Origin of the sequence: Micrococcus sp. FDAARGOS_333 (genome assembly GCF_002206575.2) — a bacterium.
GTDB classification, from domain to species: Bacteria; Actinomycetota; Actinomycetes; order Actinomycetales; family Micrococcaceae; genus Micrococcus; species Micrococcus lylae.
Map to the genome: position 1 here is coordinate 675,758 of NZ_NJFJ02000001.1, position 55,692 is coordinate 731,449.

At 70.7% G+C, this 55,692-nt stretch carries 48 protein-coding genes (1 of these 48 running past the window's edge); 16 read left to right on the forward strand and 32 right to left on the reverse strand.

Annotation, left to right across the window (positions count from 1 at the left end):
- The 3 genes from CEQ11_RS12860 to thiD form a co-directional block, all read right to left on the reverse strand.
- Positions 1-202 carry the beginning of a hypothetical protein gene (locus tag CEQ11_RS12860; protein WP_088477715.1) on the reverse strand. 821 nt of this gene lie to the left of the window's left edge, so only the first 202 of its 1,023 coding nucleotides appear in the window; it begins with the start codon at positions 200-202; the stop codon falls past the left edge of the window.
- Positions 203-354: 152 nt separating this feature from the next.
- Complete coding sequence (locus CEQ11_RS03110; protein ID WP_088477716.1) at positions 355-1,623, reverse strand: amidohydrolase; 1,269 nt, start codon at positions 1,621-1,623, stop codon at positions 355-357.
- 110 nt (positions 1,624-1,733) lie between these two features.
- Positions 1,734-2,567 carry a bifunctional hydroxymethylpyrimidine kinase/phosphomethylpyrimidine kinase gene (gene thiD / locus CEQ11_RS03115; protein WP_088477717.1) on the reverse strand — a complete coding sequence of 278 codons (834 nt, stop codon included), beginning with the start codon at positions 2,565-2,567 and terminating at the stop codon, positions 1,734-1,736.
- Between the two features lie 140 nt (positions 2,568-2,707).
- Between thiD and CEQ11_RS03120 the strand changes: the two genes are divergently transcribed.
- Positions 2,708-3,034: a putative quinol monooxygenase gene (locus CEQ11_RS03120; RefSeq protein WP_067190758.1), complete on the forward strand. Its 327-nt coding sequence runs from the start codon at positions 2,708-2,710 to the stop codon at positions 3,032-3,034.
- Between the two features lie 35 nt (positions 3,035-3,069).
- Here the strand turns inward: CEQ11_RS03120 and CEQ11_RS03125 are convergent, their stop codons facing one another.
- Positions 3,070-3,771, reverse strand: coding sequence for a TetR/AcrR family transcriptional regulator (locus CEQ11_RS03125; protein ID WP_088478872.1), 702 nt, complete (start codon positions 3,769-3,771; stop codon positions 3,070-3,072).
- A gap of 185 nt (positions 3,772-3,956) precedes the next feature.
- On the opposite strand from CEQ11_RS03125, the gene CEQ11_RS03130 reads away from it, so the two are divergent.
- Positions 3,957-5,168, forward strand: coding sequence for an acyl-CoA dehydrogenase family protein (locus CEQ11_RS03130; RefSeq protein WP_088477718.1), 1,212 nt, complete (start codon positions 3,957-3,959; stop codon positions 5,166-5,168).
- A 151-nt stretch (positions 5,169-5,319) separates the two neighbouring features.
- The gene (locus tag CEQ11_RS03135) at positions 5,320-5,904 is read left to right on the forward strand and encodes a GNAT family N-acetyltransferase (protein WP_127913449.1); all 585 of its coding nucleotides are present in this window, start codon (positions 5,320-5,322) and stop codon (positions 5,902-5,904) included.
- Between the two features lie 231 nt (positions 5,905-6,135).
- On the opposite strand, the gene tgt is transcribed toward CEQ11_RS03135, so the two are convergent.
- Positions 6,136-7,440 carry a tRNA guanosine(34) transglycosylase Tgt gene (gene tgt, locus CEQ11_RS03140; RefSeq protein WP_227718707.1) on the reverse strand — a complete coding sequence of 435 codons (1,305 nt, stop codon included), beginning with the start codon at positions 7,438-7,440 and terminating at the stop codon, positions 6,136-6,138.
- A 157-nt stretch (positions 7,441-7,597) separates the two neighbouring features.
- Between tgt and CEQ11_RS03145 the strand changes: the two genes are divergently transcribed.
- Entirely contained in the window at positions 7,598-8,002 is a 405-nt protein-coding gene (locus tag CEQ11_RS03145) for a hypothetical protein (RefSeq protein ID WP_088477720.1), read from the forward strand.
- 60 nt (positions 8,003-8,062) lie between these two features.
- On the opposite strand, the gene CEQ11_RS03150 is transcribed toward CEQ11_RS03145, so the two are convergent.
- Positions 8,063-9,058 carry an ornithine cyclodeaminase family protein gene (locus CEQ11_RS03150; RefSeq protein ID WP_088477721.1) on the reverse strand — a complete coding sequence of 332 codons (996 nt, stop codon included), beginning with the start codon at positions 9,056-9,058 and terminating at the stop codon, positions 8,063-8,065.
- Positions 9,059-9,176: 118 nt separating this feature from the next.
- Between CEQ11_RS03150 and CEQ11_RS13050 the strand changes: the two genes are divergently transcribed.
- Complete coding sequence (locus CEQ11_RS13050; protein ID WP_227718708.1) at positions 9,177-9,773, forward strand: TM2 domain-containing protein; 597 nt, start codon at positions 9,177-9,179, stop codon at positions 9,771-9,773.
- 241 nt (positions 9,774-10,014) lie between these two features.
- Here CEQ11_RS13050 and CEQ11_RS03160 read toward each other — a convergent pair whose 3' ends face one another.
- A complete protein-coding gene (locus CEQ11_RS03160) occupies positions 10,015-13,062 on the reverse strand; it encodes a S8 family serine peptidase (RefSeq protein ID WP_088477722.1) in 3,048 nt (1,015 codons plus the stop codon).
- Positions 13,063-13,242: 180 nt separating this feature from the next.
- Here CEQ11_RS03160 and CEQ11_RS03165 point away from each other — a divergent pair, with 180 nt between their 5' ends.
- The gene (locus tag CEQ11_RS03165) at positions 13,243-14,217 is read left to right on the forward strand and encodes a LuxR family transcriptional regulator (RefSeq protein WP_227718709.1); all 975 of its coding nucleotides are present in this window, start codon (positions 13,243-13,245) and stop codon (positions 14,215-14,217) included.
- A 63-nt stretch (positions 14,218-14,280) separates the two neighbouring features.
- Here the strand turns inward: CEQ11_RS03165 and CEQ11_RS03170 are convergent, their stop codons facing one another.
- The 6 genes from CEQ11_RS03170 to CEQ11_RS03195 all read right to left on the reverse strand — a co-directional run bounded on the left by CEQ11_RS03170 (position 14,281) and on the right by CEQ11_RS03195 (position 20,910).
- Positions 14,281-15,048, reverse strand: coding sequence for a glutamine amidotransferase (locus CEQ11_RS03170; RefSeq protein ID WP_227718710.1), 768 nt, complete (start codon positions 15,046-15,048; stop codon positions 14,281-14,283).
- 307 nt (positions 15,049-15,355) lie between these two features.
- Positions 15,356-16,753 carry a glycerate kinase gene (locus tag CEQ11_RS03175; protein ID WP_088477724.1) on the reverse strand — a complete coding sequence of 466 codons (1,398 nt, stop codon included), beginning with the start codon at positions 16,751-16,753 and terminating at the stop codon, positions 15,356-15,358.
- A 185-nt stretch (positions 16,754-16,938) separates the two neighbouring features.
- Complete coding sequence (locus tag CEQ11_RS03180) at positions 16,939-17,955, reverse strand: endonuclease domain-containing protein (RefSeq protein WP_088477725.1); 1,017 nt, start codon at positions 17,953-17,955, stop codon at positions 16,939-16,941.
- 277 nt (positions 17,956-18,232) lie between these two features.
- A complete protein-coding gene (locus CEQ11_RS03185) occupies positions 18,233-19,120 on the reverse strand; it encodes a DUF6707 family protein (RefSeq protein ID WP_088477726.1) in 888 nt (295 codons plus the stop codon).
- Between the two features lies 1 nt (position 19,121).
- On the reverse strand, positions 19,122-19,664 hold the full coding sequence (locus tag CEQ11_RS03190; protein WP_088477727.1) for an NUDIX hydrolase family protein: 543 nt from the start codon (positions 19,662-19,664) through the stop codon (positions 19,122-19,124).
- A 133-nt stretch (positions 19,665-19,797) separates the two neighbouring features.
- On the reverse strand, positions 19,798-20,910 hold the full coding sequence (locus CEQ11_RS03195; protein ID WP_088477728.1) for an oxidoreductase: 1,113 nt from the start codon (positions 20,908-20,910) through the stop codon (positions 19,798-19,800).
- 67 nt (positions 20,911-20,977) lie between these two features.
- On the opposite strand from CEQ11_RS03195, the gene CEQ11_RS03200 reads away from it, so the two are divergent.
- Positions 20,978-21,286 carry a hypothetical protein gene (locus tag CEQ11_RS03200; protein WP_088477729.1) on the forward strand — a complete coding sequence of 103 codons (309 nt, stop codon included), beginning with the start codon at positions 20,978-20,980 and terminating at the stop codon, positions 21,284-21,286.
- Positions 21,287-21,412: 126 nt separating this feature from the next.
- On the opposite strand, the gene CEQ11_RS03205 is transcribed toward CEQ11_RS03200, so the two are convergent.
- From CEQ11_RS03205 to CEQ11_RS03245, 9 genes are all read right to left on the reverse strand, one after another.
- Positions 21,413-24,484, reverse strand: coding sequence for a hypothetical protein (locus tag CEQ11_RS03205; protein ID WP_088477730.1), 3,072 nt, complete (start codon positions 24,482-24,484; stop codon positions 21,413-21,415).
- A 2-nt stretch (positions 24,485-24,486) separates the two neighbouring features.
- On the reverse strand, positions 24,487-25,083 hold the full coding sequence (locus tag CEQ11_RS03210; protein WP_088477731.1) for a DedA family protein: 597 nt from the start codon (positions 25,081-25,083) through the stop codon (positions 24,487-24,489).
- Positions 25,080-26,189: a pseudouridine synthase gene (locus CEQ11_RS03215; protein WP_088478875.1), complete on the reverse strand. Its 1,110-nt coding sequence runs from the start codon at positions 26,187-26,189 to the stop codon at positions 25,080-25,082. Before CEQ11_RS03215 ends, CEQ11_RS03210 begins: the two co-directional genes overlap by 4 nt.
- 23 nt (positions 26,190-26,212) lie before the next feature.
- Positions 26,213-27,442: a glucose-1-phosphate adenylyltransferase family protein gene (locus tag CEQ11_RS03220; protein WP_088477732.1), complete on the reverse strand. Its 1,230-nt coding sequence runs from the start codon at positions 27,440-27,442 to the stop codon at positions 26,213-26,215.
- A 192-nt stretch (positions 27,443-27,634) separates the two neighbouring features.
- Positions 27,635-28,561: a DNA-formamidopyrimidine glycosylase family protein gene (locus tag CEQ11_RS03225; RefSeq protein WP_088477733.1), complete on the reverse strand. Its 927-nt coding sequence runs from the start codon at positions 28,559-28,561 to the stop codon at positions 27,635-27,637.
- 93 nt (positions 28,562-28,654) lie between these two features.
- Positions 28,655-29,092: a VOC family protein gene (locus CEQ11_RS03230; protein ID WP_088477734.1), complete on the reverse strand. Its 438-nt coding sequence runs from the start codon at positions 29,090-29,092 to the stop codon at positions 28,655-28,657.
- A gap of 138 nt (positions 29,093-29,230) precedes the next feature.
- Complete coding sequence (locus CEQ11_RS03235; protein WP_227718711.1) at positions 29,231-29,776, reverse strand: luciferase family protein; 546 nt, start codon at positions 29,774-29,776, stop codon at positions 29,231-29,233.
- Between the two features lie 294 nt (positions 29,777-30,070).
- Positions 30,071-35,470 carry a DEAD/DEAH box helicase gene (locus tag CEQ11_RS03240; protein WP_088477736.1) on the reverse strand — a complete coding sequence of 1,800 codons (5,400 nt, stop codon included), beginning with the start codon at positions 35,468-35,470 and terminating at the stop codon, positions 30,071-30,073.
- Entirely contained in the window at positions 35,463-35,921 is a 459-nt protein-coding gene (locus tag CEQ11_RS03245; protein WP_193762976.1) for a 23S rRNA (pseudouridine(1915)-N(3))-methyltransferase RlmH, read from the reverse strand. The genes CEQ11_RS03240 and CEQ11_RS03245 overlap by 8 nt, the downstream gene beginning before the upstream one ends.
- Before the next feature lie 92 nt (positions 35,922-36,013).
- On the opposite strand from CEQ11_RS03245, the gene CEQ11_RS03250 reads away from it, so the two are divergent.
- Together CEQ11_RS03250 and CEQ11_RS03255 are read left to right on the forward strand one after the other, a co-directional pair.
- The gene (locus CEQ11_RS03250) at positions 36,014-36,778 is read left to right on the forward strand and encodes an enoyl-CoA hydratase/isomerase family protein (protein WP_088477737.1); all 765 of its coding nucleotides are present in this window, start codon (positions 36,014-36,016) and stop codon (positions 36,776-36,778) included.
- Positions 36,779-36,834: 56 nt separating this feature from the next.
- Positions 36,835-38,010: an alpha/beta hydrolase gene (locus CEQ11_RS03255; RefSeq protein ID WP_088477738.1), complete on the forward strand. Its 1,176-nt coding sequence runs from the start codon at positions 36,835-36,837 to the stop codon at positions 38,008-38,010.
- A 202-nt stretch (positions 38,011-38,212) separates the two neighbouring features.
- On the opposite strand, the gene CEQ11_RS03260 is transcribed toward CEQ11_RS03255, so the two are convergent.
- Positions 38,213-39,394: a site-specific integrase gene (locus CEQ11_RS03260; RefSeq protein WP_227718712.1), complete on the reverse strand. Its 1,182-nt coding sequence runs from the start codon at positions 39,392-39,394 to the stop codon at positions 38,213-38,215.
- Positions 39,395-39,523: 129 nt separating this feature from the next.
- On the opposite strand from CEQ11_RS03260, the gene CEQ11_RS03265 reads away from it, so the two are divergent.
- From CEQ11_RS03265 to CEQ11_RS03275, 3 genes are all read left to right on the forward strand, one after another.
- Positions 39,524-39,796: an AlpA family transcriptional regulator gene (locus CEQ11_RS03265; protein WP_088477740.1), complete on the forward strand. Its 273-nt coding sequence runs from the start codon at positions 39,524-39,526 to the stop codon at positions 39,794-39,796.
- Positions 39,797-40,218: 422 nt separating this feature from the next.
- Entirely contained in the window at positions 40,219-40,689 is a 471-nt protein-coding gene (locus tag CEQ11_RS03270) for an NUDIX hydrolase (RefSeq protein WP_088477741.1), read from the forward strand.
- 75 nt (positions 40,690-40,764) lie between these two features.
- Positions 40,765-41,915 (forward strand): IS3-like element ISPfr10 family transposase gene (locus CEQ11_RS03275; protein ID WP_088478876.1). Its coding sequence is split into 2 segments (ribosomal slippage): positions 40,765-41,035 and positions 41,035-41,915, totalling 1,152 coding nucleotides; the frame shifts between segments, so codons are not numbered across the junction.
- A gap of 1,360 nt (positions 41,916-43,275) precedes the next feature.
- Here the strand turns inward: CEQ11_RS03275 and CEQ11_RS03280 are convergent.
- The gene (locus CEQ11_RS03280; RefSeq protein WP_088477742.1) at positions 43,276-44,007 is read right to left on the reverse strand and encodes a hypothetical protein; all 732 of its coding nucleotides are present in this window, start codon (positions 44,005-44,007) and stop codon (positions 43,276-43,278) included.
- Positions 44,008-44,102: 95 nt separating this feature from the next.
- On the opposite strand from CEQ11_RS03280, the gene CEQ11_RS03285 reads away from it, so the two are divergent.
- On the forward strand, positions 44,103-44,369 hold the full coding sequence (locus CEQ11_RS03285; protein WP_088477743.1) for a helix-turn-helix domain-containing protein: 267 nt from the start codon (positions 44,103-44,105) through the stop codon (positions 44,367-44,369).
- A 42-nt stretch (positions 44,370-44,411) separates the two neighbouring features.
- On the opposite strand, the gene CEQ11_RS03290 is transcribed toward CEQ11_RS03285, so the two are convergent.
- The 6 genes from CEQ11_RS03290 to CEQ11_RS03315 all read right to left on the reverse strand — a co-directional run bounded on the left by CEQ11_RS03290 (position 44,412) and on the right by CEQ11_RS03315 (position 50,370).
- Positions 44,412-44,963 (reverse strand): antirestriction protein ArdA, encoded by a 552-nt coding sequence (locus CEQ11_RS03290; RefSeq protein WP_088477744.1) that lies wholly within the window; start codon positions 44,961-44,963, stop codon positions 44,412-44,414.
- Between the two features lie 18 nt (positions 44,964-44,981).
- Positions 44,982-45,323: an antirestriction protein ArdA gene (locus tag CEQ11_RS03295; protein ID WP_088477745.1), complete on the reverse strand. Its 342-nt coding sequence runs from the start codon at positions 45,321-45,323 to the stop codon at positions 44,982-44,984.
- Positions 45,320-45,649 carry a hypothetical protein gene (locus CEQ11_RS03300; RefSeq protein ID WP_088477746.1) on the reverse strand — a complete coding sequence of 110 codons (330 nt, stop codon included), beginning with the start codon at positions 45,647-45,649 and terminating at the stop codon, positions 45,320-45,322. The genes CEQ11_RS03295 and CEQ11_RS03300 overlap by 4 nt, the downstream gene beginning before the upstream one ends.
- A 341-nt stretch (positions 45,650-45,990) precedes the next feature.
- Positions 45,991-46,569 carry a recombinase family protein gene (locus CEQ11_RS03305; protein WP_088477747.1) on the reverse strand — a complete coding sequence of 193 codons (579 nt, stop codon included), beginning with the start codon at positions 46,567-46,569 and terminating at the stop codon, positions 45,991-45,993.
- 4 nt (positions 46,570-46,573) lie between these two features.
- Positions 46,574-49,375: a DNA methyltransferase gene (locus CEQ11_RS03310; protein WP_088477748.1), complete on the reverse strand. Its 2,802-nt coding sequence runs from the start codon at positions 49,373-49,375 to the stop codon at positions 46,574-46,576.
- A 365-nt stretch (positions 49,376-49,740) separates the two neighbouring features.
- Positions 49,741-50,370 carry a DUF998 domain-containing protein gene (locus CEQ11_RS03315; protein WP_227718713.1) on the reverse strand — a complete coding sequence of 210 codons (630 nt, stop codon included), beginning with the start codon at positions 50,368-50,370 and terminating at the stop codon, positions 49,741-49,743.
- Positions 50,371-50,432: 62 nt separating this feature from the next.
- Here CEQ11_RS03315 and CEQ11_RS03320 point away from each other — a divergent pair, with 62 nt between their 5' ends.
- Positions 50,433-51,062, forward strand: coding sequence for a TetR/AcrR family transcriptional regulator (locus CEQ11_RS03320; protein ID WP_088477750.1), 630 nt, complete (start codon positions 50,433-50,435; stop codon positions 51,060-51,062).
- Positions 51,063-51,309: 247 nt separating this feature from the next.
- Here the strand turns inward: CEQ11_RS03320 and CEQ11_RS03325 are convergent, their stop codons facing one another.
- Both CEQ11_RS03325 and CEQ11_RS03330 read right to left on the reverse strand, forming a co-directional pair.
- Positions 51,310-51,912 (reverse strand): cadmium resistance transporter, encoded by a 603-nt coding sequence (locus CEQ11_RS03325; RefSeq protein ID WP_067191811.1) that lies wholly within the window; start codon positions 51,910-51,912, stop codon positions 51,310-51,312.
- Positions 51,909-52,268 carry a helix-turn-helix transcriptional regulator gene (locus CEQ11_RS03330; RefSeq protein ID WP_006590980.1) on the reverse strand — a complete coding sequence of 120 codons (360 nt, stop codon included), beginning with the start codon at positions 52,266-52,268 and terminating at the stop codon, positions 51,909-51,911. The genes CEQ11_RS03325 and CEQ11_RS03330 overlap by 4 nt, the downstream gene beginning before the upstream one ends.
- A gap of 1,128 nt (positions 52,269-53,396) precedes the next feature.
- Here CEQ11_RS03330 and CEQ11_RS03335 point away from each other — a divergent pair.
- Together CEQ11_RS03335 and CEQ11_RS03340 are read left to right on the forward strand one after the other, a co-directional pair.
- Positions 53,397-53,705 (forward strand): hypothetical protein, encoded by a 309-nt coding sequence (locus CEQ11_RS03335; protein WP_088477751.1) that lies wholly within the window; start codon positions 53,397-53,399, stop codon positions 53,703-53,705.
- Positions 53,702-55,663 (forward strand): phage/plasmid primase, P4 family, encoded by a 1,962-nt coding sequence (locus CEQ11_RS03340; RefSeq protein ID WP_088477752.1) that lies wholly within the window; start codon positions 53,702-53,704, stop codon positions 55,661-55,663. The genes CEQ11_RS03335 and CEQ11_RS03340 overlap by 4 nt, the downstream gene beginning before the upstream one ends.
- Positions 55,664-55,692: the final 29 nt, after the last annotated feature.

Consider the following 55,692-nt stretch of genomic DNA (forward strand, 5'->3'; position numbering starts at 1 on the left):
GGTTCACCGTCCTGCGCTCCCGTGCGTCCCCCTCCGAGGGGTCCAGCAGGCTGAGGGCCCCCAGACCCGCGGCGGCCAGCAGGCCGTAGCTGCGGCTGCCTGGTCGCAGGAAGCCGGGGCGGGTGGCCCGCTTCGGCAGATACGCGGCCGCCTCGCCGGACATCGGGGCGTGGGCGAACATTCCGAACTCGGTGGTCTTCATGCCTCCATCCTCTCTGGAAAGTCCGCTGCTGTCGCCATGAAGTCCGCGCCTGTCGCCATGCGCGGAGCTGGCTCTCTCCCGGAGTCCTCGTTCCGATCCGGAGCCGGCGAGACGCTCTCCGGATCGGAACGAGGGCTCTGAGGGGAGAGGGCTCAGCTCCGTCCGATGTAGGCCAGCAGACCGGCCAGGGCGGCGCGGTGCCCGGCCTCGAGGGTGGGCGCTATGACGGGCCCGAAGGCGGGGTGATGGTTCACCGGGTACTGCTCCGGTTCGCCCTGGAAGCCGCCGAAGTGCCAGTACACGAGGGGGACGCCGATGGCGTCGGCCAGGGCGCCCACGTCCTCCGAGCCCATGAACGGGGCGGCGGAGGTGACCTGCTCTGCGCCGAGCTCGGCGCGCAGGGCGGCGCTGACGCGCTCGGAGTGCTCGGGGTCGTTGTAGCAGCGGGGGAACGTGCTGATCGGCTCGACGGTCGGTTCCGGGGCGCCGGAGGCGGCGGCTTCGGCCTTCACGATGCGCTCCACGGCCGCCACCACCTGGTCCCGACGCTCGGGGGTGAAGGTGCGGATGTTGAGCTCGATGGTCGCCTCGGCGGGGATGATGTTCTCCTTCAGGCCGGCGTGGAACGTGCCGACCGTGACCACGGCGGACTCGCGCGGGTCCACCTCGCGGGAGACCACGGTCTGCAGCCGGGCCACCGCGTGGGAGGCCATCACGATGGGATCGATGCTGTCCTGCGGCTGAGAGCCGTGCGCCTGCTTTCCGTGGAAGGTCACCCGCAGGGAGTCGGCCAGGGCCATGGCGGTGCCGGGGATGACGTAGACGCTTCCGGCCTCCAGAGGCATGACGTGCTGGCCCAGGACGACCTCCGGCCGCGGGGCACGGTCCCAGAGGCCGTCCGCGACCATCGCCGCGGCGCCGGCTCCGGTCTCCTCGCCCGGCTGGAACACGAACACCACCGTGCCCTGCCAGGTCTCAGGCGCCTTCACCAGCTGCCGTGCGGCGGTGAGCGCTCCCATCACGTGCGTGTCGTGGCCGCAGCCGTGCATCACCGGGACGTCCCTGCCGTCCGCGAGGGTGCCGCGGGCGGTGGACGCGTAGTCCAGCCCCGTGTCCTCGAGGATCGGCAGGCCGTCGAAGTCCGCGCGGAACGCCACCGTGGCCGCCTCCGGGGACTCCGGGTGCCGCAGGATGCCGACCACGCCGGTGCCGCCGCAGCGGAAGTGCTCGACGCCGATCTCGTCCAGCTGCCGTTCGATCCAGGCGGCGGTCTCATGCTCCTGCATCGACAGCTCGGGGTGGCGGTGCAGGTGGACGTAGTCCGCGTGCATGCGCTCGCGCTCGGCGTCGGTCAGCCGCAGGGCCTGTGGCAGGCGGGTGGGGGTCGGCAGGGGAGCAGCGGTGTCGGTCGGGGAGGTCATGGGGTCCTCTCGTCGGCGATGGCGGCATGACGAAGCCCTCGTTCCGATCCGGAGCGCGTGCGGGGGTCTCCGGATCGGAACGAGGGCAACATGGGCGGGGGAGGCAGAGGTCAGCCCTGGCGCAGGCCGCCCTGCCACAGGGCGGCGAACGGGGTGTTGCCGTCCACGGCCTGGCGGATGCCGGCGGTCACGAAGGCCTTGGCGCGCCGCGCAGCCTCCAGCGGGGTGGCGCCCTTGGCCAGCTCCGCGGTCACGGCGGCGGCCAGGGAGCAGCCGGCGCCGGAGACGCCCTCGGTGCCGATCTTCGGCTCGGAGAGGACCTCCACGGTCTCGCCGTCCACGAACACGTCCACCGCATCCGGACCCTCGAGGTGCATGCCGCCCTTGGCGAGCACGGCGGCGCCGGAGACTTCATGGATCTTCTTGGCGGCGGCGATCAGGTCGTCCACGGTCTTCACGGTCATGCCGGAGAGCTGCTCGGTCTCAAAGTGGTTCGGGGTGGTGAAGGTCGCCAGCGGCAGCAGCTCGGCCTTCAGCGCCTGGTCGGTGTCCAGGGCGTGGCCGGCCTCCTGGCCCTTGCAGATCAGCACCGGGTCCAGCAGCACGTGGTCCCACTCCTGGGACTTCAGGGCCTCGGCGGTGGTGCGGATGACCTCCGGGGAGCCCTGCATGCCGAGCTTCACGGTCTTCAGGGTGCCCTCGTAGTCCTTCTGGACAGCCTCGAGCTGGTCCGCGATGACCTCGGTGGGCACCGGGAAGAAGCGGTGGTTCCAGTCGTCCTTCGGGTCGAAGGAGACGATGCAGGTCAGGGACACGATGCCGAAGACGCCCAGCTCCTGGAACGTCTTCAGGTCGGCCTGGGCGCCGGCACCGCCGGTGGCCTCGGAGCCGGCGATGGTGAGTGCGATGGCGGGGCGCTCTGTGCGCGCGATCACGTCAGACATGAGGTCGATGCTACTCCCGTGGGGGCTGTGCCTTCACCCGCGCCCGTCACAGATGTCAGGTGCCCGGGTCCGCAGGGATTCCGCCGTGGGCAGAGCCGCCGTGCTGGCGCGCTCCCGGCCTGATCGACCAGAGTGGACGCATGATCCTGATCAACCTGAAGTTCACCGTCAAGCCCGAGCTCGCCGACCAGTGGATGGACGCCGTCGCGAAGTACACCGCAGACGTCCGCAGCGAGGAGGGCAACATGTTCTTCGAGTGGTACCAGCCGGTGGAGGGCGAGAAGAACGAGTACTTCCTGCTCGAGGGCTTCACCGACGAGGGCGCGAAGGCCCATGTGGAGTCCCCGCATTTCCAGGAGGGCATCGACGCCATGAAGCCGCTGCTCGCCAAGACCCCGCAGATCATCTCCGAGCAGATCTCGGCCGACGGCTTCGGCCCGATGGGTGAGATCCAGATCGACGAGTGAGCCTTCCGGCCCGCTGAACTCCGGCTGAGCCCGTCTCAGCTCTCCAGGGCGGCCCGCACCGATGCCAGCACGGCGTCCGTGTCGGGCCGCCCTTCGTCCACCGTCACGACGACGGTCCTCACCCGGGCGGTGTCGGCCGCCGGGCTCGGGGGCCGGGTCAATGCCCGGACCAGGCCGGTCAGGTCTTCGGCGAGCCGCTCCTCGGCGTCGGTGGCGTCCGGCAGAACGCCGGTCTCGGCGCCCTCCCGCAGCCAGCCGCGCAGCGCCGCGTTGTGGACGGCCACGGCGGCGCCGGCCAGGCCGAACGCCGTGGCGTCCCCGTCGGGCAGTGTCTCCGGCCGGCCGCGCAGCCAGCGGGCGAAGAGCCGCTCGTAGCCGTGCGAGCTCAGCAGCTCCCGGTTCCGCAGCGCCTTGGACTGCCGCAGCAGCCGGTACCGGGCCTGCGCCTGTGCCGGGTCCGCGGCATGGTGTCGGAACACCCGCCGCACGGCCTTCACGAGCGCGTCCGCGGTGGCTTCGGGGCCGGGGTCCGCGCCGTCCAGGAACTCCTCGAGCTCCTCGAGCAGCACCGCATGGTCGTGGAAGACCACGTCCTCCTTGGAGCCGAAGGTGCGGAAGAACGTGGCTCGGCTGACGCCGACCGCAGCGGCGAGGGCGTCCACGGTGGTGGCGTCCCAGCCCTGCTCGTCCAGCAGGCGGATGAGGGCGGGCGTGTGCGCGGCGAGCCTCTTGTTCATGTCGACGATCATACGCAGTCTGATACGGCGTATCACTTGACCTGAAACTCAGTCTCATACGATGCTGGATCCAGCATCCCGCGCCGGACAGGCGGAGGCGAGCGGCCGTCGTCGTGAGGCTCCGCGCACCGTGAGGCCCCCGCCGCACGGACCCGGCGCTCCACCTCCCACCGAGAGGACCTGCCATGACCGAGCAGCTGCCCACCGCCGAGCCCGAGTACGACATCACCGGTCCCCTGGACACGGACGCCTACGCGATCTTCGAGGACATCGACGAGCAGGACCTCGTCCTCTTCAAGGCCGCCCGCGCCTACCTCACCCCCGAGGTCCAGAAGACCCTCCAGGACGCCTGGGACAAGGGCGAGTACCCCACCGGGCTGATCCCGGGACTGGCCGAGGCGGACCTGCTGCGTGACGGCGTCGAGGTTCAGGGCAAGCCCACCTACTCCCGCCTCGCCTCCGGCCTGGCCACCATGGAGCTGGCGCGCATCGACGGCTCGCTGTCCACCATCGTGGGCGTGCAGGGCGGACTGGCCATGCGCTCGATCCAGATGTGCGGTTCCGACGAGCAGAAGGCCAAGTACCTGCCGAAGATGGCCGCCGGCGAGCTCTACGGCGCGTTCGCACTCACCGAGCCCACCCACGGCTCCGACTCCGTCTCCCTCGAGACCACCGCCACCCCCGTGGACGGAGGCTGGAGGATCAACGGCCACAAGAAGTGGATCGGCAACGGCGCCGCGGGCGGCATCACCGTCACCTGGGCCCGCTCCACCGAGGACGGCCAGGTCAAGGGCTTCATCGTCCACCAGGACACCGAGGGCTACACGGCCGAGGTCATCCGCGGCAAGATGTCCCTGCGCGCCATCCACCAGGCCCACATCACCTACGACGACGTGTTCGTTCCGGCCGAGGACGTCATGCCGGAGGCCACCTCCTTCAAGAACACCGCCGCCGTCCTCTTCGCCACCCGCGTGGGCGTGGCCTGGGCCGCCGTCGGCCACGCGGTCGGCTGCTATGAGGCCGCCGTGCAGTACGCGCAGCAGCGTGTGCAGTTCGGCCGCCCGCTGGCCCACTCCCAGGTGGTGCAGGAGCGCCTGGCCCGTATGCTCTCCGAGCTGACCCAGGTGCAGCTGCTCGTGCTGCGGGCCTCCCGGCTCGAGGACTCCGGCCGCCTCACCGGCCCGCAGGCCTCGCTGGCCAAGTACTCGGCCACCCGCGCCGCCCGGTCCATCGCCGCGAACGCTCGCGACCTGCTCGGCGGCAACGGCATCCTCGTGCAGAACGAGGTGGGCAAGCACTTCGCGGACATCGAGGCCATCCACACCTACGAGGGCACGGAGACCGTGCAGGCGCTCATCGTCGGCCGCGACATCACCGGCAAGGGGGCGTTCGCCTGAGCCTGAGGGACGGCGCCGGGCCGGTGCGAAGCCGGGGCTGGCCGCCAGCCCTGCCGACGCCTTCCCGACGACGGCACCGTCCTGGACGTGCTCTGTCCACACCGTGGACACAGCCTGTTGCGCAGGTCACCGTGTGGCCTAGGTTGGGGCCATGGAGAACACGCCCCGCGACCACACCCACCGGTGGCCGTCCCGCGTCGCCGACCACTCGTCCGCCGAGGACCGCAACGCGATCCGCCGCATCAACGAGCTGGCGTTCGAGACCTCTGCCGAGGCGGACCTCGTGGAGGAGCTCCAGAACGACGAAGAGGCCTGGCTGCCGCAGTTCTCGATGGTCACCATGACCGCCGCGATCCCCGGCACCGACCTGCACTCGGATCCCGTGGCATACGGCCTGCTGTGCCGCGCCCACATCGGGGACGCCGAGACCCTCGCGCTCGCCCCGCACGGTGTGCTGCCGGAGCACCAGAACCAGGGTGCCGGCACCGCGGTGGTGAAGGCGCTGCTCGCGGCTGCGAAGGAGGCCGGCGAGCCTCATGTGGTGGTCTACGGCTACCCCGAGTACTACCCGCGCTTCGGCTTCGAGGATGCCGCCGAGTACGGCGTCACCGCCGCCTTCGCGGACCGCCCGGGGGCCCTCCAGATCCTCGTCCTCGACCAGTCCGTCGAGGTCCCCTCGGGTGAGTTCGCCTACCCCGAGGCGTTCGGCGCGGAGACCCGCGCCCCGCTGAGCTGACGACGGCGGGCGCCCGCGGGGTGGGGTGACACCACGCGGGCGCCGCCGGCGTCGACCCCCGTGCGCGGCCGTCCTCACCGGAGAGGGTGGCCGCGCACAACCATGTCCGGGGCGGAACGGGCTGGGCAGGGACGCAGCTGATCCCCTGTGTGCCACGAGTCGGAAAGCCGGCCTCGACAGGCGGAGTTCCGACGCTGCGGACACAGAGAGCGAGCCTTCCCGGCCCCCGCCTCACTTCTTGCCGGCGTAGTACCGGCCGAGGGTCTCGGCCTTGAGCTCGGCGAAGGTGCCGTCTCCGATCGACGCGCGGATGCGGTCCACCAGGGACACGGTGAAGCGCTCGTTGTGGATGGACACCAGTGTGTGGGCGACCATCTCCTTGGCCTTCATGAGGTGGCGGATGTAGGCGCGTGAGTAGTGCGCGCAGGTGTAGCAGTCGCACTCGGGGTCCAGCGGGCCCCAGTCCCGCCGGTACTTGGCGCCGGGCAGGTTGTAGCGGCCGTCGCGGGTGTAGAACGCTCCGGTGCGGGCCACGCGGGTGGGGGAGACGCAGTCGAAGGTGTCCGCCCCGTTCTCCACGGCGGTGAACAGGTCGTCCGGCTCGGAGATGCCCAGCAGGTGCCGCGGCCTGTCTTCCGGCAGAACGGAAGCGCACCAGCCGACGATCGTCCCGAGGTTCTCCTTCTCCAGGGCCCCGCCGACGCCGTAGCCGTCGAAGCCGGCCTCCGTGCCGTCCGCGTACCGGGTGGTCATGGTGGACAGGTCGGCGCAGGCCTTGCGGCGCAGGTCCTCGTACTGGGCTCCCTGGATCACCCCGAACAGCGCCTGGTAGGGGCGGTCGGCGCGCTCGGCGGTGAGGCGGGCGTGCTCGTCCAGGCAGCGCTGGGCCCAGCGGCGGGTGCGCTCGAGGGCCTCCTCCTGGTAGCCGCGGGAGTTGTGCAGGGTGGTCAGCTCGTCGAAGGCGAACATGATGTCCGCGCCGAGGTTGTGCTGGATCTGCACGGAGCGCTCCGGGGTGAACCGGTGCCGGTCCCCGGTGAGGTGGGACTTGAACCAGACGCCGTCCTCGTCCACGTTGGCCAGGCGCTCCTTGCCCGGGGCAACGGCGTCGTCGGCGCCCTGCCCGTCCGGGGCGGCGGGGCCCTTCATGTCGATGACCTTTTTGAAACCCGAGCCGAGGCTCATCACCTGGAAGCCGCCGGAGTCGGTGAAGGTGGGGCCGTCCCAGTTCATGAACCGCCCGAGCCCGCCGGCCTCGTCGAGCAGCTCGTCGCCGGGCTGCAGGTACAGGTGGTAGGCGTTGGCCAGCAGGGCCTGCGCGCCGAGCTCCTCCATGGACTCCGGCAGCACGGCCTTTACGGTGGCCTGGGTGGCCACCGGGATGAACGCCGGGGTCTGGATCTGCCCGTGTGGGGTGGTGATGACGCCGGTGCGGCCGTGGCCGGGGCCGTCCTCCAGCCGCCCGGTCACCTCGTATCCGAAGTGCGAGGGGTGGGCGGGCTGCGGCGCGGGGGTCTCGGCGTCGTGGAGGGGCATGGGATCCATCGTAGTGAGTGGGCCGTGGGACGGCCCTCGGGCCGGCGCCCGTCGGTGCCTTCCCGTGCCTCTGCGCGGGCTGTATGCTCGGTGCACCGCTGATGGGGGCGGAAGTGGCGCGTAGTCTCCTCCCTCACATGTCCCGAGGAGAAGAGCCATGACCGCAGCGCACGCCGCCCCCGCCGCACGCCCCGCCCGGCCCACCGGCACGATGGTCGCCGCCGGCCTGGCGATGACGGTCCCGTTCGCGGTCACTGTGCTCATGATGCTGACGGAGGCCCCGTTCCCGAACTCCGTCGCCGGGAGCCACGCCCTGGTCGCCGCCCAGCATCTCGTGGCGCTGCTCGGGGCCGTGGTGCTGTTCGCCGTCGGCCGTCGCGTCGGCTCTCCGGTGCGGCGCCACGGCCTCACCGCGGTGATCGTCGCCGTGGTGCTGATCGGCGCCCAGGTCTCCGTCCAGGTCGCCGACCCGAACATCGGCGGCGGTCTCCTGTGGTTCGTGGCCGCCCTCGTGCTGGCGGTCCTCGGCGCCATCGCCGTCGTCCGCTCGCGGCGCGCCTGAGCCGTCCGACGCACACGGAAGGGGCGTCCCGCCGGGGGCCGCCCCTCCGCCGTCCCCGGATCAGGCCTCCAGCGCGTCCATCACCGCGGAGGCCACGACCAGGTCCTGCCAGGGCATGCCGGTCGTCACGACGACGGCAGGCACCCCCGCCTTCCGTCTCGCCCGGCCTGTGGCCAGGTCCGCGAAGGTGACCAGCTCCGGCTCGGTGACGGCGCCGGACTCCATGCCGAGCACCACTTCGCCTGCCTCGCGCAGCGCCGAGTCGCGCGACTCCACGACCACCTGGCCGCGGGCGAGCAGGGCCTCGTCCAGCTCACGGGTGTCCGGGGTGTGGGCGCCCATCGCCACCACCACGGCGTCGTCGCGCACCAGGGCGCCGTCGAACAGTGGAGACGCGGAGGCGGTGCAGGTGACCACCACGTCCGCTTCGGCAACAGCGTCCTCGCCGCCGGCCTCCGCGGAGACGCCGAGTTCGTCGGTGATGCGCGCGGCCAGGGCCTGTGCCTTCTCCGCGCTCCGGCCGACCACGGTGATCCGCTCGACCTCCAGGACGTCGCAGAACGTCACCGCGTGCTCCCACGCCTGGACTCCGGTGCCGAACAGGACGAGGTGAGCGGCCGCCGTCGTGGTTCCGCCGGTGGCCGAGGAGCCGGCGGGGACGGCGCCGGCGAGGCGCGCGCCGAGTGCGGACACGGACGAGGTGCGCAGGTTCGTGAGCTCGATGCCGTCCAGAACGGCGCGCGGCGCCTGCTCGGCACCGCCGAAGAGGACGTAGACGCCCTGGATGACCGGCAGGTCCGCGTCCGCGTTCTCCGGGGTGAGCGTGAGCAGCTTCGTGCCGACCTCCTCGCCGCGGGTGGACGGCATCTGCATGAGCATGCCCGTGGAGGTCTCCACGCGGGTGCGCGGAGCGTCGGTCTCCGGGTCGAGTCCTTCGCGCAGAGCGCGCTCGAGGGCCTCGACCGCGGCCGTCGGGCTGAGAGCGGAGCGCAGGGAGGGTCCGAGGACATGGGGCAGCTGAGAGGGGGCAGGGGCGGCTGTGCTCGGATCCGTCATGGACTCCACCGTACGGAATCCGCCGCGGGCGCACCGGGTCCGCGGTGGCGGATACTGTGAGGGACATCAGGAGGCTGCCCGTGCAGCGCCGCCTCCCCGCATTCCCGAGAGGACACCGATGAGCCACGAGCACCCCGGCGGCGGCCGGCGTCGCCGCCACGGCGAGACGCCGTCCTGGTACCAGGGCGGCGGCGACGAGCAGCAGGAGCCCCGCCCCTGGGAGCAGGAGGGGTACGCGGACGCGGGATACCCGCAGTACGGCCGCGACGGGCAGGGCCCCCACGTGCAGGGCACCTACGGGCCGGGCTCCCACGGACAGGGCACCTATGGGCCGGGCGGTCAGGTCGGGCCGTACGGCCAGGCCCCGCCGCCGGGCTACGCCGGGGCGGGGATGCAGCCCTGGGCAGGCGGGATGGCGCCGCAGCAGTACACCTCGCCCAAGTCGTTCATCGCCACGTGGCTGCTGTCCCTGTTGCTCGGCATCCTGGGAGTGGACCGGTTCTACCTGGGCAAGATCGGCACCGGGCTGCTGAAGCTGTTCACCTTCGGCGGCCTGGGCATCTGGTACCTGATCGACGTGATCATGACGCTGGCCCACGGCCAGACCGACGGCGTCGGCCGCAAGGTCCGCGGCACGCGCAACGAGCAGGCGGCGGCGGTCATCATCACCGTGGTCCTCTGGGTCATCGGCGGCGCCGTCAACGGCGGAAGCTGACACCGGCCGGCATCAACACAGCAGGCTGACACCGACCGGCAGATTCGCGCGTCCGGCCAGAGGGTGCAGACCGCCGGCCACGGATCCGCACGCCGCACGGTGGCACGACGAAGGGCCAGGACGTCGTCACGACGTCCTGGCCCTTCGCGCTGAGTACAGGCGATCGGCGCCCGTCCTGAGGGGCAGGGCGGGCGCCGACCCGTGATCCCCGGCCGAGGCGAGGGGCGGCCTCGGCCGGGGATCACTTCACGCGGATCGTGGTCGTGTCGACGACCTCACCCTCGTGAAGGATGTCGACGGCACCGGTGTAGGTGCTGGTGCCGTCCGTGTCCAGGACGCCCTGGAACACGTGGGTCTCACCCGGGGTGACCTGGGCGGCGGCCGGGTCGAAGGTCAGCACCCCGGTGTCCTCGTCCGTGGGGAAGGACACGCGCAGCGTGTACGGCACGGTGGTGTCCGTCTGGCCCTTCGCCACCACGTGGATGGTGTGCTGCGGGGCGGAGGAGTAGATCGGGCCCTCGTAGATCTCGGCGCCGGTGCCGCGAGTCACGGAGCGGGCCACGGGGTAGCCGGCCCACGAGCTCGTGACGTAGATGTCCAGGTCAGCCTCCACATCGCCCACGGTCTCGGCCTCGATGCGCACCCTCGGGTAGCCGCGCGGGTAGTCGAAGTCGTGGCCGGTCAGGCGCTCATCCGACGGGTCGAAGACCAGCTGCTCCGGGGCCTTGCCGGTGGACTCCTCGGCGCGGACGAGGCCGCGCACGCGAGTCTCCAGGACGCCGTCCACGCCGACCTTCACCGGAAGCTCCAGGCCCTGGGCGTCACGCTCGGCCTCGACCACCGCCGGGGACTCCGCCACGCCCGGGCGCACGGCGACCGGGATGCGGACGGTCTTCTTGCCCGGGCCGGTCCACACGATGTGCCCGGTGGCGAACTCGCCGGCCGGTGCGCCGGCGGCGCTCACGGTGATCTCCACATCCTGCGACTGGCCGACCTTCGGCTTGATGCGCTGTGGGGAGACGCGGACGTCCAGGCCCTCGAGGCCCTCCACCCTGGCGGTCCACGGGCCGTTGTTCCCGCCCACGTTGGTCAGGGTGCGCGTCACGGTCTGGGAGCCGTACAGGTCACCGATCGCCAGCGACGGCAGGTTCAGGTCCGAAGCGTCGATCGGGGTGTCGGAGACCGGATTGCCGGTGTCCGAGTACACGACGCCCTGACCGGCGAGGAAGTCGTACCAGTCGTCGCGGTCCGAGTCGAAGGTCAGCCCCGGGTTCATCATGCGGGTCGGGTCCACGAAGCCGGCGCCCCCCGCGAACGGCGAGGTCTGCTCGGCGTGGTCTGCCGCGGTGGTCATCAGCGCGGACTTGATCTGCATGGGACTGAAGTCCGGGCGACCCTGCTTCACCAGGGCGGCGAGGCCGGCGATGTGCGGAGAGGACATCGAGGTGCCGGAGGCGTACGCGAAGTCCTCGCCTCCGAGGGTCGGGGAGTATGCGGCGAGCACGTCCACGCCCGGGGCGGAGATGTCCGGCTTCAGCAGGTCGGAGTCCGCGGCCAGGGACGGGCCGCGCGAGGAGAAGGCGGCGACCAGCGGGGTCGGGGTGGTGGAGCCGGCGTTGGTGTCCAGGATCGAGCCGGTGGCGCCCTCGGACGAGGCATAGGCCACCACAGCCTCGCGTGCGGAGGCCGGCAGGTGCACGGTGGGCACGGCGTGGACGTCCGCGTTCAGGCCCTCGGCCTCGGACACGTTCACCAGCACCATGCCCACACCGCCGGCGGCCTCGACGACGGAGGACTTCGCGGCGCGGCCGTTCTCGCCGCGGTCGCAGACCACGAGCTTGCCCTCGGTCTTGGCGGGATCCAGGGTGTCCGCGATGCAGAGCGCAGCCTTGGCCGGGTCGGCGCCCTCGGCGGCGAGGTCCCCGGCATAGGCCATCGGGGTGTCCTCGTCCAGCGGGCGGGTGATCGAGGCGCCGATGTGGCGCTCGCCGTCACCGGTGACCAGGGTGTGCTCGTACACGGCGTGGGTGGAGGCGGCCACGGTGGTGATCCACGGGGAGGCGTGGGCCGTGGTGGAGGCGGTCGGGCCGGAGTTGCCGGAGGAGGCGGCCACGAACACGCCGGCGGAGGCGGCGTTCAGGAAGGCGAGCTCCACCGGGTCGACGACCTGGTTCCGTGAGCCGGAGATGGAGTAGTTGATGACGTCCACGCCGTCGGCCACGGCGGCGTCGATGGCGGCGACGGTGTCCGCGGTGGCACAGCCGGAGGAGGTGACGCCGTCCCAGCAGGCCTTGTAGGCCGCGACATGGGCTCCGGGGGCCATGCCGGAGATCTCGCCGCGTTCGGTGCCGCCGACCGTCGCGGTGACGCCGTGGTTGCCGGCGGCGGTGGAGGCGGTGTGCGTGCCGTGGCCGCCCGCGTCCAGCGGGGACAGGGACTCGTAGTCGGCCAGGCGGGCGGCGCCGAAGCCGCTGACGAAGTACTTCGCGCCGATCAGCTTGTCGTTGCAGGAGTCGGCGGGGAAGCCCTCCTCGTCCTCGGTCTGGCAGGAGCCGGTCCAGTCTGCCGGAGCGGCGGGGTGGCCGTCGTCGGCGAAGGAGGGGTTCTCCGGACGGATGCCGGAGTCCACGACGCCCACGACCACGCCGCGGCCGGCCGCGGACGGATCGGACTTCTTGCCCACCAGGTCGGCCCAGACGCCCTTCTTGCCGGTGAGGCCGAGGACGTCGGGCGAGGAGACGGTGTCCAGCTGGCGGATCTCGTCCGGGACGACGGCGAGGACGGCCGGGTCGGCGGCCAGTGCGGCGGCCTCCTCGGCGGTGAAGGTGCCGGCGAAGCCGTTGACGGCGGTGGTGTAGCGGGTGTGGACCTTGCCCTGGGAGAGGCCGGCCCGCTTCATGGCCCGGTCCTGTTCGGTGCCGAGGCGCTGGGCGTACTTCTTGGCGGCGGCGGACTTCGGGTTGAACGTGTCCGTGCCGCGGCCGAGCCCCTTGCCGGGCTTGGTGGCCGCATAGCCCGGGACGTCTCCGGAGTAGTTGGCGACCGGCTCGTCCATCATGAGCACGATGTAGCCGCCGTCTTCGAACTTCTCGGGGCTGGTGCGCGGGCCGGAGGCCAGGGCCGCCGCGGCGGTGCTCTGACCCGAGACGGTGGCTAGGGACTGCTCTGCGGAGGCGGTGGCGGTCTCGCCCTGCTGGGTGCCGATCGCCGCGGTGGCGCCGGACAGGGCGAGCGCGACCGCGGTGGTCACGCCGAGCAGCCTGCGGCGACGTTGCATGGGGTGGGACATGGGATTCCTTCATCGAACGGTGCGAGGCGGCGTCCGGACTCCGTGGGGTGACACGGGCGGAGGGCCGTGCCGCCCACTTCAGCACGTTGTGACGACCACCACATAGGATTCATGGTGACGCGATGGCGTCATGGCATGCATGCGCCAGACAGGGCGCCGAGCACGAGAGGAACTGAAGACGTGACAGAGCCGCAGGCGCACCACCGGCCGGACGGGCCTGTCCCGGACCTGTCCGCTCTCGGACTCGAGGCATGGGACGTGGTCGCCTACCGCCGTCTGCTCGCCGAGTCGTCCGTGCCGGTGGAGGAGCACGACGACGGCACTCTCGTCCGCCTGATCGACGCCGGCCTCGTCCGGGTCAGGGAGGGGCGGGTGCATCCGCTCTCGCCGCGCCATCCGCTGCAGGCCGAGGCCGGCCGCCGTCAGCGTGAGGTGGATCGGCTGCGCGCGGCCGCCGAGATGTTGGTCTCCGAGTACCGGGACAGGCCGGGTGCGACCGCAGAGTCCCTGCAGGTGCTCGTGGGGGCAGCCGAAGTCACCCGGGCCGCGGTGGCCCTGGTCGGGGAGGCGCAACGGGTGGTGCGCGGCATGGACCGGGGGCCGTACTTCAGCGCCGGTCCGCTTCCGGAGTCCGCCCAGCACCGTTCGGAGGGGCGCGGTGTGCTCTGGCGTGTGATCTACGAGGGTGAGTCTGTGCGCCGTGACGAGACGGGGCGGCCGGACATCGGCGAATCACCGGGGGAGGAGTCGCGCATGCTTCCGCGGCTGCCGTTCAAGATGATCGTGATCGACGACCTCGCGGCGCTGATCGCCCTGCCGCCGGACGGTATGGCGCTCGGACCGGAGACGTATGTGCGGTCCGGCGGCGAGGGGCTGCTGGTGCGGGGCTCGCTGCTGGTGGGCGCGCTGATCCGGCTGTTCGAGCAGCAGTGGAACCTCGCCGTTCCGGTGGGGGAGGGCGCTGCGGAGCTCGATCAGGCCGACCGCTGCCTGCTCGCCCTGCTGTCTGTGGGGCTGACGGACGAGGCGATGGCCCGGCACATCGGGCTGTCGCGCCGTACGGTGCAGCGGCGTCTGGCGGAGCTGTCCAAGTCCGTGGGTGCGGAGAGCCGCTTCCAGCTGGGTGTGGAGGCCTCTCGCCGCGGCTGGGTGTGAGGCGCGGCGACCCGGCCCGGCCGGGGAGTCGGACGAGTGAGGCGGAGGGGGCGCGAGCCAGGCTCAGCCGTAGATGCGGCGGAAGTTCTCCAGGATCCGCGGGGGCAGCGGGGCCTGCCGGGCGCGGATGCGCGCGAACACGTCCTCGGCCTCGTGGGGCTCCATGTAGCCGTGGTGGGCGTAGATCCTCAGGCGCTCGAGCAGCCCGTCCTGGTCCAGTTCAGGGTGGAACTGGGTGGCGTACTGGTGCCGGCCCAGGCGGAACATCTGAATGGGGCACCTCTCCCCGGTCGCCAGGACCACGGCGCCCTCAGGAGGGACGGTCAGGCCCTCCTTGTGGCCCACGTAGGCGAAGAACTGCTCCGGCAGGCCCTCGAGCAGCGGGTCGGCGGCGCCTGCCTCGGTCAGGGTGACCGTGACGGGGCCGGGCTTCTCCCCGTAGGCGGTGTCCACCGTGCCGCCGGCGTGCCTGCCGAGCGTGCCGACGCCGTAGCAGCAGCCCAGGAACGGGATTTCGTCACGACGCAGCACCTCGAGCATCCGCGCCAGCTCCGTCTCCACACGGTGCTGCAGCTCGGACTTGGACTCCTCCGGGTCCGAGGTGGTGAAGGGGCTGCCGGACAGGATGACGCCGGAGTGCTCGGCGAGCAGGGCCCCCCAGTCCACGGGCTGTTCGGGGTGCACGGTGACGTGCTCCTCGAGGCGGAACGCGGTGAGGGTGTCGTCCGTGTAGCCGCCGAGACGGCGGACGGAGGTGGCCTCGGCCGCGGAGGCGTCGTCTTCGGGCCGTGTCTGGATCAGCAGGAACGGCCGTGCCGCAGGAGGAAACACCTCCACAGACTACTGGGGGCGTGGGCGCAGCACGTGCTCGCTGCTGTCCTTCCCACTCACTGAGAAGAGGTCAGCTTTCGGTGCGCCAGTCCGAGGTGATTCCGCTGCCCGACCTGTCCCCCAGCGGGCCGCCCGCCCCGTGATGCTTACTGGTGAGGACACACCCTCATCGCCCCCGACAAGCGGGAGCCAGAGGGCGTGTCCTCACCAATTCGTGAACTGAACGCGTGGAGCCGAGCGTCGTCAGCGGTCAGCGGTCAGGCGCCATTCGGCCAGCCGCCCTTCCCGACGACGGCCGGTCCGGTCCTCATGCCGGGTCGCCTCCCAGCTCGTGCCCGAGCTGGCGGCCAAGGTCTTCGAGAAGCTCAGCGGCCCGGGCGATGCTGTCCTCGTCCGAGGCGGTGCGCTCGCGGAGGGTGAGGACGCGGTCGATGCCGGCCGCGGTGAGGTCCTCTGAGCGAAGGTCGGCCCGCCCGGCGACGGCCAGGACGGTGCGGGAGCGGTGCGACGTGGGCCCGGAGCCCGAGACCGACGACCCCTGCCTCTGTGGCGAGGCGCCCTGTGCCCAGACCGAGCGGGCGCGAGCCGCGGCGACGGCCGGGGCCTTGCCCTGCAGGGACTGCGCGTCCAGGGACCCCTCGCCCACGATCACCACGTCTGCCGCGGCGGAGTCGAAGCCGGCCATGTCCAGGAGGACCTCGGCGCCGGAGCGGGTCTGAGCACCGAGCAGCGTCAGGGCGAACCCCGTGCCGCCGGCGGCCCCTGCGCCGGCGGATGCGGTCGGGTCGCCTGAGACGTCGGTGGTGTCCGCCTTGCCGGTGACGTCGGGCACCAGGTCAGGACCAGTGGGCACCGGGCCAGGGCAGGAGGGTTCGGAGCCGGCGAAGGCATCGCTCTGGGGGCCGCGGCGAGGGTTCGTGTCGGCGTCGCGCAGGAGCACGTCGGCGGCGTGGGCGAGGTCCTCGTCGAGCTGTCCGAGAGAGTCCTCGGGCGCTCCCTTCTGGGCGGCGAAGACGTGCGCGGCGCCGTCGGGACCGGTGAGGGGCGCGGTCACGTCGGAGGCGATGGTCAGGGTGGCCCCCTCGAGCGCAGCACGGGCACCCGAGAGGTCGGCGGAGACGAGCGAGCGCAGAGCTGCCGATCCTTCGGGCAGGGGGCGGCCGTCGTCGCCTCTCAGGTCTGCGCCGAGGGCGGCGAGCATCCCGAGGCCCAGGTCCGTGGAGGCGCTGCCGCCGATGCCGACCACCACCTCGCGGGCGCCGTCCGCGACTGCCGCGGCGATGGCCTCGCCGAGGCCACGGGTGCTCGCACGGGCATGGGTCTCGGGGCCGGGCGCGTCCACGTGCACCAGGCCGCAGCACTCGGCGAGCTCGACCACGGCGACGCCGTCCCGCCGGGCGATGCGCACGGTGCGGGGCTCGCCGAGCGGCCCGGCAACCTCCACCGCGAGCGGGACGAAGCCGGCGGCGAGGGCGGCGTCCACGGTGCCGTCGCCGCCGTCGGCCACGGGCACGGTGAGCACGCGCAGGCCGGTGCCGGAGGAGACCGGGGCTCCGGATGCGCCCGAGGCCTCGGGCGCCCGGGCGGCCTGCGTTCCCCGGGCTGCACTGTGGAGCCCCCGGGCGAGCGCGGCGCAGGCGTCGGCGGCGGTGAGGGAACCCTTGAACTTGTCCAGGGCGAGCAGCACGGTCCTCATATGGCGCATCTTGCCAGGGCCTCTCGCCAACCGGTGAGGACTCACCCACTGGGCTCCCCAACTGGTGAGGACTCACCCGCTGGGCTCCCCAACTGGTGAGGACTCACCCTCTCGTGCGGTGCTGACGGGGAGGATGACGGTGTGTCCTCACCACTAGGCAACGGGTCGGCCGACGAAGCCAGGTCCGAGGCCGCTCAGGACATCTCGGCGACGCGTGCCCGGATCACGGGGAGGACGTTCTCGAGCCCGTTCCTCAGGTCGGCCGCCGTCACCTTCACCACCCGCCGGCCATGGAGCTCGCACCAGCGGTCCCGAGCGACGTCGCGCTCCTGCTGTTCCTTCGTGCGGTGGTGCTTGCCGTCGTACTGGATGACGATCTTCCACCGCCGGTAGGCCAGGTCCACGGTCGGTCCGGCGCGGCCGTGGTCGTCCTTGAGCACGACCGCCACCTCCGGCGCCGGGAGTCCCGCGTCCACCAGTGCGAGTCTGGTCCGCGTCTTCTGGGGTGAGCCGACGGCCTCACGCATCAGCTCCACCACCTCCCGGGCCCGACGGATTCCGCGGAAGCGACCGATCTGCTCCAACACCGCGGTCAGGTCACGCCTTTCGACCCGGACCTCAGCAAGGCCGAACCCTTCGACCCACTCCTGCGGCATGAGAGAGTCGGCGATCACCACCAGGTCTTCCAGGGACAGGCCCGACGTCGGAACGCAGAGGCCCCACAGCGTGCGGATGGCGGAGGTGCAACGCAGGCCGTGCCGGATCACGAGGTGGGAGGGGTCCACCTTGCGGCGGCGGGTGACCACTCCGGGCCGATCGACCCGATGCGCCAGCGACGTCGTGAGGTGCAGGTCCGTCGACTGCTCGGCCCACCGTGGCAGGGGCAGCCCATGCAGCTGAGCGGCGGATAGGTCCGTGACCACCACGTCGAGGCGATCTCGTTGCAGGGCCGCGGCGACATCTCGGTCCCAGGGGAGTACGGGGCCGGTCGTGCGTTCTGCCGCGAGCGGGTCGTGAGCGGCGCCATCTCCGGTGAGGTCACGGGTGCCCGAACCGTCCGGTCGGTGTCGGTACAGGGCCCGACCGAGTCGCTCGATGTCCGATGCCCGCACCCTGTGTCGGGCGCGGTCACCGAAGACGTCCGCGAGCTCGTCCAGGGTGAAGACGGCTCCGTCCAGGTGCGGAGGCAGCGGGCGCGGCGGTGTGGGCATGGCCCCACCCTGCCGGTTGGTCCGCCGTCGTGGAGGCGGCGCGAGGAATCTGTGGACAACGCCTGCTGGCGCGCGGTGCGACAACGTCCTCCCCGCACAGCCGCGTCATGCCGGACCGTGACCTCCGACGCACGGCCAACTGGTGAGGACACGCCGTTACTCGACGTCGAAGTCGGGGGCGAGCCGGTGTGTCCTCACCAGTAAGCGAGTAGGCCGTCCCGCCTCACCAGTAGGCGGGCAGGGCGTCCGGAGGCGAGTCCTCCGGCCCGCCTCGAGCTCAGCCCTTCCGGCGCTCGGCGGCCCTGGCGAGCTCACGCACGGTGCCGACCTCGCGGGCGATGCGCGACTGCAGGTCCGTCTCGGTCAGCGTCTCGGAGCCGCCACGGGCACGCAGGTAGAGCAGGGTGGTCCAGCGGGCACGACGCCACTTCAACTCGGCGGCCGGGTCGTTCGTCTGCAGGGCGCGGGCGATCTCACGGTCGTAGAGCTGGGGCTCGTTGAGCTGGCGCTGCCGGACCTCGAGGACCTTGGCCGCGCGGCCGGGCTCGTTGGGGACCTCGTCGGCCTCGAGCAGACGCTTGCCGAGGTTGGCGGCGGTGATGTGGTCGCCCTCCTCACGCAGGATCTGGGAGGCCAGGCCCAGACCTGCCTGGATGGACTTCCAGCGGCCCACGGCGCCGTCCCAGGGCAGGTTGGTCAGCAGACCGAGGGCCTGCAGGGCGCCCTCGTTGTCCTCGTGCAGCAGGTAGAGGCGCTCGGCCACGCCGAGGACGTCCTCGAGGTGCGCGCCGGAGCGCAGGTTCAGCCCGTGGGACAACCGGGCGCAGGTGGCGGTGAGCTCCACGTCGTCCAGGTGGCGCTGGCCCACCCCGACGATCCGGGCCTCCGGCGTCCCCGCGTCCGTGGCGGAGAAGCTGGTGTCCAGCTGCGGCTGCTGGTCCGCGCGGTCGGTGCGCACGCGGATGACGGAACCGTAGGCGATCTTCACCTCGCGGCCGCCCTCGAGCGTGGCCACCACCAGCGCCGGGGTGCCGAAGTCGTCCCGCATGGTGCGCAGGGACGCCACGGGCGGCGCGGTCTGCCCGCGGCGGGTGAGGAACATGTCGCCAGGGCTGACGTCCTGGGCCTTGAGATGACGCAGATAGGCGCCGGAGGTGGTGGCCATGTCAGCGGCCCCATCCCACGTAGGCGAGCGCCTGGCGGACCAGGTTCCCGCGGCCGCCGATGAACTCGGACTGGATCTCGTCGCTGAGCGCCTCCCCCGGCGTGAGCCAGGTCAGTTCGAGCGCGTCCTGCCGGGGGTCGCACTCACCGGTCACGGGCACCACGTACACCAGGGAGACGGCGTGCTGGCGGTCGTCCGTCAGGCCGGTCTCGGACGGGGCGGGGAAGTATTCGGCCACGGCGCACGGCTGCAGGGACGGCGGCAGCTGCGGCAGTGCCATGGGGCCGAGGTCCTTCTCCAGGTGGCGCATCAGGGCGCCGCGCACGGTCTCCCGGTACATGACCCGGCCGGAGACGAACGTGCGCTCGAACTGTCCGGTCTCATCGGCCACGTACAGCAGGCCGATCTCCGTGACGTAGCCGAGGGCGTCCACGCGCACCGGGATGGCCTCGACGTAGACCATGGGCAGGCGACGGCGGGCCTCGTACAGGTCCTCCTCGTTCAGCCAGCCCGGATTCGGGTCAGGGGTGCGCACGGTGCTCATGCCACTGTTCTACCCGAACCGCGGGACACGGTCACCTCCGCAGTATCCGAATCCGCGTCCGGCGAACCGTCCTCCACAGGCGCTTCCCGACGACGCTGCCCCAGTCCGGCGGGGAGGTCGCCTCCGTCGCGGCTCACCACTTGGCGCGGAAGTACTGCCGGGCCATCGGCACCTGCTCCGTGGGGACGTCCAGCTCGAGGGCGGCGGCGGTCGGCCAGTTCGGATTCGCCAGGGCGGCGCGCCCCACGCAGACGGCGTCCGCTCGGCCGGTGGCCACCACGTCCGCCACCTCCTGCGCACCGGTGAGCGAGCCGACGGCGGAGACGACGATCCCCTCGGTACCCTCCTTCACGGCCGTGGCCAGCGGCACCTGGTAGCCGGGTCCCTTGGGGCCCTCGTAGGTGTCGCCGATGCCGGCCGAGGACAGGTCGAACCAGTGGACCTGCCCCTGCAGCTCCTGGGCGAGGCGGACGGTCTCCTCGATGCTCCAGCCGTCCTCGCGCCAGTCCGACCCGGAGATGCGGATGCCGAGGATCTTGTCCGCCGGCCAGACCTCGCGCACGGCGGCCACGATCTCCTTGAGGAAGCGGGTGCGGCCCTCGTAGTCACCGCCGTACTCGTCGGTGCGGGTGTTGGTCAGCGGGGAGAGGAACTGGTGGATCAGGTAGCCGTGGGCGGCATGCAGCTGCACGGCACCGAACCCGGCGCGGTCGGCGCGCTCGGCGGCGTCGGCGAAGGCCTGGACGGTCTCGCGGATCTCGTCCACCTGCATCGCGTGGGTGCGGATCTCCATCGAATTCGTGGGCACACCGGAGGGGGAGAGGGTCTCCCAGGAGTCGGGGCCCTCGAGGATCGGCTGTCCGGCCGGGACGCCCGGGTGCATGGGGACGGTGGAGGCCTTCGCCCCGGCGTGGCCGAGCTGGACGGCCGGCACGGCGCCGAGCTCGGCGACCTCGTCACAGATCGGGGCCCAGGCCTGGGCCTGCTCGTCGTTCCAGAGGCCTGTGTCCCACGGGGAGATGCGGCCCTCCGGGGTCACGGCGGTCGCCTCGGCCACCACCATGCCGAAGCCGCCGGCCGCCCGTGCGGCGAGGTGCTGGAACTGCCAGCCGTGGGGGACGCCGTCGCGGGCCTCACAGGAGTACTGGCACATCGGCGGCAGGATCAGGCGGTTGCGCAGGCGCACCCCGTTGATCTCGATCGGCTCGAACAGGGCGGGCGGGGCGACGGTGTCCTCAGCGGTCATGGGACTCACACTACGGCGGGGCGGATGTGTGCCGGGAGGCTGTTCGCTGCCCGCCTACCCTGGTGTCATGCCCTCCTACCGCTGTCGCCTGCAGATCGGGGACCTCCTGCCCGGCCACCGGCCCGAAGAGGTCATGGACGTCGCGGAGGCGGCGCTGTCCGCCACGCACCAGGTGGCGGCGAAGGACATCGAGGTGGTGTCCCGGGTGCCGCGCATCGTCCTGCGGATCACCGTGCCGGCCTCTACTCCGCACGATGAGGACGCCGAGGCCCGCCAGGCAGCCGCGACCATGGCGGAGGCGGTCGCAGAGGTGGCCGTCACGGGCCGGCTGGATGTGCTCCGCCGGGACGGCGGGCGCTGGATTCCGGTGGGCTGACGCCCGCTTCATACCGGTGGGCTGACGCCTGCTTCCCGACGACGGCCGCCCGCCTCGGACGGCCGGCCGCCGTCGTCATACGGCCGCCTCCGTGGAGGAGGCCTGCGGCGTCAGGGCGCCGAGCCGTCAGCGGCGGCGCAGTTCCTTCTCGGCCTGGGTGATGCGGTAGCGGCGGGCGCCGGCGGCCATGATCACCAGGAACGCCGCGAAGATCGCGGGCAGGCCGATCAGCTCGGTCTGCTGGGCGCCCAGGGGTGCCGGGAGCAGCCGGGGTATCGCCAGCCACCCCATGGAGGCGGCGAACAGCAGGGCCACGGACATGCGGCCACGCTCGGTCAGCGCCAGGCGCAGCGCGGCGGCCACGGCCACCAGCAGGCCCGCCAGGCCCCACACCGACGGTGGGATGCCGGGGACGAACACGCCCCAGGCGTGCAGGGACAGGGCGACCATGGTGGGGGCGTACCCCACCAGGAAGCCGGCCAGGGCTCCCACGGTGCCGTCCGTGAAGAACCGCTCCCCTGCGGTGCGGGCGGTGGCGAGGTTGCACCCGCGCAGTGCGGCGGCCACGAAGACGAGGGCGCCGAACCAGGCCACCACGGAGACGCCGGCGGGCATCAGGACGGTCAGGGGGAACCATGCGGCCAGGCACAACAGAGCGAAGCCCACGAGCCAGCCGGTGCCGCGCTGGCGGGCGGCGTAGCCCTGACGTGGGCCCCACTGGTGCAGGGCGTACAGGCCGACCAGCGCGAACAGCAGCGGCCACGTCAGCACGTGGAGGAACAGCGGGGAGAGCACGGTGGTGCGCATGCTGTACAGGCCGTCATGGGCGGTCAGGTAGCCGCCGGAGCCGGGCAGATCGATGCCGAGCCGGCCGAGCAGCCCGATGCCCCAGGCCCCGGCCAGCATGAACACGGACGCTGCCGCGGTCACGAACAGCTGGCGGGCGCGGTCCCCGCCATGGGCGCGGCCCTTCGGCTCCCGCACCGGCAGGTTGTACGGCGCGATGTAGGGGGCACGCTCGCCGTCCTGCTCGGGGTCCGGACGTCGGGCGGAGGCGGCCTCGACGGCACGGGCCTTGTTGGCCAGCCGGTCGCGGCGGCGCCACTCGGGCAGCACGGCCATCGCGCGCTCGACGAGCTCGTCGTCCGAGACGCGCTCGCCCACGTCCGCGAGCATCGGACGCGCCGCCGGGCCGGGGACGGACAGGGAACCGTCCAGCCGGTGCGCGGCGAGATGCAGGGCGCGGGTCTCGCGCTCCTGGTGCAGGCGGAGACGCTCGGCCTCCTCGGCCTCGAAGCGGGCCTCCTCGGCGATCAGCCGGTCCTCCCAGCCGCGGGCGCGGGCCAGGGACACGGCGGCGTAGGCGCCCGCCCAGCGGCGGGCGCGGGCCCTCTCCGCGGCCAGCGCCTCGGCGGCCGCACGGGCCGCGGCCTCGCGCTCCTTGCGGCGGCGCTCGGCCTCCTCCGCGGCGAGACGGCGGCGCTCGGCCTCCTCGGCCTCACGTCTTCTGTCCCGCTCACGCTCCCACTCCTCTTCGCGGGCGCGGCGCTCGGCCTGGATGCGGGCTCGCTCGGCGGCTGCGGCGGCCTCGCGCTCGCGGCGGGCCGCCTCCTCCTTCTTGCGGCGCTCGGCCTCCGCGGCGGCGGCCGCCTTCTGGTCCTTCTTGGCGCGCTTGCGACGCTCTGCCTCCGCCTCTCGGCGGCGCTTGAGCTCGGCCTTGCGCTGCTCGGCCACGGCGGCGGCACGGCGCCGGCGGGCGGCCTCCTCGAGCCACTCCTGGGAGGCCCGGCGGCGGCGCTCCTCCTCCTGCGCGGCGGCGAGAGCGGCTGCGGCCTCCGTCTCGGCCTGACGCCGGCGGGCGTCCTCGATCGCGGAGGCGCGGGCCTCGGCCTCGGTCTGGACCGACTGCTGCTCCGCGGCACGGCGGGCCTGCTCGGCCTCCCAACGGGCCTGGCGGCGCTGCTCGGAGGCGGTCTGGCGCTCGCGCAGGGCGGCAAGGCGGTTCGCCTCCTCCTCGTCCTCCCGGGCACGTGCGGCGGCCTCGAGGCGGGTCCACTCCTCCGCGCGGCGGCGTGCGGTCTCTGCGGCGTCGGCACGCCGACGCGCGGCCTCCTGGTGGCGCCTCTCCTCGGCCGCACGGCGCTTCTGCTCGGCCTGGGCGAGCTTTTCCGGGTCGGTCCCCTGCGGGATCAGGCGGCTGACCGGCGCGGCCAGCGGCGCGGTGAACCGCTCGATCGGCAGAGTCGGGCTGCCCAGGGAGTCGAGCACCTCGGACAGGCCCCGGCGCTCGCGGGGCTCACGCTCGGGCCGCGGCGTGCTCTCGGCAAGGACCGCGTCGATCTCCGCCTGGCGCTGCCGCTCGAGCGCGGCCTGGCGCAGCCGCTCGATGTCCAGCGCGCGCTGGCGGGTCTGCTCCATCAGCTGGGCGTGCCGCTCGTCGTCCGCGGCCCGGCGCTCCTCCAGGCGGCGCTCCTCCGCCGCACGCAGGGCCTCCGCCTCGGTCTCACGGCGGTGGCGCTCCTGGAGGGCCCGGCGTTCGGCCGCCTCCTCGACGGTGGCGAGCTCTCCGGCCCGGCGCGCTGCGGCGGCACGCGCCTGCTCCCGGCGGGCGGCGCCCTGGGCCTCGGCCTTCTCGGCGGCAGCACGACGCCGGGCCTCGGCGGCCTTGGTCTTCTCCGGGTCCTGGACGGCCGGGAACAGGCGCGCCGCGGCGGCGTCCAGAGGCTTCGCCAGGCGGTGCAGGCGCGGACTGCCGAGGGAGTCGAGGACGTCCGAGACGTCCCGACGGCGGCGCTCGCGGCGGGCCTTCGTCGCCGTGGTGTCCGTGGGCGTCACCTCGCCGGAGAGGTACCGGCGGTGCTGCCTGAGCTCTTTCCGGGAGAGGCCTCCGGGGGCCGCCAGGGCCCGACGGGGACGGGCGCGGCGCGGCTGCTGAGGCGCCGGCGTCCCCTCGTCCGGGCTGTCCAGGTCCTGACCGTCCTGCGGGCGCGGGGCGTCGTCGGCGACGGACGCGGACGAGGCGACGGACGCGGACGAGGCGACGGAGCCGTCGTCGGGAAGACGATGCGGAGCGGACTCCGGGGAGGCCTCGGAGGACTCCTGCGGGGCGCTCTCTGCCGCGGGGCGCGACGAGGTGCGGCGGCGGGCGCGCAGGCGCTCCAGGGCGGCAGAGGACTCGGACTGGTGGTTCGGGTCCACGCTCACCCCTTCCTGGACCTGCGGCGGAGCGCCACGATCCCTGCGATCAGTACTCCAGCAAGGGTACCCAACAGCATGCCGACCAGCGCCGACGCCCACCACGGCAGACCCGTCGCCGTGCCGGTGATCCAGCCCAGGCCCACCATGTAGACCGACCAGACCAACGCACCGAGACCCGAGAACCACAGGAACACGCGCCAGCGGATGCCGCCGATGCCGGCCGCGGCCACCGAGGCGGTGCGGCCGCCGGAGACGAAGCGGAGCACGAACAGCCCGGTCAGTGAGGTCTCCGGACCGGCCTTCACCAGGAGTCGGCGGATGCCCTCGTGCACGGCACGTCCCCAGCGCCAGCGGTCCAGCAGGTCCGTCAGGCGGTAGCGGAACAGGGCGTAGAGGCCGAGGTCGCCGGCCCAGCACCCCAGCCAGGCCGCCAGCACCGAGAGCACCGGGGACAGGGAACCGGCCGAGGCCAGGGCGCCGGAGCCGATGACGAACAGCTCCGAGGGCGTCGGAGGGAAGGGGGCGTCCACGGCGACCAGCAGGGCGGTCACCGGGTGGAACCACCAGCCGAGGGCGTCGAGCAGCTCCTGCGCGCTCACGCGGGACGCTCCTGCAGCTCGAACTCGGAGGTGAAGACACGGTCCCGGCCGGTCACCGGGTCCGTGAAGCGCAGTTCGCGGGCCAGCAGCTGCAGCGGTCGGGCGACGTCGTCCGGCGCGGCGTCCAGCAGGTCCGGGTAGAAGGGGTCGAACGCGATGCCCAGGCCCAGGGCGGCCAGGTGGATGCGCAGCTGGTGGGTGCGGCCCGTGCGCGGATGCAGACGGAAGTGCGCCACCTCGGCGCCGGCCAGCGTCCCGGCCGAGCGGCCCGTGGCCAGCAGCTCCACGTGGGTCTCCGCGTTGGCGCCGGCATGGGAGAGGTTCGACTTCTTCGTCCTCACCTCGGCACCGGCAGCCCGGCCGGAGGCAGAGACGGGGACGTCCTCCACCACGGAGCGCAGGATGCCCTTGTCTTTGCGGATGCGGGAGCGGACGGTCAGGGGGAACCGGTCCAGCACGGGGGCGCCGACGCCGTCCTGCCGCGGTGCGGTCGCCCCAGAGGCGAGGGTCGAGGCCGAGGGGAGGGGGCCGCCGTCGGGAAGGCGGTCCAGGGTGCCGGGCGGCAGTGCGGAGACGGCCTCGTAGACCTTGCGGGCGCGGCGGCGCTCGAAGAGCAGGTGGTAGGCGCCGCGGGTGGCGGGGTTCGCGGAGAACATGACCACGCCGGCGGTGGCGCGGTCCAGGCGGTGCAGGGGGACCAGGTCGTCCAGGCCGAGCTCGTTGCGCAGGCGCACCAGGGCGGTCTCCTGGATGAACCGGCCGCCGGGGGTGGTGGGCAGGAAGTGCGGCTTGTCGATCACCACGAGGTGTTCGTCCCGGTGCAGGAGCCGGTGCTGCACCGGCAGCGGGTCCTCCTGCGGCAGGTCCCGGTAGTACCAGATGAACTCGTGGACGCCGAGGGGCGTGGCGGCGGTCAGCGCGGTGCCGTCCGCGGCCACCACCTCGCCGCGGGCGAAGCGGCCGCGGATGCCGTCCGGGTCCACGTGGCCGAAGCGGGAGACCAGATGCTCCTGCACGGTGCCGGCGGCCTCCGGGCCCGTCATGGGCAGGCGCAGGCGCGTGGCGTTGACGCCCTGGCGGACGGGCAGCGGAGAGGGAAGGGGCACGGTGTCCATCCTCCCAGACGGGCTCAGTGGCCGGTGGTCTCGTCGTCCGAGTCGGCGCAGCGGGTGCTCGAGGTGAGCACGGTGATGTTGCCCGGGCCCGGCTTGCTCTCGCCGGTGCGGCCGGCGGGGATGTGGGCGGCCACGTCGGCGATCACCGCATCCAGGTGGGCGCCCGCGGGCACCACGGCGTCCCCGAGCAGGATGGAGCGGTGCACGGTGGCGCCGGGCTCCACCACCACGCCCGGGCCGAGGACCGACTCGGTGACCGTCCCGTGGACCACGGCGCCGGAGCACACCAGGGATCCGGAGACCTCGGCACCGGGGTGGATGCGCGCCGGCGGCACGGGGCGGTGGTTGGTCAGCAACGGCCAGCCGGGGCGGTCCAGGTCTAAGCCGTTGCCAGCGAGGATCTCCATGTGTGCCTTGTAGTAGGCGTCCAGGGTGCCGATGTCCCGCCAGTAGCCCTCGTGGCGGTATTCGTGGGTCCTGCCGCGGGCCACCAGGGCCGGGACGATCGACTCGCCGTAGTCGCCGAGTGCGCTGCCCTCCGGAGCGTCCTCGTTCTCGGCCCCCTCGCCGGCGGCCGCCTGCTCCCGGGCCTCGGCGATGAGCGCGTCCAGGACCTCGTCCAGGGCGTGGACGTCCATGATGAACGCCTCGGTGGCCACGAGCCTGCCCTTCGGGTGGCGGGGCTTGTAGTCGTAGTCGGTGACGCGGTGGTCGGCGTCGACCTGGACCACGCCGAAGCGCGAGGGGTCCTCGTCCGTCTCGGTGGTGATGACGGTCAGCTCGGAGCCGCGCTCATGGTGGGCCGCCAGGGCCGGGCGCAGGTCGATCTGGAAGAGGTGGTCGGCGGAGAGCACCATGACGGTGTCTGCGCCGAAGGCCTTCACCGCGGCGAGCTGCTGGTGCAGGGCGTGGCCGTTGCCCGCGGCGAAGCCTTCCTCGTCCCGGCCCTCGGCCGGAGGCATCAGGCGCAGGCCGTGGCGGGTGCCGTCCAGGTCCCAGGGGCGGCCCATGGCCAGGTGCTGGTTCAGGGTGAACGGGCGGTACTGCTCCACCACCCACACGTCCCGGATCCCGGAGTGGGCCAGGTTGGACATCACCACGTCGATCAGCCGGTACTGGCCGGCCACGGGCACGGCGGGCTTGGCGCGGGCATCCGTCAGCGGAGCCAGGCGGCTGCCCTTGCCTCCAGCCAGCACGAGGGCCACCGTGGTGGTCAACGGGTCCTGCGGGAACGGGTCTGCCATGGTGGCCTCCGTGGGTTCTTCCGGTCATGGGCCTTTCCCATGCGCGAGGTGAACACTAGGAGCCCGCGGATGACACGTAAATGAGAGGGGTCTCCCGCCTGTCCGACACACAGCCCCGGCATATCGAACGCGGGGCAGAAGGTCCGTGGGCGGGGACGGCGGGGCCCGGCCGGACCGGCGTCCGTGGACCTCTCACCGCTGGCAGGTGCGGCACCAGAACAGGCGGCGGGAGTCGTCCTCCGGGGACCCGAACTCCTCCCGGGTGACCGGCCCGTGGCAGCGCAGGCATCCCTGCCGCTGCCGCCCGTACACCCAGTAGTCGGGGGTGCGCGGCGCTGGCGGGGAGCCCAGGAGCACCTCCACTCCGAAGGGGGCGGCCGGGTTCGGCCTGACCCCGGTGGTCCGCCGAGGGCGTGACGACGACGGTGCGTACGGCGGGCAGTTCGCCTGCAGCAGTCTGCGGTTCAGTTCGATCAGCCCCGCCACGTCCTGGACCTCGCCGATCGGGCGGTGCGGGTCGATCCCGGCCAGCAGCAGCGACTCGCACCGGTAGATGTTGCCGATGCCGGAGACCAGGCGCTGGTCCAGCAGCGCCAGCCCCACGGGCCGGGCGGGGTCCGCGGTGAGGCGGGCGACGGACTCGGTGAGCAGACGGTCGGCGGGGCGCAGGCCGTCCGGGCCGGGTGGGACGTCCCAGGCCGGATCCAGCAGGTCCGGGCCGAGGAAGCCGAGGCGCTGCTGCTCGTCTGCGGTGCGGATCAGCTCCAGCAGGCCCAGCTGGGCCCCGACGAACCGGTGCTCGGCCGTCTCCAGGAGTGCGCGGATCTGCCAGCCGGGAGCGGGCCAGCGGTCGGTCAGGGCGGTGGCGATCCAGCGGCCCTCCATCTTCAGGTGGCTCAGGAGGGTGAGCGGCTCGGCGGCCTCGGCGGCGCGGTCGGCCGGCGGGGTGAGGCGGATCAGCAGGTACTTCGCGCGGGGCTCCACGGCGGTGACCGCCCACCCGGTCAGGTCCGCGGTGGCGTGGGCGGGCACGCGCAGCTCGGCGCGGGTGAGCGCGCGGCCGGCCAGCAGCGGCCGCAGCCGGTGCGCCAGGCGGAAGAGGGAATCGCCTTCGGGCATGGGGCCGAGGCTACCGCTGCGATGAACCCCTCGTTCCGATCCAGAGCCTGCCAGGAGCGCTCTGTTTCGGATCGAGGGTGGGGAGCCTGGGCGTCAGGCCGCGTTGAGCTGCCAGGTCATGCCGAACCGGTCGCCGACCCAGGCGAAGCGGCGGGAGAAGCCGTAGTCCCCGGCGGGCATGTAGTCCTGGCCGCAGTCGGCTGTGAGCGCCTCGGCGAGGGCGTCGACCGCCTCCGGAGACTCCAGCTCCACGAACAGGGACACCGCCGGGGTGAACCCGAAGGCGTGCTCGGTGAAGGAGTCGAAGAACCGCAGGCGTTGCCCGGCCACCTCGATCTCGCCGTGGGAGACCTTGCCGGCCCACTCCTCACCGCGCGGGGTGGAGCCGTCGAAGAGGTCTCGCCGCAGTTCGGACGCCGGCACGTGCGGGCCGAACACGGCGAGGTAGAGGTCCATGGCGGCGCCGGCCTCGCCCTGGAACATGAGGAACGGGGTGGCGGACGGCGCGGTGGCGGGGGTCTGCTCGGTCATGGGGCGAGGGTAGTCGGCGCGTGCGGCGGCCGGGTAGCCCGTCGTTGCGTGCGCACTACTGCCAAGTAGATCGCGGAATACGTGGAAGTAGTGCGCACGCAACCGGTCCAGCCCGGCCCCGAGGCTTCCCGACGACGGTCACTCGCCTCGCGCGAACGCGATCGACTCCTCGATCACGGACAGCACCAGGTCGACCTCCTGTTCGTCGCGGGGTCCGTAGACCATCCACTCGGTGCCGAACTCGGCGTAGCCGTGCGGCTCAGCCCAACCGAGGTCGGCCAGCTCCCGGCCGCGCTCCGCCGGCAAGACCAGATGCACGGACGTGTCCTCCACGCCGTGGAGGTGGACGGGCTCGAGGCGACGGCCAGGAGCGAGGTTTGTCTCGGGGATGCGCTCGGCGTCCTGGCCGGTGAGGAACACGCCGCGCGAGGTGGCCGGCGAGACCTGGCTGAAGAACTCCTCCACGCCCGGCAGTGCGAACGTCTTCGCGACGAGTAGCCCCCACATCTGCGGCGGGGCCTTCTGGTCCAGTTGGCGGTGCGGTCCCTCGGTCGACGTGGTGGGGCGCTCGCCGGGACGGGGTGTGGTGAGACGTGTGCCGGGCAGGGCCGGGGCCGGATGGTCACCGGGCGGAGGGGAGGACGTGTGCAGTGATGACGGGTGTGCGGAAGACGTGTCGGGCATGGGGAAAGTCTGCCGGACCGGCTCTCCCCACACCCCCTCGTTCCAATCTGAAGCACGCGAGGCGTGCTCCGGATTGGAACGAATGCTCCGGATCCGCGGGTGCAAGGAAAACAGCGCCTTCGATCGGAAAAAGTGCGCGCGAGGCGGGGTGATTTTCGGATCAAAGGCGCTGAAACGGTGGTTCCGCCTCGATTCCACCCTCCCCGCGTTTTCGCTAGCGAAACGGGAGGGGTGCTGAATCGGTGGTGCCGCGTCGGTTGCTGGATCAGCCGCACGGCTCTGCCGCACCGTGCCTCAGCCGCGGTAGCGCAGCCCCGACGGGCTCGAGTAGAACCCTGCGGCCAGCATCGCCTCGGCCAGCGGGGTCCCCAGCAGGGGGCCGCCGTTGAGCTTCTCCAGCGCCAGCTTCTCGGTCTTCGCCTGCCGCAGCGCGTGCACGAGCGCCGTCGCGGCCGCTGCCAGCGCCGCCCACTCCTCGGTGAAGGCCAGCAGGGTGCGCCCTCCGCGCTCCACGTAGAGCGCCAGCGCGCCCTCGACGAGCACCACGATCGCCCCCGCTTTGCGTCCCGGCCGCTGCCCCGTGGGCGGCACCCCGTCGGGCCCGGCGGGCACGGCCGGCCAGTCCAGGGCCGCACCGTAGGGGTTGGCCGGGTCGGTCGCCGCCAGCGCCCACGCGGCCGGGCCACGCTCCTGCGTCCTGCGCCCGCTTCCCGACGACGGCCCCGCACCCGCCGCGGCCCGCGACGGTCCCAGCGGGCTCACCTCGCCCGCACCCCAGGAGCCTGTCCAGGTATCGGCACCGGCGTCACCGAGCTGCGACACCTCGCCTGAGGCAACGTTGTCCGACGCGGGGGAGGGGCCGTCGCCGTCCTTCTGGAACTGACGGAGCCGGTCCACCACCGCGCCGGTGGAGAACTGGGCGCCGCCGAGCCGGTCCACGAAGTGGCCGCGCCGCACCTGCCCGGCCTCCTCCATGCGAGTGAGCAGCCGGTACTGGCCGGCGAAACCGCCGGGGACCTCCTCGGCCACTACGGAGCCGCGGGTGATCACGCCGTAGCGGTCCAGCAGCAGCTCGGCGGTGGCGTGGGCGCGCAGGGTCGGGTCCGGCTCCGGGGCCATGAGCAGGGACCAGCGGCCGGCCGCCCGCGCGGTCTGGGCCGCGGACATCCCCGCCAGCCCGGGGGAGAGGTCCTCGGACCGTCCGCGGACGCCGGCGAGCCCCGCGTACCGGCCACGCCCGCGCACCCCGGCCAGGCGTCCGGACAGCCCGCGGCCGCCCGTGCCGGTGGGACCGAGGCCCCCGCCGAGGCGGGCGGTGCGGGCCCGGGGCGTCTGCCGACCGGTGCGGTGCGCCGTCTTGCCCGCCGACAGCAGGCCGCGGACGGGCGCGAAGGTGTCGTTGCCGACCTTCCCGGACCAGACGAGCTGCCAGAGGGCGTCGAGGATCTCGGGGCCGCGGGCCTCCGGGCGGGCGGCCCGCACGCGTTCCACGAGGGGACCGAAGAACCAGGCGCCGCCGCCGGCGAGGACCTCGAGGACGGCGGCCTGCAGGGCGGTGTGCTCGGGCGCTGCCGCAGGCGTCTCTCCGGTGGACCGGACACCGCCGCCGGAGCTGTCCGCGGGCCTGCCTGCGCCCACGGCCCCGTCCTCCGGCTCGGGCAGGCGCAGGGTCAGGTCCGCGGCGTCGGCGGGGTGCAGGGCGACCCAGCCGTCGTTGCCGGCGGCCTCCCCGACCCCGGACCACACGTACTCGCCGGTGGAGAGCAGCTCGTCCAGCATGCTCGGCGTGTAGTCGCGGACGCGGGCCGGCAGCACGTGGGACTCCCAGGCGCTCGCCGGCAGGGGCATGCCGGCCAGCTGGTCCAGCACCACGGCCACCCCGTCCACGCCCTCGAGGGTGGCGGTGCCGGCCCGGCCGGGCCTGGCCCGCAGGTGCTGCCAGTCCGCGAGGAACCGGGCGTAAGCGGCCTGGTCCACCGGCTCGACCTCGGCGCGCAGCGCGGCGAGGGAACGCCTGCGGATCCGCCGCAGCACCTCGGCGTCGCACCACTCGGCGTCCGGGCCGGCGGCCCCGGGGGTGCCCTCCGGCCGGAAGGCGCCCTGGGCCACACGGCGCTCGGAGGCCAGCCGCTGCAGCACCGGCACCACCACGGCCGCCCCGAGGCCGAGGGCGAACGCCGCCTCCTCCGCCGTGAACGGGCCGTGCGTGCGGGCGTACCGGGAGACGAGGTCCCCGAGCGGGTCCTCCACCGGGTCCAGGAACGCCACCGGCACGCCCATCGGCAGGGGCACGCCCAGGGCGTCGCGCAGGCGGGCGGCGTCCTCCACCGCGGCGAAGCGCTCCACCCCGCCGTGCCGGAACCGGAACGCGCGCCCGGTGCGGGTCAGCTCGTCCAGGTGGGCCAGAGCGGTCTCCGGGGAGGCCGCTCCACGGCCGTCCTCCGACCTGGCCCCCGCCTCCGGCGAGGCGGGGGGCTCGGGTGGGCGCCCGTCGTCGTGGCCCTCCTCCGGCGCCGAGGCGGCGCCCTCACCCTCCGATGGGGCGGGCTCCTCTCCCTCCGGCCGCAGCCGCGCGGCGGCCTCGGCCGGGCTCAGCGGGCCGACCAGCCGCAGCAGGTCCGCCACGCCCTCGAGCCCGCGCACGCGCCTGTCCGGGGAGAGCCGCTGCAGGTCCCGCTCCACGGCGTCGATGACGTCCGCGTCCAGCAGCTCGCGCAGCTGGGCGGTGCCGAGCAGCTCGTTGAGCAGGGCCGGGTCCAGGGACAGGGCGGCGGCCCGCCGCTCGGCCAGGGGCGAGTCGCCCTCGTAGATGAACTGCGCCACGTAGCCGAACAGCAGGGACTGCGCGAACGGAGACGGGCTCGGCGTGGTCACCTCCACCATGCGCACCGAGCGGTCGGCGATCCGACCGGCCACGTCCTTCAGCGCCGGCAGGTCGTAGACGTCCTGCAGCACCTCGCGAACGGTCTCCAGGATCACCGGGAAGTCCGGGTGCTTGCGGGCCACGTCCAGCAGCTGCGCGGACCGCTGCCGCTGCTGCCACAGCGGGGTCCGTTTGCCGGGGTTCTGGCGCGGCAGCAGCAGGGCGCGGGCGGCGTTCTCCCGGAACCGCGCGGCGAACAGCGCCGAGCCGCCGACCTCTGCGGTGACGATCTCCTCCAGCTCCTCGGCGGTGAACTCGAACAGCTCCGCGCCGGGCGGGTCCCCGTCCATGAGCGGCAGGCGCAGCACGATCCCGTCGTCGGCGGCCATGGCGGCGCCGGAGCTCGTCTCGATCCCGAACCGCTGGTGCAGGCGTGCGCCCACCGCCAGCGCCCAGGGGGCGTGCACGGCCATGCCGAAGGGGGAGTGGAGCACGATCCGCCAGTCGCCCAGCTCGTCCGTGAACCGCTCCACCACCAGTGTCTTCTCCGTGGGCAGCTGTCCGGTGGCCTCGCGCTGCTCACGCAGGTAGGTCAGCAGGTTCTCCTGCGCCCAGTCGTCCAGACCGGCCTCGGCCAGGCGCGTCCCGGCGGTCTCCGGGTCCGCGTCCACGGCACGGCGGAAGGCGCCCACCGCCTCGCCGAGCTCGGCCGGACGCCCGGCGGCGTCGCCGCGCCAGAACGGCAGCCGCCCGGGCTCGCCGTAGGCCGGCAGCACGAGCACCCGGTCCGCGGTGATGTCCACGATCCGCCAGCTGGTCGCCCCCAGCAGGATCACGTCCCCCACACGGGACTCGTAGACCATCTCCTCGTCGAGCTCGCCCACGCGCCGCCCGCCGGAGCGGGCGGAACCGGCGTCACCGCGGCCGGAGGCGGACTCGCCGGTGTCCCCGTCGGCCGCACCGGGGGCCCCGGACTCGGCCCCGCCGTCCGAGGCCAGGAACACCCCGAACAGGCCGCGGTCCGGGATGGTGCCGCCGGAGGTCACGGCCAGCCGCTGCGCCCCCGGGCGGGCGGTCAGCGTGCCGGCCTCCCGGTCCCACAGGATGCGCGGGCGCAGCTCGGCGAACTCGTCCGAGGGGTATTTGCCGGCCAGCAGGTCCAGCACGGAGGCGAACGCCGCGTGCGGCAGTGTGGCGAACGGTGCGGCCCGGCGCACCAGGTCGAACCACTCCTCGGCCTCCAGGTCCTGCACCGCCACGGCGGACACGGTGTGCTGGGCCAGGATGTCCAGCGGGTTCGCCGGGATCCGCAGCGCCTCGATCTGCCCGGCCCGCATCCGCTCCGTCACCACCGCGGTGTCCACCAGGTCCCCGCGGTGCTTGGGGAAGAACACGCCGCGGGAGACCTCGCCCACCTGGTGTCCGGCACGGCCCACGCGCTGCAGCCCAGAGGCCACGGACGGCGGCGACTCCACCTGGATCACCTGGTCCACCGCGCCCATGTCGATGCCCAGCTCCAGCGAGCTGGTGGCCACCACGCACCGGATCCGTCCGGTCTTCAGCGCCTCTTCCACGATCGCCCGCTGCTCCTTGGACACCGAGCCGTGGTGCGCACGGGCGAAGTCCGAGACCGTCCCGGCGTCCGCGCCGGCGCCGCCCATCAGCTGCGCGGGTGCGGGCCTCGTGGTCGCCGGGCCCAGCCCGGTCGCCTCGCTCAGGACGTCCCCGAGGCGGACGGGGGCCCGGTCGGCGGACCCGGGCGGGGGGCCGTCGTCGTCCCCCTCATCCCCGACGACGGCACCCGCCTCCGCCTGGGTCCTCGCCGCCTCCTGGCGTGCTTCCCAGATCTCGTTGAGCCGTCCGGTGAGGCGCTCGGCCAGGCGGCGGGAGTTCGCGAAGACCAGGGTGGAGCGTCGCCGGGACACCAGATCCACGATCCGCTCCTCCACATGCGGCCAGATCGAGCCGCCGAGGGGCTCGGAGGCACCCGCTCCGGCGGTGCCGGCCTGCCCACCGAGCGCATCCGGGGCGCCCGCTGCCCCTCCCTGGGCGGTGCCCGGCTGCGGCGTCAGGGACAGGTCCGTCATGTCCGGCACCGGCACGGTCACGGTGAGGTCCCAACGCTTCTCGGAGACCGGACGCACCACGTCCACCGGCTGGACGCCGCCGAGGAACCGGGCGACCTCGGAGGCCGGTTCCACCGTGGCGGACAGGCCGATGCGCTGGACGGGCTTGTCCAGCATCGCGTCCAGGCGCTCGAGGGACAGGGCCAGGTGGGCGCCGCGCTTGGTGCCGGCCACCGCGTGGACCTCGTCCACGATCACCGTGCGCACCCCCGCCAGCGCCGAGCGGGCACGCGAGGTGAGCATCAGATACAACGACTCCGGGGTGGTGATGAGGATCTCCGGCGGGTCCTGCACCAGGCGTCGCCGCTCGGCGGCCGGGGTGTCCCCGGAGCGCACGCCCACCCGGATGTCCGGAACCTCCTGACCGGCGTTGCGGGCGGTCTGCGTGATGCCGATCAGCGGGGCGCGCAGATTCCGCTCCACGTCCACGCCGAGCGCCTTCAGCGGCGAGACGTAGAGGACCTTGGTGGGCGCCGCGTCCCCCTCCGCCACGGGCTCGCGGAGGAAGCCGTCCAGGGCCCAGAGGAAGGCGGAGAGGGTCTTGCCGGAGCCGGTCGGGGCGATCACCAGGGCGTTGCGGCCGGAGGACACCGCGTCCCAGGCGCCGAGCTGCGCTGCGGTGGGGGCGGCGAAGGCGCCGGTGAACCAGGTGCGGGTGTGGGCGGTGAACCGGCCGAGGACGGCCTCGGCCTGGGGCTCAGACATGGTGGTACGGCCGTCCTGCGGAGATCTCCTGGGCGCGGTAGACCTGCTCGGCGAGGATCAGACGGACCAGCTGGTGGGGAAAGACCAGGCCGGACAGGGACCACACGCGGTTCGCGCGGGCGTGGACCGTCTCGTCCACCCCGTAGGCGCCCCCGATGACCACAGTGACCGGCCTGCCGGCGTCGAACTGCTGCTGCAGATGCGCGGCCAGGCCGGGGGAGTCGAAGCCCTTGCCGCGCTCGTCCAGCAGCACCACGTGCTCGGCCGGGGTGATCTTCGCCAGGATGCGCTCGGACTCCTCGGTGCGGGCGGACTCGTCCTGCCGGGAGGAGTGGGGCAGCAGCTGCCACGTGAGGTCGTAGGGCTTCTTCAGACGCCTCTCATACCGGGTGATCCCCTCGGACACCCAGGACTCGTGCTTCTTGCCGACGGCCAACACCTTCACGGACATGCGTCCCATCATGGCACCCGCCCCGGACAGGGTGGCAGGTCCCCGTGGGGCTGCGTCGACACGGACGCCCGGCACCTGGTGGAATCGGGGCCATGGAGAGCATCGCCCGCACCGAGCAGCACGGCCCGGCCGCCGTGGTGACCATCGACCTGGCCGAGGCGCACAACGCCCTGGACCGCCACGCCATGGCGGAGCTGGCGGAGGCGGTCCGGTCCGCGGCCCGTTCGCCGCAGGTCCGGGCCGTGATCCTCACCGGCGCCGGCGGCCGTGCCTTCTGCGCCGGTTTCCGCCTCGGCACGATGGACGAGGAGGCGGAACGGGACCCGGAAGGCACCGTCATGGCGGCGGTCGCCGGGATGATCCGCGCGGTCCTCGAAGCCCCGGTCCCCGTCATCGCCGCGGTGGAGGGCGCCGCCGCCGGTGTGGGTGCTTCGCTGGCCGTGGCCGCCGACCTGGTGGTGGCGGGCGAGTCCGCGTACCTGCTGCTGCCCTTCGGGAAGGTCGGCCTGGTGCCGGACGGAGGCATCGTGCAGACGCTCGCCGAGAGCCTGGGCCGTCACCGGGCCATGGACCTGATGCTGCGGCAGCGTCGACTGTCTGCCGGCGAGGCCGCGCAGGCCGGGCTGGTGTCGGAGGTCGTCCCGGACGGGTCCGCCGTGGCCACGGCAGTGACCTGGGCCGAGGGCCTTGCGCAGACCCCGCGGCAGGCGCTCGTCGAGACGAAGGCGGCCGTCAACCGTCGCACCGTGGATCTGGTGGAGGAGACCCTTGCGGCGGAGAGCCGCGTCCAGGCGGAGCTGCTGAGGACGCAGGAGCACCGTGCCCGGGTCGCCGCGTTCCTCGGACGCGGTCGCTGAGGGGAGCCGCCGTGGAGGACAGGGGCAGGACGCCTGCGCAGGAAGAGGACACGGCCATGGGTCCCTCGGGGGCTCACGGCCGTGCCGTGGGTTCCCGACGACGGCGGCGCGCCGCCGGCGGGGACGTCGCCCGCCGCCGTGTGCTGGGGTGGGGGATCGGCGCCGTGGTGGCCGCCGTCCTCGCCTGGGTGGGTGTGCTCGTGCACCGCTGGTTCCAGCGGGAGGTGGTGGGCGTCGGCCCACGCGCGATCGCCTCCCGCGAGGACATGACGATCTTCAGCGGCTTCCGCTATGCCCAGCAGGCCGGCCAGGGCGGCGTGATGGACGTGTACGTCCCGCGCGGCGAGGGGCCCTTCCCCGTGCTGATGTGGACCTACGGCTCCGGCTGGACCTCGGACCGCGGCAACGTCGGCGGCGAACGCATCGCCGAGGCACTGATCCCGCACGGCTACGCGGTGGCGGCGTTCTCCGTCCGCAACTCCGGGCAGGGCCGCTTCCCCTCCCACGTGCATGACGCCAAGGCCGCCGTCCGCTGGCTGCGGGACTATGCCGCGGACCTGAAGCTGGACCGCGAGCGCATCGCCATGGGCGGCAACTCCTCCGGCGGCTGGATCGCCATGATGACCGGCGTGACGGCGGGCCTGCCGCGCTTCGAGGGCCAGGTCGGCGGGGTCTGGGACCGCCCGTCCGACGTGCAGGCGGTGGTCAACTTCTTCGCACCCATCGACTTCCTCACCATGGACGGCCAGATGCTGCCCGGTGCCTGCAAGTCCTTCAACAAGGGGCTCGGCATCACCGAGTGCCACTCGGACGCCGAGGGCTTCGAGTCCCGCATGCTCGGCGTCCCCGTGAAGGAGAACCCGCAGCTCGTCCACGAGGCCAGCCCGCGCACCTACATCGGCTCCCGCACCCCGCCGACGCTGATCGTGCACGGCACCCGTGACACCGTGGTGCCGCACCAGCAGAGCCGAGACCTCTACGACGACCTCGTGCGCGCGGACGTGCCCAGCGTCTTCTATGAGGTCCACGGCGCCGGTCACGTGGTGGACCTGGCCAGGGACACCGCCGTCACCACCTCGACGGTGCACCAGCACCGCGTGCCGCTGGCCGGGCGGCGGGAGCACTTCTCCTGGGACGCGGTCGCCGCCTTCCTGGACGTCCAGATGCCGGTCGCGGCAGCGCCAGGGCAGACGGGCCCGCAGCGGGTGGGGCCGTCGTCGCCAAGCCGCTGAGGCGAAGGCCCGGGCATGACGAAGGCCCCGCCTCCCAGAGGAGGCGGGGCCTTCGGTCGGCGCGGTGACGGTGGGATTTGAACCCATATCGAGCCCCGGGTGTCATGCGGATCGTGTCAGGATTCGGCGTGATTCTGCGGAAGGTAGATGAAGGATCACGCAGTGTCCCACAGGGTCGCGCAGTAACTCCGTTACTGCTGCGTTACCGCTGGAGCTGCTCGGATCGCTGGTCGTCGAGCGCCGTGGCCACGGTCTCTAGATCGTCCGCGAAGAGTCCGCTGTATCGGTCCAAGGTCATCGCTGCGCTGGCGTGACCGAGCATGCGTTGAACCGCCTTCACGTTGGCTCCGGCGCTGATGGCGAGGCTCGCCGCCGTGTGCCGGAGGTCGTGAGGAGTGATCCGAGGGAAGCCGGGGTCCGCGTCCTGGGCTCTGCGCACGGCTCCGACGAACCACCCGCTCTTGGCGTTGCCCGGTCGGAGGTGTGTAGTCCCGTCGCCCCAGAGGAGGTCGCCGGGCTTCTTGTCCTCAGCGGCCTCTGCGATGGCCGGCGCAAGGAAGGACGGGTAGACGACGGATCGTCGCTCGTGGGTCTTGGGGGTCCCGACCTTCACGTGCCCGTTGACGACGACGGCGTTCTCCTCGATGAAGAGTCGCCGCTTCGTCTGGTCTACATGCCGGACGCGGAGACCGGTGGCCTCGCCCCAGCGGAGCCCTGTATAGGCCAGGAAGCGCACGAAGTCGGGGTGCTTCGAGCCCTCTGCGAGGAGCTCGACTTGTGCGTGTGTGAGGTAGCTCCTCGTTGCGCTTTGCCGTCGGGGGAGCTTCACATCGCGGGCAGGGTTCGAGGAGATGCGGCGGTCTCGGAGGGCGGTGTCGAGGATCGCCGCCAGGACTCCGTGGGCTCGGGTGACGGTCGTCGGGCTCTTGGCTTTCGCGAGCTCGGCGACCCAGGCGACGACCTCTCCGTGTCGGATCGAGCCGACCTTGCGGGAGCCCCACTTCGGCTGGACGTGGATTCTCCACGCCGACTCGTCGGAGTGGAAGGTCGAGGCCTTCACGGTGGCTTGGTGTGCGGCCAGCCAGTCAGTGCCGAGGGTTTCGATCGTCGCAACCCCAGCTGACGGCGCGACGTAGGAGCCGGTGAGCTTCGAGACTTCGACTGTGGCCAGGTAGGCGGTTGCCTCGCGCTTCGTGTGGAACCCGCCCTTCCTGGCTGTCTTTCCGTCGGGCTTGCGGTAACGGGCTTCCCAGCGCTTCCCTGCCTTGGTCTCGTAGGAGTAGGTGCTTCCCAAGCCGTCCTCCTCGTGGGGGATCGAGGTGCGTGCAAATGTGAGGTAAGTGTGACATACTGGGTCGTAGGCGAGCGGCCAGATGTTGCTCACCGACCGAGCCACCCGGCGTGAGGGTGAGCTGAACCCCGCAAGGGGAGCCGAGCAAGACGGACTCGGAAGTCACCGGCGGCGACCAAGAAGCCGACGGACCGGCGAACTCTCCTTACCCGAGGTTCAGTCATGGCTTCCGCTGTCCCCACTTCTCCGTCCCCGTCACTTCTCGACCGTCTCAGGACGGCTTCTTCCGGGCCCCTCTTCGCCCAGCTCGTCGCCCCTGCCGACCTGGCTCAGGCCCTCGGCGTTACCGAGAGGACCCTCTCCTCATGGCGTGAGCGTGGCACGGGCCCGGCCTACGTCCGTACCGGGGAGAGGATCGTCCGCTACCTCCCCGAGGACGTGGACGCCTGGCTGCGTGCGCAGCGCTTCACCGGGACCGCCGAGGAGCGCCTCTGATGGCTCCTACGTCGAAGTGTTCCGAAAACCCGTATTCCCGGATTCCGGCCTCCGGCGTTGCCCCGGCTGATGCCGACTCTTCGGCCGAGAAGTGCGCTCTGACCAGGGACGATACTAATCGTGCGCGCGGGGGTGACCCCTTGGGTCACTGCCTCCTGCGCGTGCACTGTGCACGTTGGGAGGATGCCTGCGAACATGGACTGAACAGGCGGACCCCCGAGGCTGTGGCCCCTCTCCTGGGGGGGGGTCTCCACGTTCTCCTCCATCTGGGTGTAGGTGGAGCGGTAGAGTTGCTCCACCTCGTCCGGGGAGGGTTACACCACTATCAGGGACTCAACTGAACCTGATCCGGATCATGCTGGCGAAGGGACTGGTCTAGCAGGGCTTCTTTCCTTCGCTGGCCTCCCCATTAGGAGGTTACAGTGTCCCATTCTGTTGTCGGCCCCGCGACGTCCTCAGTCGAGGTGCGCCCGAGGGCCGCGGTCATTTCCGTCCTCATCAAAGATGACCATGTCCTCTTGGTGCGTCGCGCGAACCCTCCCGATGCAGGATTCTGGGGATTCCCGGGCGGGAAGATCGAATTCGGAGAAACGATCACCAAAGCCGCCGAACGCGAACTCGGTGAAGAAACCAGCATCATCGGTCAGGCGACCGGTGTTTTGACTTCCGTTGACGCGTTCAGCCGAGACGAGACTGGACGGTTGGACAGTCACTACGTGCTTATCGCCGTGCTCTGCCAGTGGCGCTCGGGGCAACCCCACGCTGGCGACGACGCCCTCGAAGCACGCTGGTTCCCCCTCGACGAGGTCGACGAGGCCCGCCTGACTCTGAGCAAGGATGTCGCCGAGGTCGCCCGCTACGCCGCCACACAGCAGCAGAAGGAAGTGGGCTGACCCCGTTTTTTAGGTCCGGTGGTTCTGGGAGTCGTCCTGTCGCCCGTGGTTGCGGGCAGGGAGACTGGTCAGATCATGTCGAACAGCAGGAAGCGTCACACCCCGGAGCAGGTCGTCCGCAAGCTCGGGCAGGCCGACAGGATGCTCGCCGACGGCAGCGACATCGCCGCGGTGTGTCGGGAGCTTGGGATATCCGAGCAGACGTATTACCGGTGGCGTAATCAGTACGGCGGACTGAAGGCCGACGACGCGAAGCGCCTCAGGGAGCTGGAGAAGCAGAACGCCACGCTCAAGCGGTTGCTGGCCGAAGCGGAGCTGGAGAAGGCTGCGCTCAAGGAGCTGGCCGAGGGAAACTTCTAGGCCCGGGCAGGCGCCGCGCCGCCGTCTCGCACCTGATCAGGACACTGCAGGTGAGCGAGCGGATGGCGTGCCGTCTGGCCGGGCTGAGCAGGTCCGCGTACCGTCGCCCGCTCAAGGGCGACACGGTCGCCGACCCTGATCGCGCGTTGCGAGACTGGCTGCGCGCCTGGGCGAAGGACCATCCCCGCTACGGGTACCGGCGGGCGTATCACGACGCCCGGGGTGAGGGCCGGGCGGTCAACCACAAGAAGATCCAACGCCTCTGGCGAGCCGAAGGCCTCCGCGTCCCGCAGCGGCGACGCCGCAAGCGTGTCGGATCCTCGACCGTCGACGCCCCGGCGGCAGTCGCACCGAACCTCGTATGGGCGGTGGACTTCCAGTTCGACGCCGACGAGCGGGGCTGCCCGATCAAGATCTGCTCCATCGTCGACGAGCACACCCGCGAATGCATCGGCGGGCTCGTGGAGCGGTCGATCACCGCCGACCGGCTCACCGCCCACCTCGAAGAGCTCGTCGCCGTCCGCGGTGCACCGGGTGTGCTCCGCAGCGACAACGGGCCCGAGTTCATCAGCGACGCGATGGCCGACTGGGCGGGTACCCGCACCGGCCTGTTCTACATTCCGCCCGGCTCGCCCTGGCACAACGGATACGTCGAATCGTTCAACAGCCGCCTCCGCGACGAGTGCCTCAACATCAACAGCTTCCACTCACTGCTGCACGCCCAGGTCGTGATCGGCGACTGGAAGACCGAGTACAACCATCTGCGTCGGCACTCATCGCTCGGCTACCTACCCCCGGCCGAGTACGCTCGGCAGTGCACCCATCAAATCGAAACCGACGACTCACAGAGCGACCGGACCGAATGAAGGGGGCGGCCCAGATCCCCGGTGTCGGAGCAACTGCCTCTGGGTGAGACACCCTCCTGCGGGTGCGTCGGGGTCGGCAGATGGCGGAGCAGGTCTCGGATCGACCCCCGGCGCGCTCACAGCGCGCTCAGGCAAGGTGGTGGGGGGCCGGTGGTGACGATGTTCGACCTGCTGAGGAGGGGGGCCTCCTGACCAGGGGTTTTTCTGAAACACGCCCCTGACCTGGTATTTTCATGGAACATGACCTCTGACCAGGGGTTTTTCTGAAACACGCCCCTGACCTGGCATTTTCATGGGACATGACCTCTGACCAGGGGTTTTGACGAAATGCCTGGTGAGAGGTGCTTTCCGGTCAGACCTGTGGTGCAGGTCACATGAGTGGGTCGGATGGTGCCGTTGTTCTGAGACGGACTGTTCCAGATGGTCAGTGAAAAGTGGTACAACTGGTACATCTTCGCCGAAGGGCTACCTGATCAGGTATTTCTTCGTATCGCCGCAGTGGGCTCCGAAGGGCGTGATGAGACCATGTCTTGTCGTTTTACCTGATCAGAGCGTAAATCTGAAGCAACATCCTGCAGCGGGTGGAAGCTGGTGATTCTGGCCGAAATGCCGCGTGATCAGGGGATATGTGAAGAACAGCCACGGTCGGAGGCTGCTCGGAGGGCGGGTTGTGAGGCACCGAAACCCCTGGTCAGAGGACAGGAAGGGGCGGGCTGTGAGAGTGCCGGGCGGCCCTTTTCCCTGATCAGAGCGTAGATCGCTATCTCCTGTACCACTTTCTGTACCACTTTTGCTGAAAAAAGTGGTACAGCGTTTTGCCTGGTCAGGAGGTAGGTCCTATCTTTTGAGAGAGATTCTTAAATATAAAAGTGGTACAACGTTTCCCCTGGTCATCCGCCGAATCACCCCCAAATGTACCACTTGTACCACTTTTTTCCAGGAAGCGTACACGCGCGCGCATGCGCACGCGCACACACGCACGCGCATGTATATCTTTCCGCGAAAAAGTGGTACAACCGGTACATTCGCCTCTTTTCACCCTCTGACCAGGTACTTCGCTGTACCACTTTTGCTCCGGCGCTGGGGCGAAAGTGGTACAGGTTTCGGCGATATGGTCTCTGACCAGGGGTTTGGTCGAAGGGCCTCAAAGGGCGAAAGTGGTACGCAAAGTGGTACACGATCTACGTCTTTGGCGTCTGATCAGGGGTTTCGACGACTTCGGCGTGGTGCGAGAGGCCTCGAAAATCGGTGTCTTCACGGTCTGATCAGGCAAAACAGCACCTCTGAGGGTCGCTCCTCGTCAAAAACACAGCACCCCTGCCTGTGGGGCAGGGGTGCTGTGCTGTGAAGGCGGTGAAGATCAGTCGGCCGGGCAGTCGGCCCAGATGCCGTCGCCCTTCTCCTGAGCGTACTCCACGTCCTTCTCCAACTGGGTGTAGGTGGAGCGGTAGAGCTCGTCCACCTCCTCCGGGGAGGGCAGGTACTCGCCGTAGGTGGCATAGCCGTCCTTCAGCATCCAGGTGTGCGCCCACGTGGTACTGGTCGGGCGGATGTCCAGCAGCGGGCGGCCCTCGGTGTCGGTGCTCGGGATGGAGCGCACCATCTCCTCGGTGTGGAGGTTCCACAGGTTCGGCATGTAGGCGCGGATCTGGCGCTCCGGGTCGTCCATCTCCAGGTTGGCCTGGAACTGGGCGGCGGCCTTGTCCGCACCGCACTGATCACCCTCGGGGACGGAGAAGTTGTAGTCGGAGATGATCAGCTCGTAGGGCTCCTCGAGCTCCTTTTTGATGGCGGCGGAGCCGGGGTCCTGGTCCGGCTGGTCGCTGCGCAGCTCGAAGTCGACGCGCATCTTCAGCGAGTTGCCGTCGAGCACCTCCAGTGGGTGACCCTGGTAGCCGACGATCGGCGGCTCGGCGGGTGCACCCTCACCCTGGTTGGACTCCGGGGTCGGGTAGTCGGTGCCGGCGGACTGCTCGGCAGAGCCGTTGTCGGCCGGGGCGGACGAGGAGCCGGCCTCGGGGTCTCCACCTCCGCAGGCGGTCAGAGCAAGGGTGGCAGCAGCTAGAAGTGAGAGGGATGAGATCCGTTTCATCGAAGACTCCTGTGTGATGAAAAGCCCGATCAGGGGGCAAAAATAGACACCTTTAGGTTACTGCCTCCTGCGCGTGCACTGTGCACGTTGGGAGGATGCCTGCGAACCCGCCCGACCTCCGAGCCCTCGGCGTCGAGGTCGCGCGCCTGCGCAGGGCACGCGGATGGTCCATCGAGCGGCTCGCCGAGGCCGCTGGGATCAGCAGGAAGGCCGTCATCCAGATCGAGGCCGGCAGGGTCGCCGCACGCATCACCACGCTCCATGCGGTCGCCCACGCGCTGGCGGTCCCGATCGGCGAACTCGTCGGCGTCGTGTGCCACGAGCACCCTGGCCGGCTGCATGAGCCGGCACCGATGGACTGAGAACGCAGACCCCCGAGGCCGTGGCCCCGGGGGTCTCGTCGGTCAGCACTCCCGGAAGACGTACACGCCGCCGTGGGGTGCAGGCTCGACGGAGTGGCTGTAGCGCTGGTCTCCCAGCCACTTCTCGAAGTCGAAGTAGCTGCGGGCCTGCTCGGGCCAGTCGCCGAGCATGTCCGTGGACTCGATCAGGTGCCAGCCGTAGTCGGAGAAGTCGGGCCAGTGCCCGGCGTAGGCGTCACGGAAGGTGCCGGTGTCCGGCAGCCCGTCCGCGTCGGCGGCGTAGCCTGCGGACTCGACCCAGGCGCAGTAGGCCGGCCAGTCCTGCTCGCCGACCTCGGCGTAGACCTCGGCCCAGCGGCTGACCTGGATCAGGTCCGGCTCGCCTCGGGTCGGCAGGTGCTCGGTGTCCAGGCAGAGGATCTCCTCGCACCAGACGGTCGCAGGATGGCGGGCGTCGTGGATGGACTCGATGCTCACCTGCTCCCAGTCCTCCAGGTCGAACCAGCGGCCCACGAGACGGCCGGAGTTGTAGCAGTGCAGGCAGCCTGGCCAGATGCGGGGTGGGTAGGTGACGGTGATCGTGGTGACGGTCATGGGATGCCTCCTCAAGGCTCAGAGGGAGTAGACGAAGACGCCCTCGGGGGCGTCGGCGACGGTCCAGCCGTTGCGCTGGTCGCGGACGAAGCGGTCGAAGTCGAAGTAGCGCTGGGCCTCCTCGGGCCAGCCCTGGTGGTAGTCGTTGCAGTCGATCCACTGCTGGCAGAAGTCCTCGAAGTCCTCGTACTCGCCCTGGTAGCGCTCCAGGAAGTCCGAGACCACGGGGACGCCGTCGTGGTCGTAGGTGTGGGCCCCGGCGTCGACCCAGGCACGCAGGGCGTCGTGGAGCCACGGCTCGACCTGCTCCAGCGCGAGGTCCAGGGTCTGGTCCACGGCGGGCGGGGTGAGGCGGGTCATCGGTCCATCACCGCCAGGTTGTCGACGAGCACCGCGGCCCGGTAGGCCCTGGAGTTGAACGGGCCGATGCAGTAGCTGCCGGTCCAGGTGACGATGCCGGCCTCGACCAGGGACGCGGTCAGGCCCTCGTGCTCGGACCAGTCCTTCAAGAAGACCTCGCCGATCTGCGGGGCGTAGCCGTAGACGGTCAGGTCGCAGTTGAGGACCTCGGCCTCGCCGTCGGGCCAGATCATCTCCAGCAGCTGCGTGCGCGGGCTCCAGCGGATGCGGGCGTAGACGTCCTCGTCGACCAGCCGCAGGCGCACAGGGTGGGTGGTGGTGGCCATGGTGGCTCCTCTCGCAACAGCAGCGCACCGTGACCGTCACGGCTCCTGCTGTCGCGCAGGTCCCCGGCGACGGCTCCGCCGGCGCGTCGTCAGCGCTGGAAGGGTTGTCCACAGACTCGTGCCCCCGGTGTCGTGGTGGTCGCCCGGCCCCGTAGGGTGGTGACAGCGGCTGAGGCCATCCCCCCTTCGCGCCTCGCCGCCAGCCCCTCCGGCCTTGATCCCGTTTCCGCCGGAGGGGCGCTTTTCTCCCCCGCGGCAGGCCACAGGTCCTCCGGGGACAGCAGAGCCCCTCCACGGGCCCGTGAGGGCCTGCTGGAGGGGCTCTGTGCGTGTGGGAGGGCTCAGCCCTGTTCGGTGTTCTCCACGCGGTCCAAGGCCCGGTAGAGGGTCGAGCGTGAGACGCCGAGGGACGTGGCCACCGAGGTGAGGGACTCACCGGCCGAGATGCTGGCCTGGGCCATCCTGACCTGCGCGTCGGTCAGGGCCGGTGGTCGGCCGGGGAAGCGGCCCTCCGACCGGGCGTGGGCCAGGCCCTCGCGGGTCCGCTGGGACAGGAGGTCACGCTCCCACTCGGCCAGGGACAGCATGACGTGGGCGACGACCTTGTCCGCGGGGCGGCTGGTGTCCAGCTGCGGGTCCAGGCTCTTGACGGCGATCCCGCGGTCCTGGAGGTCGGCGATCGTCTCCACGGCCTCGCGCAGGCCGCGGCCGAGTCGGTCGAGGCGCGTGACGGTGAGGACGTCGCCGGTGCGGGCGTAGTCGATCGCGGCCTGCAGGCCCGGACGGTCCCACTTCCGGCCCGAGATCGTGTCCTGGAAGAAGTGCTCGGGGTCGCAGCCAGCTGCCAGGAGGGCCTCGCGCTGGGTGGCGAGGGACTCCTCCTGGCGGCTGGTGCTGACGCGGGCGTAGCCGATCTGCATGATGTCAGGCCTCCTCGGTGGCCTGGCGGTAGAGCTCGAAGAGGTGGGCCACCAGGTCCTTCTCGTCGAGGCCGGGCTCCAGCCCGTAGGCGCGCTCCACGGCGTCGTCGAGGGCCTTGTGGGCCTGCACCAGGTCGGAGTACAGGAACGCCTTGTCGGGGTCGTAGAGCTCCTTCAACGTCGCCCCGGCGTACTGCGCGCGGGCGTCGAGGACCGCCCGGGCGCAGTCGGTGATGAGCAGCTGCTCGTGGGCGTCGGCGTCGGGCCACACCAGGTTGTTGTAGACGATGGTGTTGGCGTAGTTGTAGTCCGACTTGAGGCGTCCTGCCACGTTTCGCATCCAGGCGTTGTGGGCACGCGAGGTGAGGACCCCGAAGTCGTACTCGGTGGCGTCCGGCACGAAGTAGAGCTTGTTCCCAGGGATCATCCCATCGGTCACGAAGCCGATCGGGATGTACTGCCGGCGTTCCGAAGAAACCGAGGGAACCGCGAGGTACGCGCCTTCACCGTGATAGCGGATCTCGTCGAAGAGCCAGGGTGTCGATGCCTTCTTCCTAGTCGCGGCCTTGGTCGATGCCAGTCGCATCTCCTTGACCTTGTTCACTCGGTCGAGCACCTTGGGCATGTTGGCAAGGGTCTGCATGGGGCAATCCACAAGCCAGAGGCAGTAGCGGTCCTCACCGCTGATGAACTCAGCCCCCATCGAGAACTCGCGAACCCACTCAGCTGCCGCGGGTTCCGCCTCGATCAGTTCGCTGCGTTCCTTGGGCGTCAACAGCAGGTTGCGCCCGTCCGAGGGCTGACAGCCCCGGATCATGGGGAGGGAGGCCGAGATCGGTCGTGGCCTCCTTCCGATGAAGACATGCGGCGCGTCGACGAGGTAGGCGTTGATCTGGTCCACCTGCTCGATCGTGACGCCGGTGCGGTCGTAGGTGAACAGGAGCTTGTCCGGGCGATCGATGAAGCTGAAGCCCACTATGACGACATGGACGTGTGCGGCGTCGCTGGACTCGGAGGCCCACACGAACGTCCTGTGGGCGAAGTTGATGGAGACGCCGCGATCGAAAAGGGGCCTCCAGAGCGGCAGGACCTGCTGGCCCTGGCAGATCGAGTTCGTCGACACCAGAGCCGCCTGGATGGTGGTGCCCTCCATGTAGTCGGCGGCGAGCCTGTACCAGCAGGCGACGTAGTCCAGCAGGTTGCCGTCCTTGCCGAAGATCCGCGTGCGGTCGGCCTTCTGGTCGGGGCTGAGGTTGGAGTACCCGATGAACGGCGGGTTGCCGATGATGTAGTCGCACTCAGACGGGTCGAGCACCTCGGCCCAGTCGGCCTGCAGCGCATTGCCGAGGACGACGTGTGCGGAGTCGCGCAGCGGCAGGTCCTTGATCTGGCTGTAGACGACGGTCTCGGCCTCGGCGTTGGCCTGCAGCTCTGCGATCCACATGGCAGTCGTCGCCACGTTGACCGCGAAGTCGTTGATCTCGATGCCGTGGAACTGCTTCAGCGAGACCTTCAGCGGTGAGTGCTCCTCCGTGAAGCCGAACATCGCCTGGTCATGGTGGATGACCGAGAGGATCTTGTTCTCCAGCTTGCGCAGCTGGATGTACGTCTCGGTCAGGAAGTTGCCGGAGCCACAGGCCGGGTCGAAGAAGGTCAGCGCCGCGATCTTGTCGTGGAAGCGGATCAGGTCGTTGCGCCGCTTGCGGTCGCCCACGCCCTCGGCGGTGAGGATGGTGTCCAGCTCGGCCTTGAGGTCGTCCAGGAACAGCGGGTCGATCAGCTTGTGGATGTTCTGCGGCGACGTGTAGTGCATGCCACCGGCACGACGGGTCTCCGGGTTCAGCGTGGACTCGAAGACGCCGCCGAAGACGGTCGGGCTGATCTGGGACCAGTCTGTGCCCTCACTGACCTCGTCCAGCAGGACGTCGACGATCTCCTGGGTCAGCTGCGGGATCTCGACGTCGGCCTCGAACAGCCCGCCGTTGACGTAGGGGAATGCCTTCAGGGCGGCGGAGGCGTAGGGGTCGCGCTCCTCGGGCTTGGCTCGGAGCTGGGCGAACAGCTCCTTCAGGGCAGCACGGGCGCGGTCCGCCGGCACCGGCTTCAGATAGCGGTAGAAGGCGTTCTTCCTGAAGAGGCCGGCGTCCTCGGCGAACAGCAGGAAGACCAGGCGCACGCAGAGCACGTTGAGCGAGTGCTTGGACTCGTCGGAGTCCGGGTCGATGTACTGGGCGCGGAGCAGGTCGTAGAGCTTGCCGATCAGCGCACCGGCATCCAGGGAGACCTTCTCCTCGCGCCGGCGACGCTCGAGCTCCGGCTCCACCAGGAAGTCCAGCAGGTGCAGCTGCTCGGGCAGCTCCTCGAGGCGGAAGTGGGTGTAGCCGTTCTCCGGGTCGTCGGAGTCCAGGTCGTGGATGCGGAAGTGGTCGAAGTCGCAGACGATGATCGTGTCCGGCCGCTCCGAGTTGCGCAGGGAGTCCGCGTAGTTCTTGGCCTGCTGGTACGGGGTGACCATGATGCCCTGGCGCAGCTCCGGCTTGTCCAGGTCCACGCCCAGCGACTTCTGCTCGATGACGGTCTTGGCGTCGCGGATGACGACGTCGATGTACCCGCGCTTGTTGGTGGAGGTCTCGAAGCGGGCCGAGGTGGTCACGTCGGTCATGCCGACGACGTCTCGCAGCAGCTCCAGCCAGAACGAGGCGGTGTCGCCCTTCTCGTAGCCGCGGCCCTTCCACTTCTCGGCGAAGTCCTTGGCGCGCTGCACGCGCTTGCGCTTCTCCGCCGCGTAGTTCACATCTCCACCCATGCCCTGCTCCCTGCTGTTCTGAAACCGGTCGTTTCCAGGACAGGGCCGGCGCGACGGTCATGGAGGGCCTCAAGGCCCGGAACCGTGTCGCAAAAACCCTGTCCGTTATCCCGATCGTAGCGGAACGGTTGGACAAGCGATAGTGCAACAGTGCAGCTCAGAAAGGGCCCTGACAAGGGATGTGGCTTCGTTCGCTTGGTGGCGGGGTGTGACTTCGTCCGCTCATTGGCGGGGATCTTCCGACGCTCGATGGCGGCCCCGTCGTTGTGGCTCCGGAGCGATGACTGCGGGACGGCGTCCCGCAAGACGATCGCCAACACGTAGCGGGAACGGTGAGCCCCCTTCTGTTTTGGACCGACGATCTGTCAGCAGGCGCTGGTTGAAGCCTTATCGCGAACTCCGCGGCTTGTCATGAGAGCTACACCGGCAAGGGCCGTCCAGAGGCTAAGCGTGTCAAAGGAGATCCGTTCGGCGCCGCCGAGCCCCAACCAAGGCACCTCGGCCCCCTCCAGCGCCGCGAGGAACGCTGCGAACCCGACTATTGACACCACCAAGGCCACAATTGTGAGCTGGCGGAAGCGCCCCGGCCCAGCAGCTGCGGCGAGCATGCCCATTGCCAGCCACTGTGCGACCGCTTGGCCGAGTGCGGCACTATCGTGCGCCCCGGGATATATGTCCCACGGCGCCAGGCCGACGATCGAGACCAAGAGCCCGGTCAGCGCCATCAAGATCATCCCAGCTCGACCTGAGCGGCTGTCCCACCAGCCGTACATCAAGATCGCGCCGATCATGATCAGCACACCGGATGCGGCCATGCCGGCGTTGAACAGCGGATGCCATGGAGAGCAAACGTCGCGCACCTGCTGGCCCTGTTCGGAGAATTGCCCACAACCGACGACCCCGAGGTCGCTGATGGCGTTGTGCGTCACCGAGTACCCCTGGGGCCACCGCAGCGCGACCAGCAGCTGCAGAGGGAATATCACAGCGCTGGCCATCCAAGCCACGGCTCCGGCGCGGTATCGATTCACTACGTCCCCCTCATGTACCATACGAACGTATGGATACCGTAGCAATGACCGGAAGTGGCCGCAACTCCGTCCGGGAGCTGGTGATGGACGCTGTCGTGCAAGTGCTGGTCCGTGACGGTCTTGACGGCCTGTCAGTGCGGCGCGTGGCTGCTGAGGCAGGTGTCTCTATTGGTGCCGTTCAGTATCATTTCGCCACCAAGGATGCTCTGTTGGTCGCCGCCGCCAATCACGTAACCGCCCACTTCAAGTCGCGTGCTGAAGAGTTGACCCATCGGGTGCTGGCCGAGGAGGGGGCAGCTGCTGCATTCCTCGCCTTCTGTCAACTCCTGGCCAACGCGATTGAGGCTCCCGATGGAGAGGCCGGGGACACTAACGCCACGATCGTCTGGTTGTGGTTCGCAGCGAAGGCTACGCAGTGTGGCGCCGTCGCCGATGCCTTTGCTGCCGGATGGTCACTGACAGAGAACTACCTGCGCGGCCTCATCGCCGACCTCTTCCCACAGCTCGACGCGGCCGAGGAAGCCGGGCATCTGCTCGCCGTCCTCGACGGTCTCGCAGTCGCTCGAGCCTCCGAGCCCGACCGGATGCCGCCGCACCGCGCCGCCACCATCGTCCGTCGCCACTTCGCCCACCTGAGCGGCGGAGATCCGGCCAGTTGACCGAGAGGTGGCGTGCATCCCACATGGGGAACCCCAATCGGCACGTGCCACAAACGTTCGTTTCCGGTACGACGCGGGGTTGACGGGCAGCGCTGGGTGTGGCTTGGTTCGCTTGGTGGCGGGGTTTTTGCAGCGCTCCGTGGCGGTCTTGTTGCCGCGATCACGCAGGACTGGCTGCAGGTAGGTGTCGCGGTCTGAACCGAGAGGGGTGCGCCCGGTCGGGGCCGTTTGGATCGCTGCCGCTACGTCAGAGTCCGAAGGCTCCGCCGCTGACGAGGATCACGATGCCGAGGCCGATGAGAACGATGGGGAAGAGGATGTGCTCCCAGCGTTCGAGCACTTCGGCGATCGGGGGGCGGGTGGCGACGAACTTTGCCAGGGCCACCAGGACCGCGACGAGCGCGAGGAAGACGATGCAGTAGGCGACTACTGCGAGAGGTTCCACGCTGAGGAAGACAGGGGTGTAGACGCCGATGTTGTCGCCGCCGTTGGCAAGGGTGACGCCTGCGACTGTCCACACGCCGACCTTCTTGCCGGCAACCTTGGCCTCGTCGTCATCGTCGTCATCGTCTCCGCGCCAGGCCTGCCATGCGGCCCGGAGGCCGAGGCCTAGAGGGATGAGACCGAAGTACGGGATGGCTGCCGAGGGCAGGAATGCTCCGGCGCCGATGGTCACCAGGACCGCGGCACCGAGGATGCCGGCGAATCCGAGGTACTGGCCGGCCAGAATGCGGGCGGTAGTGCCGCGCTGGCCTGCCCCTCGCGCGAAGAAGAGGGAGAGCACGATGATGTCGTCGATGTTGGTCGCTGCGAACAGGCCCATCGCCTGCAAGACCGAGGTGAGGTTCATGCGCCCTCCCCAGCTGCGTCGCATCCGGGAAGCGAGCAGGCGGGATCGATGCACGGGGCGTCTTCGTCCACTGCCAGGGTGGCATCGACCAGTGCCGTCAGCGCCTGCGCCAGGTGCGAATCGGCGATCTCATATCGTGTCCGACGACCCTCGGGCTCGGAGACGACGATCCCGCAATCGCGCAGGCATGCCAGGTGGTTGGACACGTTCGGGCGTGTCAGGTCCAGATCTCGGGCCAGTTCCGCCGGGTAAGCGGGATGGTCGAGCAGGGTCAAGATGATCCGGGATCGAGTGGGGTCGGCCAGTGCACGACCCAGGCGGTTCATCACGTCGAGACGCGAAGCAATAGTCAGCATGCACTGAACTATACAGCGCGCACTGAACACTCGGTCACAGGCGTCAGCCCAGATCGCATGCCCGCAAGGGGATCCCGTCGTGCAGGTGGCGGTGGACCATCCTGAGTCGGCCGGTGGGGGTCAGGGGTGCGTTAGCGTGAGTCATGAGTGGGTCTTTTCGGGCAGGTGGGTGGTGTAGGAACTTCCATCCTGCGGGAGAGGCCCACTCGTCTCATCTCAGCCCGGTGCCCATGTCAAGAACCTCATGACCCACAACAGTTAGGTCTGCTTGCCCAAAGGACATGGGGAGGGCGGCTGCAGATGGGCAACGGATCGCTGCTGCCCCCTCACCTGCCCTACGGCGCCCGTGGATGGTTGCCGCCCGTGGACGGTTGCGCGGCGCCCGGCGGGGCCGCTGCGCGCCCCGCGGGCAGGGGGACGGGCGGGGCCGAGGAGCCCCCGCGGGCAGGGGCACATGGGGAGGGCGGCAACGTGTCGCACAAGGATTTGTGTGCGACAGCGTGTGCGACAGCGTGTGCGACTCTAAGAAAGCCTGATCAGAGCATGTTTCGTATCCATTTGTCGCACTGTCGCACAAGAAAAGACTAAATAATGCGCACACGACGGTACGTGGCTTTCGCCTGCATGCGCGCATATAGAAAGTCAGATCCCTGTGCGACAGTGCGACAGTCCGACGGAAACACATTCTGATCAGGAGAAAACACTTGTCGCACACGCTGTCGCACAAGGATTTTCGCTGTGCGACAGTCGATGCAAGCTGTCGCACAGACCTCGCTGCCCCCTCCCCCCGTCCTCCCCCGTGGACCCCCAAGGGGACTAGCCGGGCGCGCCAGCGCCCCATGTGGCCACCTGCCGACGGGTGGGTGAGGTCGACCCCGACCCGGCCGACGTCGGCGAGCCGGCCGAGCCGAGTGAAATACTCTCTGATCAGGGAAAAAGCGTTTGACTGCCCCTACTGCTGGCATTGTTGCGCAACAGTCGCTAGGATTGTTGTGCCGTCTCAGAGCACCCGGACGGAGGTCTGACGAAGGTCAGATGGCGGGCTAGATCGGTCACATCAGGGGGCCGGAGACCTCGGACGCAGCCCAGTCGAGGCCAAGAGGGTGTGCCTGCCTTCAGAGGTGCTCCATGTCCGAGTATTTCCTGGTTCGGCCCGAGTCCGAGCTGAACTTCACCCAGGCGGCCAAGGTCGCCGGTGTCTCCTACTCCACCTTCCGCTCCTGGGTCCAGGACGGACGGGTCCCTGTCATCCAGATGGGTGAGAAGATCCGCCGTGTCCGCTACGCCGACGCACTCGCCCTCCGACGTCGGACCGGCCCGGAGCCGTCGACCGACATCGACCCGTACATCGAGGCCGTCGTCGCGGCCGCCCCGCAGTTGACCGAGGGTCAGCTGGATCGTCTCCGCGCTGTGACGAACGGGGGTGTCGCGGCATGACCGTGGAAAACGAAAGCCGCCCCGCGGTGAACGGGGCGGCGAAGAATGCGTTTGGCGACGCTGAAGGTGATTTTACCACCCCGGTGTGTGTGAGGACGACCGACGAGGTGGTGGTGGAGGTCGCCTGCGAGGTTGCGCGCTGCTATCCCGACAGTTCCCTCGAAGATCAGGCTCGTCTGTGCGTGTACAGGTCGGAGGCGGCCGTGAAGGCGTTGAACGAGCAGCGCAAGGATCGGGGGTTGGTCCGGGTGGCTCGGCCGACGTCTCTCCTGCCGGCCCAGGCGGCTGTGCTGGCGCTGGCCAAGCACGAGGTGAGAGTGGTGGTCCCCAGCGACACCAGTGGCGTGAGCGGCGTCGGGCTGCTGGCCGTCTATCAGGAGTCGGGCGAGAAGGCCGGCACCTACGAGGTCCTCGGCGACGAGGGCGTGGGTTCGCTCGCTCTGTCGCTGAAGCCGACTGCCGATGGGAACTGGACCAAGGAGTTCGATCGGCAGCTGCGGATCAGGGCGGAGGAGGTGGCAGAGACGGCTGAGGCCGGCCTGATCCCGATGGCGAACTGCTGGTACGACTACCACTCTAGGGAGCGATTCCCCTTCTCGCCTGACCGGGTGACGTTGGCGAAGTTTGCGACGAACCTTCCTGAGCAGCCTCCGCAGGTCCCCGAGATCGTCCAGGCCGATGGGAGCCCCTGGAACGCCGAGCAGTGGTTCCAGGAGACCTACGAGGGCATCGACACCTTGCTGCTCCAGGTCCTTGGGATGTGCCTGCGGCCCGGTCACGACTGGCGCAAGATGGTGTACCTCACCGGCACGGGCCTGAACGGCAAGGGCACGTTCCTCCAGCTGATCCGCCAGGTGGTCGGCGCCTCGCTGACGTGTGCGATCCCGCCGTCCAAGTTCGGGGACCAGTTCGCCCTGTCGGGTGCGATCGGTCGCCGTGTGGACCTGGTGGACGAGGACGATGTGGGCACGTTCATCAAGGACGCCGCTCGGCTCAAGCAGGTGATCTCACGCGACCCGGTGACGATCGACCGCAAGCACCGGGATCCGATGGCTGTCCAGCTGCGCATGGCGATCATCGTCTCGCTCAACGAGGTCTCCCAGAAGTTCAAGGACAAGTCCCAGGCGCTGCGCGACCGGCTGGTCTTCGTGCCGTTCACGGCCCGGTTCGCCGGGGCGAAGAAGAACCCTGCGATCAAGGACGACTATCTGTGCCGGGCCGAGGTCCGTGAGTGGTTCGCGTGGCAGGCGCTGGTGGGCTTGAAGCCCTACGAGAGTCTGGACGAGTCGTCGACGGCGGTCGTCGAGGCCAACCACGAGGCGTTGGTCTCCTCCGATCCGGTCATGGAGTTCGTCGACGAGTTCTTCGACAAGTTCGACGAGATGGTCTTCCTGCCGTTCGGCTTCCTGTATGAGGTCTTCAAGCACTGGCGCAGGGAGAGCAATCCTGCAGGTTCGGTCGAGGCTCAGCGAGTGTTCACTCAGCGTCTGAAGGAGTACCTGCCCGACGGGTGGTCCGTCCCAGCAGGCAATGGTGGCAAGGACCAGGAGCTGAGCACGTCGACCTGGTTCGTCGGGCACACCGAGTACAGGGCGGATAACTACCCACCGGAGTCAGCGCTTCGTCATTGGTTCGAGCAGCTCCGGGGGCGTCATTCCCCGCGGGTGGCCCGCAAGGCCCGTGGGCTGGTGAAGAGCTCGATGTGGACAAGTGTTCAGAAGTCTGGAAAGACCCCACGGGAGGTCCTCGACGAGCTCAACTACGCCAAGATCCGGCCCCAGTTGGTCGAACGGGGCATCGTCTTCCCCGCTAAGTCACCCGACGAGGAAGACAGCACCGAGCGCAATCCCTTCGACATCGACGGCGGCATCGCCTTCCCCGCTGAGTCGCCCGACGAGGACTCGGGCAGCACCGAGCGCAGTGCCTTCGACATCGACAGCGGCATCGCCTTCCCCTGAGTCACCCGACCGGCCGGGATGGGCACGGC

What these genes read in the sequence shown, in the direction of transcription:
- CEQ11_RS03110 (WP_088477716.1), bottom strand. Translation starts at nt 1,623, where the DNA reads ATGACCTCCCCGACCGACACCGCTGCTCCCCTGCCGACCCCCACCCGC.
- thiD (WP_088477717.1), bottom strand. Translation starts at nt 2,567, where the DNA reads ATGTCTGACGTGATCGCGCGCACAGAGCGCCCCGCCATCGCACTCACC.
- CEQ11_RS03120 (WP_067190758.1), top strand. Translation starts at nt 2,708, where the DNA reads ATGATCCTGATCAACCTGAAGTTCACCGTCAAGCCCGAGCTCGCCGAC.
- CEQ11_RS03125 (WP_088478872.1), bottom strand. Translation starts at nt 3,771, where the DNA reads ATGAACAAGAGGCTCGCCGCGCACACGCCCGCCCTCATCCGCCTGCTG.
- CEQ11_RS03130 (WP_088477718.1), top strand. Translation starts at nt 3,957, where the DNA reads ATGACCGAGCAGCTGCCCACCGCCGAGCCCGAGTACGACATCACCGGT.
- CEQ11_RS03135 (WP_127913449.1), top strand. Translation starts at nt 5,320, where the DNA reads ATGGAGAACACGCCCCGCGACCACACCCACCGGTGGCCGTCCCGCGTC.
- tgt (WP_227718707.1), bottom strand. Translation starts at nt 7,440, where the DNA reads ATGCCCCTCCACGACGCCGAGACCCCCGCGCCGCAGCCCGCCCACCCC.
- CEQ11_RS03145 (WP_088477720.1), top strand. Translation starts at nt 7,598, where the DNA reads ATGACCGCAGCGCACGCCGCCCCCGCCGCACGCCCCGCCCGGCCCACC.
- CEQ11_RS03150 (WP_088477721.1), bottom strand. Translation starts at nt 9,058, where the DNA reads ATGACGGATCCGAGCACAGCCGCCCCTGCCCCCTCTCAGCTGCCCCAT.
- CEQ11_RS13050 (WP_227718708.1), top strand. Translation starts at nt 9,177, where the DNA reads ATGAGCCACGAGCACCCCGGCGGCGGCCGGCGTCGCCGCCACGGCGAG.
- CEQ11_RS03160 (WP_088477722.1), bottom strand. Translation starts at nt 13,062, where the DNA reads ATGTCCCACCCCATGCAACGTCGCCGCAGGCTGCTCGGCGTGACCACC.
- CEQ11_RS03175 (WP_088477724.1), bottom strand. Translation starts at nt 16,753, where the DNA reads ATGCGCCATATGAGGACCGTGCTGCTCGCCCTGGACAAGTTCAAGGGT.
- CEQ11_RS03180 (WP_088477725.1), bottom strand. Translation starts at nt 17,955, where the DNA reads ATGCCCACACCGCCGCGCCCGCTGCCTCCGCACCTGGACGGAGCCGTC.
- CEQ11_RS03185 (WP_088477726.1), bottom strand. Translation starts at nt 19,120, where the DNA reads ATGGCCACCACCTCCGGCGCCTATCTGCGTCATCTCAAGGCCCAGGAC.
- CEQ11_RS03190 (WP_088477727.1), bottom strand. Translation starts at nt 19,664, where the DNA reads ATGAGCACCGTGCGCACCCCTGACCCGAATCCGGGCTGGCTGAACGAG.
- CEQ11_RS03195 (WP_088477728.1), bottom strand. Translation starts at nt 20,910, where the DNA reads ATGACCGCTGAGGACACCGTCGCCCCGCCCGCCCTGTTCGAGCCGATC.
- CEQ11_RS03200 (WP_088477729.1), top strand. Translation starts at nt 20,978, where the DNA reads ATGCCCTCCTACCGCTGTCGCCTGCAGATCGGGGACCTCCTGCCCGGC.
- CEQ11_RS03220 (WP_088477732.1), bottom strand. Translation starts at nt 27,442, where the DNA reads ATGGCAGACCCGTTCCCGCAGGACCCGTTGACCACCACGGTGGCCCTC.
- CEQ11_RS03225 (WP_088477733.1), bottom strand. Translation starts at nt 28,561, where the DNA reads ATGCCCGAAGGCGATTCCCTCTTCCGCCTGGCGCACCGGCTGCGGCCG.
- CEQ11_RS03230 (WP_088477734.1), bottom strand. Translation starts at nt 29,092, where the DNA reads ATGACCGAGCAGACCCCCGCCACCGCGCCGTCCGCCACCCCGTTCCTC.
- CEQ11_RS03235 (WP_227718711.1), bottom strand. Translation starts at nt 29,776, where the DNA reads ATGCCCGACACGTCTTCCGCACACCCGTCATCACTGCACACGTCCTCC.
- CEQ11_RS03240 (WP_088477736.1), bottom strand. Translation starts at nt 35,470, where the DNA reads ATGTCTGAGCCCCAGGCCGAGGCCGTCCTCGGCCGGTTCACCGCCCAC.
- CEQ11_RS03245 (WP_193762976.1), bottom strand. Translation starts at nt 35,921, where the DNA reads ATGTCCGTGAAGGTGTTGGCCGTCGGCAAGAAGCACGAGTCCTGGGTG.
- CEQ11_RS03250 (WP_088477737.1), top strand. Translation starts at nt 36,014, where the DNA reads ATGGAGAGCATCGCCCGCACCGAGCAGCACGGCCCGGCCGCCGTGGTG.
- CEQ11_RS03255 (WP_088477738.1), top strand. Translation starts at nt 36,835, where the DNA reads ATGGGTCCCTCGGGGGCTCACGGCCGTGCCGTGGGTTCCCGACGACGG.
- CEQ11_RS03265 (WP_088477740.1), top strand. Translation starts at nt 39,524, where the DNA reads ATGGCTTCCGCTGTCCCCACTTCTCCGTCCCCGTCACTTCTCGACCGT.
- CEQ11_RS03280 (WP_088477742.1), bottom strand. Translation starts at nt 44,007, where the DNA reads ATGAAACGGATCTCATCCCTCTCACTTCTAGCTGCTGCCACCCTTGCT.
- CEQ11_RS03285 (WP_088477743.1), top strand. Translation starts at nt 44,103, where the DNA reads ATGCCTGCGAACCCGCCCGACCTCCGAGCCCTCGGCGTCGAGGTCGCG.
- CEQ11_RS03290 (WP_088477744.1), bottom strand. Translation starts at nt 44,963, where the DNA reads ATGACCGTCACCACGATCACCGTCACCTACCCACCCCGCATCTGGCCA.
- CEQ11_RS03295 (WP_088477745.1), bottom strand. Translation starts at nt 45,323, where the DNA reads ATGACCCGCCTCACCCCGCCCGCCGTGGACCAGACCCTGGACCTCGCG.
- CEQ11_RS03300 (WP_088477746.1), bottom strand. Translation starts at nt 45,649, where the DNA reads ATGGCCACCACCACCCACCCTGTGCGCCTGCGGCTGGTCGACGAGGAC.
- CEQ11_RS03305 (WP_088477747.1), bottom strand. Translation starts at nt 46,569, where the DNA reads ATGCAGATCGGCTACGCCCGCGTCAGCACCAGCCGCCAGGAGGAGTCC.
- CEQ11_RS03310 (WP_088477748.1), bottom strand. Translation starts at nt 49,375, where the DNA reads ATGGGTGGAGATGTGAACTACGCGGCGGAGAAGCGCAAGCGCGTGCAG.
- CEQ11_RS03315 (WP_227718713.1), bottom strand. Translation starts at nt 50,370, where the DNA reads ATGGCCAGCGCTGTGATATTCCCTCTGCAGCTGCTGGTCGCGCTGCGG.
- CEQ11_RS03320 (WP_088477750.1), top strand. Translation starts at nt 50,433, where the DNA reads ATGGATACCGTAGCAATGACCGGAAGTGGCCGCAACTCCGTCCGGGAG.
- CEQ11_RS03325 (WP_067191811.1), bottom strand. Translation starts at nt 51,912, where the DNA reads ATGAACCTCACCTCGGTCTTGCAGGCGATGGGCCTGTTCGCAGCGACC.
- CEQ11_RS03330 (WP_006590980.1), bottom strand. Translation starts at nt 52,268, where the DNA reads ATGCTGACTATTGCTTCGCGTCTCGACGTGATGAACCGCCTGGGTCGT.
- CEQ11_RS03335 (WP_088477751.1), top strand. Translation starts at nt 53,397, where the DNA reads ATGTCCGAGTATTTCCTGGTTCGGCCCGAGTCCGAGCTGAACTTCACC.
- CEQ11_RS03340 (WP_088477752.1), top strand. Translation starts at nt 53,702, where the DNA reads ATGACCGTGGAAAACGAAAGCCGCCCCGCGGTGAACGGGGCGGCGAAG.